This is a genomic window from Streptomyces sp. NPDC052023, from assembly GCF_044548465.1.
GTDB lineage: Bacteria > Actinomycetota > Actinomycetes > Streptomycetales > Streptomycetaceae > Streptomyces.
The window spans coordinates 1-57671 of the sequence record NZ_JBIUBW010000022.1 but is presented as its reverse complement, the minus strand read 5'-3'; the positions used below and the strand labels follow the sequence as shown (position 1 = coordinate 57671).

The window sequence follows — 57671 nt, the reverse complement described above, 5'->3', positions numbered from 1 at the left end:
CGTCGTGCAGACGCTGCTGCTCACCGGGCTCGGGCTCCTCGCCGGCGGCGTCAGTGCCGTCGGGCCGGTGGCCTCGGCGGCCGGGACGCAGTTGCTCGTCGGGTGCGCGGTGGGCGCCGGGATGCCGTTGCCCGAGCCGGGGTGGCAGCGGGCGCTCGCCTTCCTCGTGGGCGCCGGGTGGCTGCTCGCGTTGCGGCTGGTGCTGCCCACGCCGGGCGCCCTCGCCGGGGATTACCGGTTCGACGGGGAGCGGAAGGCGGTGGGCGACGTCTACGACGCCGTCGGCGGGCTGCTCGACGCCGTCGGTACGCGGCAGGCCACCACCCGGCGTGCCGCCCTCACCGCCGCACTCGACCATGCCCAGGACGCCCTTGCCGGGCCCCGGTTGCGGCGGTACGCCTCCTCGGCCGCCGAGCGGCGGCTGCACGCCCGGTACGCCGCCGCACTGCCCCTCGCCGAAGCCGCCACCGCGCTGGCCTGGGCGGGGGTCAGCCTCTGCGAGCGGGCCTCCGCGGGGCCACGGCGACTGGCCGCGGCCGTCCGGGGGGACACGGGCGCCGGGCCGCTGCCCGCGCCCTCCCGGGCGATGCCGGCCCTGCGCGCCCTCGACGACGCCCTGCTGCACGCCGCCGAGGTCTTCGACCAGGGCAACGGCGCCGACCTGCACACCCGCCGGCGTACGGCGAAGGACCTGCTGCGAGCCATGGCCGGTGTCGGCGGCCGCGAGTACGGGCTGCGTGTCGCGCTGTGCTTCGGCGCCGGTGCCGCCCTCGCCCAGGCGCTGCGGCACTCCCAGTGGTACGGACCGCACGAGCACTGGTACTGGCTCCCCGCCACCGTCGTCTTCCTCGTCAAGCCCGACCTCGGACCCCTCCTGTCCCGCGTGCTGTGCCGGGCGGCCGGGACGGTGCTCGGGGCGCTCGTCTTCGCCGCGTTCGCCGCCGTGCTGCCGCGGCCCGGGGGGCTTGTCGCGCTCGTCGCCCTCAGCGGCGCCCTCATTCCCGTCGCCACCCGGCACTTCGCCGCCCAGACGGCCGTCGTGACCGTCCTCGTCCTCGCTCTGGTGATGGTGGGCGGCGAACCGCAGGCCTCCGTGAGCCGGATCGGGGAGACCTTGCTGGCCTGCGCGATCGTGCTCGTCGCCGGGCACCTGCCGATGCCGGGGCAGCGGGGCGGCGGCGTGCGGGCACGGCTCGCGACGGCCGGGGGCGCGGCGCAGGCCTATCTCGCCCACGTCCTGAGCGAGTCCGGCGACCGCGCCGCCCGCTGGACCCTGCGCCGCGAGGCGTACCGCACGCTCGCCGAGGCCCGCGGCGCCATCGCCCGCGCCGCCGCCGAACTGCCCGCGCTCGCGCGGCACACGGAAGGTGCCGACGAGGTCGCCGGCACCCTGGAACGACTCGTCGACACGGCCACCGCCTGCGCCGTCCACCTCGACGACAGCGGCCGGCTCACGCCGTGTCACACGCGACGGCTCGCCGAACTCCTCGACGAACTGGAGACGGCACGACGCCGGGCCGGCCTGCGCGAACGGGAGCTGCCGGTCCCCGTCTGACGCCGCTCCCGTCACCCGGGCCCGTTCTCACGTCCCGACCCGCACCCACACCGGCGCGTGGTCCGAACCCGCCACACCCCGCCGTTCCGCCGGGTCGGGTCCCACCGACGGCAGCTGCGGCACCCCGGCGCCCGGCAGCCCGGTCCCCGCCGCGGTCACCCGGCGGACCAGCCGGTGGCTGCACAGGACGTGGTCGATCAGCTCGCGCCGGCCGGAGTTCACCCGGGAGAACCTCTGTTCGGCCGGGATCAGCGGCGCCACGTTCCACAGCCGGGCCGCGTCGCCCTTGTCGGCGGCCTCGAAGCCGGGCGTGCCGATCTCCGACCCGGGCGGGCCGAGCAGAATCTGCGTCGTCGCCGCCTGCGCCTCGTCGTTCAGGTCGCCCAGCACCAGCACGTCCCGGCCCCGCCCGTCGCCCGCCAGCAGCTTGTCGGCCAGCGCGCGCAGCGCCGTGGCCTCCGCGGTCCGCCGGAAGAGGGCGTAGGCGCCGTAGCGGGCGCGTTCACCTTCGTCGCGGGGGTGGAAACGCTCTCCCGGGTACGACAGCAGCTTCGACTTCAGATGCGCGACCGCCACCGACAGCTCACCGGCGCGCACCGCGAGCAGCCCCCGGCCGGCCTCGGCCACCGCCGGCCCGGAGTCGTCCGCCTGGACCGGCCGCAGGGGTGCCGGGAACGCCGTCGTGTCGGACAGCACCACCAGCGGCGTACGACTGAGGAAGCCGACCCGGATGCCCCGGCTGTCGGCGTGTGCGGAAAGGGCGATGTGCCAGTTGCCGGCAAGCATCCCGGCCAGGTCCGCCAGGGCGTCCGGATCCCCGACCTCCTGTACGCCCAGCAGGGCCGGGTCGAGTCGTGCGATCACGTCGGCGAGGGCGGCGAGCTTGGTCTCGTAGGCGGCCTTGTCCTTGGGGCCGTACGGCCCGCCGGGCCGGTACAGGTTCTCCAGGTTCCAGGTGCCGAGCAGCATGCCGGGCTCCTTTCAGAAGCCGGACGGCGGTCTGTGGTGAGGCCAGCGTGCCCGTGCGCGCGGTTCCTGGACAGACCCCCGACGTGATGCGCCGTTCACTTCACGCGACCGTAAGGCCGCGTCGTACGTTGGCGGGATGACGCCTTCTCCCGCGGGGGCTCCCGCGGACCTCATCATCAGCGGGTGCGCCGTCCTGGTGCACGACGACGAGGAACGGATCGGGTTCGAGGAGAACGCCGCGATCGTCGTACGCGGCGGAGCCGTCGAGTCCGTCACCAGCGCCGGCGCCGTACGGCACCGGCCGGCCCTCGAGCGGATCGAAGCGGTGGGCCAGGTCGCCCTTCCCGGCCTCGTCAACTGTCACACCCACGCTCCGATGGTCGCGTTGCGCGGTCTCGCGGAGGATCTGCCCACCGAGGCGTGGTTCAACGACGTCGTCTGGCCCGTCGAGTCCAACCTCACCGAGCGGGACGTGGAGTTGGGCACACGGTTGGCCTGCGCCGAGATGATCCGGGGCGGCGTGACCTGCTTCGCCGACCACTACTTCACGATGGACGCGGTCGCCGCCGTCGTCGAGGAGTGCGGGATCCGGGCCCATCTGGGGGAGGCCTTCTTCTCCTCGCAGGGGCCCGAAGGCCGCGAGCGCAGTCTCGACTTCGCGCTACGGCTGCGGGGGCGCGCCGGCGGCCGTATCACCACCGCCCTCGCCCCGCACGCCCCTTACACCGTCGACGAGGCCGATCTCGCCGCGACCGCAGGCCTGGCCCGCGCCCACGGCCTGCCCGTGCACCTCCACGCCGCCGAGAACCGCGACCAGACCGAGGCCAGCCTCGCCCGCCACGGCGTCACCCCGATCGGGGTACTGGACCGCACCGGACTGCTCGACACCGACCTGCTCATCGCGCACGGCACCGGCATCACCGACCGTGACCTGCCCCTCCTGGAGCGCGCGGGCGGCCGGGTCGCGGTCGCCTCCGCGCCGCGCGGCTACCTGAAGTTCGGCTGGCCCACCACGACTCCCGTACGTGCCCTGCGTGCCCTCGGCATTCCCGTCGGGCTCGCCACCGACGGCGCCGCCTCCAACAACTCGCTCGACGTGTGGGAGTCGATGGCGCTCACCGCCCTCGTCCAGAAGTCCGCCGAGGGCGACGCGCGCTGGCTGACCGCACGTCAAGCCCTTCACCACGCCACACTCCAGAGCGCCCGCGCGGTCGGTCTGGGCGACTCCATCGGCTCCCTCGCACCGGGCCGGCGCGCCGACATCGTCCTCGTCGACCTGAGCGGCCCGCACACCCAGCCCGTGCACGACCTCGCCGCGACGCTGGTGCACAGCGCCCGCTCCTGCGACGTCCGCACCACCATCGTCGAGGGGCGGGTCCTGATGCGTGACCGCGAGCTGCTGACGCTGGACGTGGCGGCGGTCGTGACCGAACTGGGCGCGCGCATGCCCGCGCTGCTCGACCGCAGCCACGGGCGCCGTATCCAGGAGTACGACACCTGAGGCGGCGCCGTCCGTCGTCGGGCCCGGGAAGGTCTCCCGGAAAAACTTCGGGGAACGGCGATGAGTTCCGCCCCGTCCACCGGTCACCACCCGCAACGGGACCGTTGCACAGGAGGGGCCATGTCGCTTCCGGAGATCGCCTCGCGCGAGGAGTGGCGCAGGGCGCGTCAGGAACTGCTGGTCAGGGAGAAGGCGGCCACACGCGCGCGGGACGCGCTCAACGCCGAGCGCCGCACGCTGCCGATGGTGGAGGTCGACACGGAGTACGTGTTCGAGGGCGGCGACGGAAAGGCCACCCTGCCGGACCTCTTCGAGGGGCGGCAGCAACTCGTCGTCTACCACTTCATGTTTCCGCCCGAGTGGGAGACCGGCTGCCGCAGCTGCTCGGCCTTCCTCGACCAGGTCGGCCATCTGGCCCATCTCCACGCGCGCGGGACGACGTTCGCGGTCGTGTCGAGGACGCCCTATACGAGAATCCTTCCGTTCAAGGCTCGAATGGGCTGGACGCTGCCCTGGTACTCGTCGTACGGCGACGACTTCAACCACGACTTCGAGGCCACCCTGGTGCAGGCGGGTGAACTTGTCGAACGGCCCGGAGTGAGTTGTTTCCTGCGGGACCGGGACCGGGTGTTCCACACCTATTCGACGTACGAGCGGGGACTCGACGGGCTCGGCTCCACCACCAGCTTTCTCGACCTGACCGCGCTGGGCCGGCAGGAGGAATGGGAGGAACCCAAGGGGCGGGCATCGGCTTTCGGGGCACCCGCCGGGAGTGAGCGGATCCGCTATCACGACGAGTACGAGGAGTGAAGCGGAGGGTAACGGTAGGCGAGGAGATGGGGATAAACTCCTCACTTTTTACGGTGACCGAGTGTCAACTGCGTCTCAGTCGTGTCACTTGGCGAGGCGATTTCCCTTCGGAAGGCGTTAACTCCTACAAGTACGACGCTTTCTGGAGGTGCAGGATGGTGAACGGGCGAACGGTGCTCGAAGGCTTTCCCGCAGGCGGGCCGCGAGGATCGTGGCCGGCGGAGGAGTTCGCGCAGGCACGCCGGTCCGAGGGACTGCCCGCGGAGGTCGTGATGGACCTCGCGACGGACACGTTCCTGGTGATCGTCCGGGGCGGTGACGGCACGGAGTGAGCAGGGCTCAGCCCGCCTTCGGCGCGGGCGCTCGCATCGCGAACTGCTCCGCCTGCAACCCGTACAGCTCCGCGTAGACGCCACCCTTGACGAGCAGCTCCTGCGGAGTCCCCGATTCCACGAGCCGGCCCCCGTCCAGCACGTGGACCAGGTCCGCATGGCGTACGGACGCCAGCCGATGGGTGATGAGCACGACCGTCTGTCCGGTCCCGGCCAGCGCGCGGATCTTGTCGAACACCTCCAGCTCGGCCCGGGCGTCCAGGGCGGCCGTCGGTTCGTCCACGATCAGGATGCTGCCGCGCCGGTACGCCGCCCGGGCGATGCCCAGCCGCTGCCACTGTCCGCCGGACAGCTCGTGCCCGCCGCTGAAGTTACGGGCCAGCAGGGTGTCCAGGCCGCGCGGCAGATCCGCGACCACGTCCTCGGCACCCGCTTCCGCGACCGCCGCCGCGAGCCGCTCCTCGGTCACGGGCGCCGAGGAGCGGCCCACGGCCACGTTCACCCGGGCCGTGAACGGCCAGCGCTTGAAGTCCTGCGCCACCATCGCGACCCGCTCGGCCAGCCGGTGCCGGTCCGCGGTGGCCGCGTCGACGCCGTCCCACATGATCCGGCCCCGGTCCGGCTTGTACAGGCCGGCGAGCAGCTTGACGAGGGTGGTCTTGCCCGAGCCGTTCTCGCCGACCAGCGCGATGATCCGGCCGAGCGGCAGCGTCAGGGTGACGTCGTCGAGCGCCGGCCGGGTGGCGTCACCCGGGTAGCTGAACGTGACGTTCTCGAAGCGGATCTCCCGCGGGTCCTCCGGCAGGGCCGCTCCGCCGACCGGGATCGCCCGTTCGGCGGCCTCGACGTAGAGACGCTCCAGATCACCCACGAAGAGGGCCTCCTCGTGCAGCTGATTGATCTCCAGGACGAGCGTCTCCAGGCTCGCCGAGCCGGTCCGGATGGCGATCACGGCCGTGCCCGCCACCGCCAGCGACATGGCACCGGCCAGCAGCAGACCGCCCAGGGTGGCGTACGTCGACACCGTCGCGAGGCCCGTCCAGGCGGCCGCGATCAGGCCGGTACGGGCCGCGAGGCGCGCCAGCCGGGCCTGTTCCGCCTCCGCCGCCTCCGACATCGCGCGGAAGTGCCGCAGCAGGAACGGGCCCAGGCCGTGCACCCGGATCTCCGGGGCCGCCGCGGGTTCCGTCAGCAGACCGCTGATCAGGTGTCCCGCGCGCGCGTGCTGCACCCAGGTGTGGAACGACTCGTAGCGCCGGCGGGCGTTCGTCAGCGCGCTCCAGGCGCTGGGCAGCGTCATCGTCACCAGCAGCGGGAGCAGCAGCGGATGCAGCACGGTGAGCACGCCGGCCGCCGCGACCAGCGAGATCATCGCGTTCACCACGCGGGTGCCGTAGGCGATCATCCGGCGGGCCGAGGCGGCGCCGTACTGCGCGGTGTCCAGCAGCTTGTGGAAGGCGTGGTCCTCGATCGCCGCGAGCTCGACGGAGGCGGCCCGCTCCAGGTACCGCTCGGTGGCTACGCGCTCCACCTTCGGCTCCAGCCGGCCGGTGGCGTACGTCGACGCCGCCCGCAGCAGCGCGCCCAGCAGCAGGACGACGGCGATGACGGCCAGTGCGGGGACGGCGCCGCGCAGCCGGTCCTCGATGGGGCCGGCACCCATCAGCCGGCCGAGCACGCTGTTGACAGCGAACAGGCTCACCGCCTGTCCCAGGCCCCGGCCCACCTCGGCGGCCAGCACGATCCGCGCGGCACCTGGGTCGGCCTGCCGGGCCAGCCGGAGGCTCGCGGCGAGCAAGGCCGGCATGCGCGTGATCATGGCGCGGAAGGTGAGCTCCAGGAACGCGTCCGCGTGCTGGTTCCAGCCCATGTCGTAGCGCAGGGGGCCGCCGAAGAGCAGCCGCTCCGACTCGGACACCTCCGGCTCGCCCACGCCGCCTCTCGTCCCCATGGTCGACCTCCCCCGAACCCGCACGAACGGCCACTATCGCGGCACCCCCGGCGGCTGGGCAGGGCGCAGGGTGGGGGTAGGGGCGTGCGCCGGAGCGCGCAAGGGTGTGGGCCGGGGGCGGGGGCGTGTGGAAGTTGGTTCGCGCGGGCGGGTGCGCTGGAGAGTGGGGCGTGCGGGGGAGAGTGTGCGCCGGGGTGACAGAGGGTTCGCGAGGAGGTGGCCTGGGGTGCCGTCGCGTTTCGGCTGTACGGCGCCCGCGAGTGTGCGCGGCGCGCGCCGTCGGCGGCACGTTCCGGTGCGGCGTATGCCGCCGGTACCACGTGCCGTACGCGGCACCCGCGACGTACGCGGCAGGTGTGTGCCCCCGTGCGCCACGGGCGTCCCTCGACCTGGGGTTGCCGTTCCCTAAGCGGTGACCACCCGTGACCAGCTCGGCGCCGTGCCGATGATGCGGCACAGGGCCAGGTAGAGCGGGATCGGCGGGGTGTAGGGGAGCGTGCCGTCGGGGCGGTGGATGAGGCGGGGTGACTCGGGGACGAGGGCGCCGGTGGCGTAGCGGGCGGGGGAGGGCCACTCCAGGGCGTAGTCGGAGTCGGACGGCACCAGCCACCACCAGTGCGCGTTGTCGGCGTAGACGCAGCCCACGCGCGGGAGGCGGGGCAGCACGAGTGGGCCGAGGCGGGCGGGCACCTGCACCGCGTCGCATCCCAGCGGGACGGTCATGTCGTCGGGCACGGACAGACGCAGCGACGGTGCGTCCGGCCTGAGCAGCCCGCGGCTGAGGCGGACGAGGGTGTCCAGGGTGAGTGCCGGTCCGCCGCCGGAGGGAGCCGTCACGGCCATTCGGTCCCCGATTCTCCGTGTGCCGGGCGGCACACGCGTGCGTGTGCCTCGTCGTCCTCGTCCGAGCCGCCGGACGGGCCCGGCTTGGGACGGGCGCCCCAGCCCAGGTCGCCGCGCGCGGCGTCGGCCCGGCGAGGCAACTCGGCCCAGACCAGCAGGCCGGGGCCGTGCTCATGGGCACCCCAGGCGTGCGCGAGCGCGTCGACGAGGAGCAGTCCCCTGCCGTGCTCCTCCTCGGCCCTGGCCGCGGACGGGTGGGGGTCACCGGCGGCGCACCCCTGGTCACGCACGGCTATGCGTACCAGGTCGGCGCCGTCGTGCAGCTCGCAGACGACGACGTCGCTCGCGGTGTGCAGGATCGCGTTGGTGACCAGCTCCGACACCACCAGTGCGGCCGTGTCGCAGGTGTCCTCGCACACCGCCCAGCCGGTCAACCGGATCCGTGTCAGGCGTCTGGCCTGCGCGGGGGAACCCGGGTGTGCGGCCAGTTCGAAGCGGAACCGGCGCTCGGTGGCAAGCCCCGAGGAATCGGCTGCCTCCCCGTCTCTCGAACAAGTTCGAGTGGGGGGACCCCCATCGGCGCCGAGACCGAAGCGGCCTGCGGCGGCGTCTGTTCCTAAGGGCACGGACGGAATCACGCTTGCCACTATCGCCCTGCCGCGGACAACTTGGCAAGTGTCACTCTGAAAATTGCAGAGTGCTGTGTGACGCGGTGAATGGTCGTGGCACACTGCTCGCAACAACATGTGATGCGGCGCCAGTTGAGATCTGCGAGGTCGGCCCCGACCTTCGAATAGGTCTTCGAATGGCGCCGCTGGGCTGTCAGGATTCATACGGGATCGATACGCGACGCGTACGGGATCCCTGCGGAACACGTAGCTGCCGGGATATCGATGAGCGGAGGTGGGGCGTGAGCGAGCCGCGGTCGGCGCCGACGGTGGGCCAGGTCGTCCTCGGCCGGCGCCTGCTCGACCTGCGCGAACGCGCCGGTCTCAAACGCGAGGAGGCCGCCCGTGTCCTGCGCGTCGCCCCCGCCACCATCCGCCGTATGGAGACGGCCGAGGTCTCCCTGAAGATCCCGTACCTCCAACTGCTCCTGAAGGCCTACGGGGTCCCCGACGACGAGGCCGACGCCTTCGTGCGGCTGGCCGAGGAGGCCAACAAACCGGGCTGGTGGCAGCGGTTCCACGACATCCTGCCCGGCTGGTTCTCGATGTACGTCAGCCTGGAGGGCGCCGCCTCCCTCATCCGCAGCTACGAGCCCCACTTCGTGCCCGGACTCCTGCAGACCGAGGACTACGCGCGCGGCGTCCTGCGATCGGGCGCCGTCGGCCAGACCCGGCCCGAGGACATCGAGCGGCACGTCGCGCTGCGCATGCAACGGCAGGAACTGCTCACCCGTCGCGACGCGCCGAGGATGTGGGCCGTCATGGACGAGACCGCACTGCGCCGCCCCGTCGGCGGCCCGGAGGTGATGCGTGGCCAGATCGAAAGGCTGCTCGACGCCGCGAAGCTGCCCCATGTGACGTTGCAGGTCGCCCCGTTCGCCACGGGGCCGCACCCCGGCACGTACGGGCCGTTCGTGCTGTTCCGGTTCGCCGTGCCCGAACTCCCGGACATGGTCTACAGCGAGTACCTGACCGGCGCCGTCTACCTGGACGCGCGCGCCGAGGTGGCCACCCACCTGGAGGTCATGGACCGCATGGCGGCGCAGGCCGCCACGGCACATCGCACGAAGGAGATCCTCGAGGATCTCCGCAAGGAGTTGTGAATGGATCGCATCACGTCCCAGCCCAGGCCGCGGGTCCGCGCCGAGCGGATCTACAACGGCATGCCCGCCCGTGATCTGGGCAGCGAGGGCTGGCACAAACCGTGGAGCGGCGGCAACGGGGGCAACTGCCTGGAGGCGATGAAGCTCGCCGACGGCCGTATCGCCGTCAGGCAGTCCACCGATCCGGACGGGCCGGCGCTGATCTGCACCTCCGACGAGATGACGGCGTTCATCGAGGGCGCGAAGGCGGGGGCGGCGGACTTCCTGCTGTCCTGAGGGACTTCCTGGTGTCCGCACGGACTGACCGTGGTCCTGGCGGACTTCCCGTGGTCCCGACGGACTTCCCGTGGTCCCGTTCGGACTTCGGCCTGTCGAGGTGCTGCTGCCGGTTCGCTGTTGGCGACTCAACTGCCGTATTTTGATGCTGAATTGATCACCAGCCCCACCCGACGCCCACGGAGGGCCTCATGACCGGGATTGACACCAGCAAGCCCCATCCCGCACGGATGTACGACTGGTATCTCGGCGGCAAGGACAACTACCCGGTCGACGAGGAGATGGGCCGGCAGATGCTGGCCCTGGATCCCCGGGTCCCGGTGATGGCACGGGTCAACCGCGCGTTCATGCACCGGGCCACACGCTGGCTGGCCACGAACGGCGTCCGGCAGTTCCTGGACATCGGCACGGGCATCCCGACCGAGCCCAACCTGCACCAGGTCGCACAGGCCGTCGCGCCGGACGCGCGCGTGGTCTACTGCGACAACGACCCGATCGTGCTCGCCCACGCGGCCGCCCTGCTGCGCGGCACGCCAGAAGGTGTGACCGAATACCTTCAGGCCGACGTGCGGGATCCGGCCACCATCGTCGACGGGGCCCGAAAGGTCCTGGACCTCGACCGGCCCGTGGCGCTCTCCCTCATCGCGCTGCTCCACTTCGTCCCCGACGAGGACGGTGCCCACGAACTCGTCGCGGAACTGCTGTCCGCACTCCCGTCCGGCAGCTACCTGATGATGACCCACGCCACCGCCGACTTCACTCCGGAGGAGTCCGCCGCGGCCACCGGGAAGCTCAGGGCGGCCGGCATCACGCTGGCGCTGCGCTCGCGGGAGGAGTTCACCGGGTTCTTCGGCGGGCTCGAACTGGTCGAGCCGGGCGTCGTGGTGGTGCCCGAGTGGCATCCGGAGCTGGGGGAGCCAGTGCCGGGACAGGACGACGGGGTGATCCCGGGGTACGGGGCGCTGGGGCGGAAGGCGTAGGCGCTCCCCGTGTCGTGCGGGGCGCGCTCCGGGGCGTCACGGAGGCGGCGGCAGCACGCCGCACAGTGCCTCCAGCGCCGCCCCGTACGCGTGTTCCGAGGGGGTCGCGTAGCCGACGACCAGGCCGTCTCCCGCGGTCATGTCGGTCTGCGGGTGCCGGAACGCGGCGAGGCCGTCGAGTGCGACGCCCTGCCAGGCGGCGGCTTTGACCGTGGAGGACTCGGTGCCCGGCGGCAGCCGCAGCACCGCGTGCAGGCCGGCCGCGACACCGGTGACCTCGACGTGCGGGGCGTGCTCGGCGAGCGTGCTGACGAGGCGGTCCCGGCGTCCCCGGTACCGCTGGCGCATCCGGCGCACATGACGGTCGTACGATCCGGCGGCGATGAAGTCGGCGAGGCTGAGCTGGTCCAGGACGCTCGCCCAGCTCTCCCGCTCGCCCTTGGCCGCGAGGACGCCGTCGACGTACCGCTCCGGCAGGACCATCCAGCCCAGCCGCAGCGCCGGTGACAGGCTCTTGCTGACCGAGCCGACGAGGATCACCCGCTCGGGGTCGAGGCCCTGGAGGGCACCGACGGGTTTGCGGTCGTAGCGGAACTCCCCGTCGTAGTCGTCCTCCAGGATCACGGCCCCACGCGCGCGTGCCCAGTCGACGACGGCGGCGCGGCGCGTGGCGTGCAGGGGGCCGCCGGTCGGGAACTGGTGGGCGGCCGTGAGCAGCACGGCCCGCTCCCGGGCCAGCAGGTCGACACGGGCGCCGTCCTCGTCCAGGGGCAGCGGGACGGTGCGCACCCCGGCCGACGTCAGCAACTCGCGGTGGAAGCCGAGTCCGTACGCCTCCATCGCCAGCGGGCCACGCAGGACGCCGCCGCCGAACAGCAGCCGCAGCGCGTGCGCGAAGCCGGAGCAGATCACGATGCGGCCGGGCGCGGTACGCACCCCACGCGCGCGTGCCAGGTACTCGGTGAGTGCCTCGCGCAGTTCCGGGCGACCCGCGGGGTCCCCCGGCCCGAACGCCTCGCTGGGTGCCTGCTGGAGCGCCCGCCGGTAGGAGGCGAGCCAGGCCGCGCGGGGAAACGCGGAGGCGTCCGGGGTGCCCTGGCGGAGGTCGTGCCGGGGGCCACGCGCGCGTGCGGGCGCCTTCTTCGCGGCGCGGATACCGCCCTTGAGGGGCTCCGCCCGCTCGGCGACGCGTGTGCCGGAGCCCTGACGTGCGGTCAGCCAGCCCTCCGCGACGAGTTCGGCGTAGGCGTCGGCGACCGTGTTGCGGGCGACACCGAGGTCTGCGGCGAGCGAGCGGTACGGGGGCAAGCGGGTGCCGGGGGCGAGCCGGCCGCTGCGTACGGCGTCGCGCAGCGCCCGGAGAAGGGCGGCGCGGCGGCCGCCCGGACCGTCCAGTTCCAGGTGCAGGTCGGCACCGATGCGCCAGCCGGAATTGACCCACGTTTCTGCCATGGAAATGCACCCTACAGCCGGTCTTTGCGGACCGTAGGTTGAAGGACATGACGACGAACACGATCCACGCGACGGACGCGACGAGCACGATCCACATGACGAACGCGACGAACGCGATGAATGCGATGAACCCGGCGAACGTGGCGGACACGATCCACGTCAAGCGGCTCGACTTCGCCAAGGCGGCCCCGAAGGCCTTCCGCGCCCTCATCGGCTTCGACGCGGCGGCTCGCGGGGGCCTCGACCCGGCCCTCGTCGAGCTCATCCAGATCCGCTCCTCGCACCTCAACCACTGCGCGTACTGCCTCCACATGCACACCAACGACGCCCGTAAGGCCGGCGAGAGCGAGGACCGGCTGCACATGGTCGCCGTCTGGCGCGAGGCTCGCCACTTCTTCACGCCGAAGGAGCAGGCCGCCCTGGCGCTCACCGAGGCCCTCACCCTGGTCGCCGACGCCGGTGTCCCCGACGACGTCTACGCCGAGGCCGCGGCCCGGTTCGAGGACGACGAGCTGGGCCAGGTCATCGCCCTGATCTGCGCGATCAACACGTGGAACCGGGTGGCGCTGGCCACGGCCAAGGTGGCGGGGACGGACGAACGCCGTCGCTGAACGTCCCGAATGGTCGCTGACCGTGCCGACTGCGAGGGCCACGGTCCTCGCAGGGCCGCCGAGGGCCCTCTCACACCGCCATGGGCCGGTCGTACGGCCCGATGGGGGCGGGCAGTTCGGAACTGCCCGTCAGATGGCGGTCGACCGCGGCCGCGACCGCCCGCCCCTCCGCGATCGCCCACACGATGAGCGACTGACCCCGCGCCGCGTCCCCGGCCGCGAACACACCGGGCACGTTGGTCGCGAACCCGGCGTCCCGCGCGATCGTGCCGCGCGGTTGCAACTGCAGCCCCAATTGGTCGATGAGCCCGTCCTCCCGGCCGGGCCCGGAGAAGCCGAGCGCGAGCAGCACCATGTCGACGGGCAGTACGCGCTCGGTGCCGGACACCGGCTGCCGCTGGGCATCCACCTCCACGAGGTGCAGGGACCGTACGTGCCCCCGGGCGTCGCCGAAGAAGCGCAGCGTCGACGCCGCGAACAACCGTGCGTCCGCGTCCGCCGCCGGGGCGGTCCGCAGATCACGCGCCTCCTCGTGCGCCGCCGACAACCGGTAGATCTTCGGGTACGTCGGCCAGGGCTCCGCATCGTCGTCCCGGTCGGCACCCGGCTGGGCGTAGATGTCCAGCTGCGTCACCGATGCCGCACCCTGCCGCACCGCCGTGCCCAGACAGTCCGCGCCCGTGTCACCGCCTCCGACGATCACCACTTGCTTGCCCGCCGCGGACAACGGCGAGGTTTCCAGGTCGCCCTCGCAGACCCGGTTGGCCAGCGGCAGATACTCCATCGCCTGATGCACGCCGGCCAGCTCCCGTCCCGGAACGGCGAGTTCCCGCCAGGCCGTCGCACCGGTCGCGATCACCATGGCGTCGTACCGCGACCGCAGCTCCACCGCCCCGATGTCCCGCCCGACCGCCGTCGACGTACGGAACCTGGTCCCTTCGGCCCGCATCTGCTCCAGCCGCCGCTCCAGATGGTGCTTCTCCATCTTGAACGCGGGGATGCCGTAGCGCATCAGCCCGCCGATCCGGTCGTCCCTCTCATAGACGGCGACGGTGTGCCCCGCCCGCGTCAGCTGCTGTGCCGCCGCCAGCCCCGTGGGGCCGGAGCCGATCACCGCGACCGTCCGCCCGCTCAGCCGGTCCGGCGGACTCGGCCGCGCGAAGCCCTCTTCCCAGGCCATGTCGGCGATCGCGCACTCGACGTTCTTGATGGTGACCGCGGGCTGGTTGATGGCGAGCACACACCCCGCCTCGCACGGCGCCGGGCACAACCGTCCCGTGAACTCGGGGAAGTTGTTCGTGGCGTGCAGCCGGTCGCTCGCCGCCCGCCAGTCGTCCCGGGAGACCAGGTCGTTCCACTCCGGGATCAGATTGCCCAGGGGACACGCGTCGTGGCAGAACGGAATGCCGCAGTCCATGCACCGGTCCGCCTGCTGGTTGATGATCGGAAGCAGCGCCCCCGGGACATAGACCTCGTCCCAGTCCCGCGCCCGCTCCTCGACCGGCCGCCGGGGCCATTCCTGGCGGGGAGTGGTCATGAAACCCTTGGGATCGGCCATGGCCGGCTGTCCTTGCATCGGGGTACGACGGGCCGTACGTCATCGGCGGCACCCTTTTGGACACGATACGTCCCGTCGGCCGGCTACGCAGAGCCCCCGTCGAAGGCTCATACGAGCGCAAGCACGTACGCGATCATCGCGCCGGTCGCGGCTACCGTCCGGACGTGGTTCCACGCCGTCCACTCGCGTAGGTACGTGGGCCAGTACGCGGCAGCCTCCGCGGTGCCCGCCTCCACCTTCACCAGCGCGTTGTTGCGCGGCACGTTCGCGAGCACGGTCACCCCGAAGCACCCGAACAGATACAGCGCGCTGCCCAGCAGCAGCGCCACCGCCCCCCGGTCCCGCCAGAGCACGAAGGTCACCACCGCGATCACCGCGCTGACCAGCGTCGACCCCAGGAACACGAACATGAAGGCCGGTCGCAGCGCCGTCACATTGATCGCCTTCATCGCGGCGACGCCCTGCGCGGGCGGCAGTGCGGCGAGCCCCTGCATCACGAACGTCGAGAAGCCGCAGAACACCCCCGCCACGAGCCCAGCCCCGACCAGTCCCACGACCGTCAGTACGAAGTACGGCCCGTCGATCACGTCACCCACTCCTCAGCACGTCCATGCCACCGGGCCCCGACCGCCACAGCGGTCGTCCCCGCTCCCCACCAGTGAATCCCGGCAGATCAGCCGGGACCATTCCCCATCGCCGCAGTCGCATACGCAAGCGTCCAGGCGCGAGCCCCCGCCCGGGACGCCCCCGCTTGCGCCCCGCCACCGGCTGGTCCAGCAGCCGATTCCCGTCACCTGAGAGGCCGGTCCCGTCAGCCGGCGGTGCGGGGCCGGTCCCGTGAGCCGGCGGTGCGGGGCCGGTCCCGTGAGCCGGCGGTGCGGGGCCGAGTGCCGTTGTCCGGCGATGCGGGCTGAGCCCCCTCGCCCGCTGGTCCGGGAGCCGACTCCCGTGCCCCGTGAGGCCGGTCCCGTGAGCCGGCGCCGTTGCGGAGCCGAGCCCCGTCATCCGACGGAGCCGAGCCCCGTGCCCCGTGAGGCCGGTCCCGTGAGCCGACGCCATTGCGGAGCCGAGCCCCGTCATCCGACGGAGCCGACTCCCGTGCCCCGTGAGGCCGGTGCCGTCAGCCGGCGGCGGTGCGGGGCAGAGCCCTGTTGTCCGGCGATGGGAGGCCGAGCCCCGTCATCCGACGGAGCCGAGTGCCGCCCGCCGCCACTGACTGAGCACCGTCTCCACGGTCGCCGCGATCCTGCGCCGCGCCTCGTATCGGTGCACTCCGCTCATCAGCAGCTGGTCGTACGGCGTGTCCACATGCCGCACGGCCGCCACCACCGCCGACGTCACGGCCCCCTCCGTCAGCGCCCGCCCGGCCGCCGACCGCCCCACGCGGCCGCTGCCCCGCAGGGACGCGTACCCCGCGATCTCCCGCGCCCGCTCCGGCGGGCACCCCGGAAACAGCCGCAGGATCTCCGCCGCGAACGCCTCCGCGAAGTGGGCGTCCTCCACCGCCCTGCGCCGTGCGTCCCGCGCCCGGCGCCGACGGCGGGCCTCCGCGTCGGCCAGGCACCGTTGCTCGGCCCGGGCGAGCCCCGCCTCCTCGACGAGGACGCCCTGCCGCTCGTAACGGCTTCTGCGCCGGTTGAACCGCACGACCACCACCGACAGCGAGCTCTCCTCCCGGGCCCTGCGCGTCAGCGCAGTGTCGCCGCGCGGCAGGAACACCAGATGCCCGAGATCGCCACAGTGCAGGCACCGTGGCACCCCCTCCTCCATGACGAGCAACGACAGCGGCCCGCGCCGGCACTGGGCGCAGCGCTTCTTCTTCGGAGACTGGATGACAACGGGAGCGGTACCGGAGCCGGTGAGGGGTCTGATCCCGCCTCCGCCGGCGGACGATGAAGTCACACGCACTGCCATGTCCGCTTCATTCCCGCGACCCCCCGGCCTCCACGCCTCGGTCCCGGACTCCTCACGGCGGCCATGCCCGCCACCACCCCCGCATCCGTAATCATGGTCAGGTGCGACTCGAAGCGATCACCTGGGACCGGCTCGTCGACCGCATCGCCGAACGCCTGCTCGACCTCAAGCCGGCCGACGGCAGCCCTTGGCCTCGCATCGCCTTCGACGGCGCACCCGCGGCCGACCCGGGGGAACTGGCCGCGCGTGTCCACGAGGCCCTGCGCACGCGAGGCCGCCCCTCGCTCGCCGTCGGCACGGAGGGCTTCCTGCGCCCGGCCTCGCTCCGCCTGGAGCACGGGCACCAGGATGTGGACGCCTACTACGACGGCTGGTTCGACACCGGCGCCCTGTGGCGTGAGGTGTTCGGTCCTCTCGAACCAGGCGGCGACGGGGGCGTCCTGCCCGACCTCCTGGACCCGGTGACCGACCGCGCCACCCGCAGCCCCTACGTCCAACTCCCGCCCGGCGGCATCCTGCTGCTGCACGGCCCGCTCCTGCTGCGCCACTGGTTCCCCTTCGACCTCACCGTTCATCTCCTCCTCTCCCCAGGCGCACTGCGCCGCCGAACCCCCGAGGCCGACCACTGGACCCTCCCCGCCTTCGAGCGCTACGCGCACGAGACCGACCCGGCAGGCACCGCCGACATCCTCGTGCGTGCCGACGACCCGCGCCGCCCGGCCTGGAGCGGATGACGGGACTCCCAGGACCGGAGTCCGCGACCGCTCGCGAGATCGCGCGTGCTCGGCCCGACCGCCCCGGGTGCGTGCGCCCGGCGGCCCGACGAGAATGAAGGCGCCGGGACTAGCGGTGTGTCCCGCGCCGCGCCGGCCGTCCGGCACCGGGAGGTACTCCATGACCACTGCCGGAGAGATCATGCACCGGGGTGCCCAGTGGATCCCCGCTCACGAGACCCTGGACCGCGCCGCCCAGCTGATGCGTGAGCTCAACGTCGGGGCCCTGCCCATCAGCGACGAGAACGAGCGGCTCTGCGGCATCCTCACCGACCGCGACATCGTCGTCGGCTGTGTCGCCATGGGACGCGACCCCTCCAAGATCACCGCGGGCGACATGGCCCAGGGCACACCGCGCTGGATCGACGCGAGCGCCGATGTCGGCGAGGTGCTCCAGGAGATGGAGGACCACCAGATCCGCCGGCTTCCCGTCATCGAGAACAAGCGCCTGGTCGGCATGATCAGCGAGGCCGACCTCGCCCAGCACCTGACGGAGGACCAGATCGCCTACTGGGCCGAGCGGGTCTACGCCAGGAGCGCGAGCCGCTGACCGCCGGCCTGCCTCACCCGCCTCCCGCGGTCACAGCCAGCCATTGCGCCGGAAGCCGCGGTACAGGGCCAGGCAGGCCACCGATATGACGCCGATGACCATGCCGTAGCCGTACTTCCAGTGCAGCTCCGGCATGTGGTCGAAGTTCATGCCGTACACCCCGCAGACCATCGTGGGTACGGCGACGATCGCGGCCCACGCCGTGATCTTCCGCATGTCCTCGTTCTGCGCGACCGTGACCTGGGCGAGATGGGCCTGCAGGATGGAGTTGAGCAGCTCGTCGAACCCGGCGATCTGTTCCGTCGCACGCATCAGGTGGTCGGAAACGTCGCGGAAGTAGGCCTGTATCTCCGGCTCGACCACCCGCATCGGCCGGCCCGAGAGGTCCAGCAGTGGCCGGCCGAGCGGCACCACGGCCCGCTTCAGCTCCAGCAGTTCCCGCTTGAGCTGGTAGATGCGGCCCGGATCCGCACGTGCGCCGTTCTCCGCGAAGACGTCCGTCTCGACCTGCTCGATGTCCGCCTGCACCGCGTCGATGACGTTCAGATAGTCGTCCACGACGTGGTCCGCGACGGCATGCAGCACCGCGGAGGGGCCCTTCGTGAGCTGATGGGGGTCTGCCTCCAGCTCCTCGCGCAGCGGCCCCAGCGAGCCGTGCCGGCCGTGCCGCACGGTGATGACGAAGTCCTGGCCGACGAACACCATGATCTCGCCGGTGTTCACCACCTCGCTGGACGCCGTGAGTTCCTCGTGCTCGACGTAGCAGACCGTTTTGAACACCGCGAACAGCGTCTCGTCGTACCGCTCCACCTTCGGGCGCTGGTGGGCCTCGATGGCGTCCTCGACCGCCAGCGGGTGCAGGTCGAAGAGCTCCGCGATGCCCGCGAACTCCCGGTCGGTCGGCTCGTGCAGGCCGAGCCATACGAAACCCGTCCCGCTCTTGCGTACCCGGTCCACCGTGTCGACCAGGTCACCGCCGCGGGGAAGCCGGGTGCCCTCCTCGTAGGCCACGCAGTTGACCACCGAGGAGCCCAGCGGGGAACGCGCGGGATGGCTCAGGTCGACCTTCCGGCGCCTCCTCGCCAGCCGCGCGACCTTGCGGAGGCCGCCGACCCTGCCGAGGCCCGTGACCTTCCGCAGATTCCCTGCCATGGACATCTGGATCTCCTTGCGTGGACCCTCTTGCGCCGCATTTCCGCGCCTGTCGCGTCAGTGTGCCAGGACCGCGTGAGCAGCGGGTAAGCCTGGGGAAACCACCGATTCCGGTTGGTTCCCGGCTGTGGATGACGGGAGTTGACCTCCCCACGGTGGATCTTTGCGGTGGACCCCCGGCGTAGGCCAGGCGCTTCCGGCGTTGCGTTCCAGGCGGTGTGTTCTGGGCGGTGCCTTGTAGACCACACGTCGCATCGACACGTCGTATCGGAGCGTCACGCACTTCGGACAAGTAGGACAAGTGGGATGATCGGGCTATGACGCTAACCGAGAACAGCTATCGGCCCGACAGCCGTCAGTCCCGGGTGGTCTCGTTCTCCGACGCCTTCGCCGCTCTCTTCGACCCCACGACGCTCCGGCACTTCGAAGCGCTCGGCGTCGGGCCCGGCTGGCGCTGCTGGGAGGTCGCGGGCGGCTCCTCCGTGGAGTCCTGGCTGGCCAAGAAGGTCGGCCCGACCGGCAAGGTCGTCGTGACCGACACCGACAGCTCGTGGGCCTCGGGGCCGTCACGCTCGCCGGTCGAGCGGCGCGTGCACGACGTGGGCGCGCAGGATCCGCCGGGGGAGGGGTTCGACCTGGTGCACGCCCGGCTCGCCCTCGTCCATGTGCCCGAGCGTGAGCGGGCGTTGCGGTCGATGGTGAAGGCGCTGCGACCCGGTGGCCGCCTCCTGGTCGAGGACACCGACCTCACCCTGCAGCCCCTCACCTGCCCCGACGAGTACGGCCCCGAGCAGCAGCTGGCGAACCGGATGCGGCACGGCCTGCGCCGGCTCCTCGCCGGGCAGGGCGCCGACCTCGCCCACGGCCGCAGGCTGCCGCGTCTGCTCCGCGAGTCCGGCCTGGTCCGCGTCGAGGCCGACGCGTACTTCCCGGTCTCGTCGCCTGCCTGCGCAGCGCTCGAGGCGGCGACGATCCGTCAGGTACGCGGCGACCTCGTCGCCGGCAACTTCGCCACCGACCAGGACGTCGAGCAGCATCTGACGAACATCGCGTCCGGGACGATGGATCTGGCGGCCGCTCCGATGATTTCGGCTTGGGGGCGTAAGCCGTGAGCCGTAGGCGGTAACCGGTGGGGGAAAGCCGTAGGCCGTCGGGTGCGCGGTACGGGCTCGGGCCCTGGCCGCCCCACTTCCACAGCGCCTGGACCGCCCGTGACGTCGTCACGGGGCCGGGTGCGGGGCGCGCCCCTCTCGGTCCGGGCGGCGGAAAGAAGTGCCTGCAACGCGCCGTAGCCGCGTGCCCGTAGCCGCGTGCCCGTGGCCGACAGCCGGATCTTTGGGCGGGAGACGTGAGGCGGCGTCAGACGCCGGGCAGGCCGATCTCCGTGCCCGGCACGCCCCGGCTGAGGCAGGCCGGTTCCAGCTCAGCTGCCGTCGGCGCCGGCGCGCAGCGTTTGGTCACCGAGCACCCGCCCCGCGGGAGGCCTCCCGCCCACCCGTTCCACCGCCCGCGCTCCCGCCGCGCACCCCTCCGCCGCCGCGGCCTGCGGCTCGGCGCCCGCGACCAGGGCGGCCAGGAACGCCCCGGTGAAGGCGTCACCGGCGCCTGTGGTGTCCCGGGGGGTGACCGGTACGGCGGGAACCTGTGCGACCACGGTGCCGGACCGGGCCACCAGTGCACCGTCCGCTCCCTGCTTGGCCACCACCAGCGGGACGTGGCGGCTCAGCTTCGCCGCCGCGTCGGCCGGTTCCGGCAACCCGGTGAGCAGGCAGGCCTCGTCCCTGCTGGGCAGCAGCACCTCCACACCGTCGGCAAGCGCGAGGAAACGGTCCACCCCCAGCTCCACGAGGAACCCGGCCGAGGCCGGATCCATGCTCACCGGTACCCCACGCGCGCGTGCGGCCGCCAGGGCCACTGCCACCAGCGCGCGGCCCGATGCGGAGAAGAGCAGGTAGCCGGACAGGTGCAGCCACGCCACGCCGTCCAGCAGGGCGTCCGACCAGTCCCCGGGATCGAGCCGCAACGAGGCGCCGCTGTCGGTGAGGAACGTCCGCTCGGCCGCGTCGCCCGTGTCCACCAGGCAGATCACCGTCCCGGTCCGCGCCTGCTGGTCGACGACCAGCTGGGCACGGACGCCCGCCGCGGTCAGGGCCCGCTCGTGCCACGCCGCGGAGTCCGAGCCGACCCGGCCCAGCAGCCGTACGTCCGCGCACCCCCAATGGGCCGCCCAGCAGGCGACATTGGCACCGGCACCACCGGGCAGGGTCCGGATCACGGCAGCTGTGTCCGTGCCGCCCGCCAGCGGCCCCCGGTGCCGGGCGACGATGTCCGTCACCACGTCCCCGGCGATCAGCAGCGCGCCCCTGCGCGCGCCGGGCCCGGGCCCGCTCACGCCGCGGCCCAGGCCGCCGCGATCCGTGCCGCCAGCCGTACGTTGCCGCGCACCGCTGCCAGGTTGGCGCTCAGGGAGGCACCGTCGGTGTGCCGCACCAGATGGTCGAGCAGGAACGGCGTGACGGCCTGCCCGCTGATGCCCTCCGCCTCGCACGCGTGCAGCGCGTCGGCCAGCACGCGTGCGTGCAGGCCGGGATCCAGCTGCTGCGCCTCCGGTACCGGGTTGGCCACGATCAGCGCCGACTCCGGCCCGCCGAGCGCGTCCTGCGCCCGCATCACGTCGGCCACCTGCTCCGGGCTGTCCAGCGTCCAGTCCACGGGGTGCCCGGAGTCCGACAGATAGAAGCCCGGGAAGCGTTCCGTGCGGTACCCGGCCACCGTCACGCCCAGCGTCTCCAGCCGTTGGAGCGTCGCCGGTACGTCCAGGATCGACTTCACGCCCGCGCACACCACGGTGATCCGCGTACGCGCCAGCAGGCCCAGGTCGGCGGACTCGTCCTGCGTCTGCGTCCACTGCCGGTGCACCCCGCCGAGCCCGCCCGTAGCGAACACCCGCACGCCCGCCAGCGCCGCCAGCAGCGCGGTCGCGGAGACCGTGGTCGCTCCGCTCGCCCCGGCGGCCACTGCCGGCGGCAGATCCCGATGGCCCAGTTTGCGGATGCCGTCCTCGTTCGCGATCCGCTCCAGCTGCTCCTTGTCCAGGCCGGCCCGGGGCCGCCCGTCCAGCACGGCGATCGTGGCCGGTACGGCGCCCTCCTGCCGTACCGCCTCCTCCAGTTCCAGCGCCACCTGCAGGTTGCGGGGCCGCGGCAGCCCGTGCGCGATGATCGTGGACTCCAGCGCCACCACGGGCCGGCCCGCGTGGACCGCCTCCCGTACCTCCTCGGACACCATCAGCGTCACGCGCCTGCCTCCTGTCTGTTCGGTCTTCCCTCATCTCTGGCGGGCGGCGCGTCCCGTCAAACCCTTGCGGCCGGGACGGGACGACACCAGTGTGGGGGCATGACGGACAACAGAACACGTCTCGACCACCTCGTCCTCTGGGTACGCGATCCGGTCGCCGCCGCCGACTTCTACGAGAAGGCGGTCGGCCTGGAGCCGGTCAGGCTCACCGAGTTCGCCGCGGGACAGGTGCCCTTCCCCTCGGTGCGGGTCAACGACGAGACGATCATCGACCTGATGCCCGTGTCCTCGGCGGAGCGCATGACGATGCTCCCCGGCGCGGCGGACAGCTCGGGACATCCCGTCAACCACGTCTGTCTCGCCCTGCCCGAGGACGACTTCGACGATCTGCGCGACCGCCTTCAGGAACGCTCGGTCCCCGTGACGGACATCGGGCACGACTCCTTCGGCGCCCGGGGCAACGCCCGGCGCAACTTCTACTTCCGTGACCCGGACGGCAACCTCTTCGAGGCACGCCACTACGCCTGAGAGGTACCCCACCAGGCCTGAGAGGCATGCCACGAGCCTGGGACGCATGCCCCGCGGCCCGGGGCATGGCCCCTCCAGGTCTCAGAACAGCGGCTCGGGCAGCACGCCTTCCAGTGCCAGCAGCTTCCGCTTGGTCTCCAGGCCACCGCCGAATCCGCCGATGCCGCCGTCGCTCTCCACGACGCGGTGGCACGGCACCACCAGGGGCAGCGGATTGGCGCCCATCGCCGTTCCCACCGCTTGGGCCGCACCCGGCTGACCGACCCGGTCGGCCAGATCGCCGTACCCGACCACGGTGCCGAAGGGCACGCCCGACGTCAGCTCGCGCAGCACCTGTCTGTTGAAGCCCGAGATCAGCGACCAGTCCAGCGGCAGCTCGAAGGCCTGTCGCTCGCCCGCGAAGTAGTCCCGCAGCTGACCTGCCGCCTCGGTCAGCAGGGGGGAGCCGGGGGCCTCGACCGGCTCGGCGCCCAGCCGGGACGCCAGCCGGCCGAGCGCCTTGTCGCGCACCGGTTCGGTGGCGTGGAACACGACGTTGACCAGGCCCTCGCCGGTCGCGGCCAGCAGCAGTGGACCGATGTCACTGGCGACGACCGTCCACACGACCTGCTGCTCGTACTGCCCGTGGCTGTCCATGAGCCCACCGTACGGCCCGCCACTGACAACGCCCGCCCGCTCCGGTGCCGGAACGTCACCGCCCGCCGAGCGCGTCCCGGACCACGTCGGGCTTGTTCGTGATGACGCCGTCGACGCCGTACGCGGCGACCTTGCGGGCGGTGACCGCGTCGTCGACGGTCCAGGTGAAGACCTCCAACGGCCTGCCGTGCGCACCGGTGATCCGCTGGACGGCGGAGACGTAGGAGGCCGTCAGGGATGCGTGGGAGGGGTTGATCTGGTCGACGAAGCGCGCGTAGCCGGCCACCTGGGCCGGCGACGGCGTACCGAGGAAGCCCGTCTTCACGGCGGGCTTCAGCTCGTGCACGGTGCGCAGGCTGCCCGCGCCGAAGCTCTGCACGATCAGCCGTTCCGCCAGGTGCTGCTCGTCGAGCCACCCCTCGTTGCCGAGCACCTTCAGCGTCTGCCCCTCGATGCCGGGGTAGAGCTCCGGCTTCTTGATCTCCAGGAGGAGTTTCTGGTGATGGTGCTCGATCCGGCGCAGATACTCGGTGAGCGTCGGCACGCGCGCGCCCGCGTAGGCGGGTCCGAACCAGCTCCCCGCGTCCAGGCGCGCGATCTCGGCGGCGGTGAAGTCCTTGACCCTCCAGGGCGCCCGGCGGGGGAACACCTGCTCCACGTCGGTGGTGCGCCGCAGGGTGTCGTCGTGGACCACCACGAGCTCGCCGTCCTTGGTGCGCTGCACGTCGTTCTCGACCCACTCGATGCCCAGCTCGGCCGCCTTGTCGACGGCGGCGAGGGTGTTCTCCGGCGCGTAGGCGCAGGCGCCCCGGTGGGCCAGCACCACGGGGGTCCCGTCCCCGTCGCTGCCGGGCCCGGCGCCGTAGGCGGGGAACAGCACGGCGATACTTCCCAGCAGCGCGGTGGTCGTGACGGCAACTGCGCGCGCGTGCATGCGTACTCCTCGCGTCGAACCGGTCACGGGCAGGCCTCACCGTGACACCGAAGGGTCAACGGCAGAGGGGTACAGGATGGACACAGATTGAATGGAGTTGCCGGGACCACACACCGGTGCAGCACAACTGGGGCAGAGCCGTGTTTCTTTGCCGGAAAGTCGTTCGACCATTCCGGTGCGAGTCATACTCTCTCTGCCTCAACCCTGACCGCTCGGGCGGTCCTGGGACGGGGAGCATTTCACGGTATTCCGGGATGGAATGGGGCGGAAGGGCAGCCGCGCATGCAGGGGACGGTCGAAGGATTCAGCTACGGCCTCGTCACACCGCTGGTGGCCTACGTCATGGCCTGCCTCGGCGGTGCTCTCGGCCTGCGCTGCACCACCAGAGCCCAGCTCATGGCAGGCTCGTGGCGCCCCGGCTGGCTCGCCCTGGGCTCCCTGGCGATCGGCTCCGGCGTCTGGACCATGCATTTCATCGGGATGATGGGTTTCACGGTCCAGGAGGCCCCGCTCACGTACGACAAGCCGCTCACGTACGCCAGCCTGGGCGTCGCCATCCTGATGGTCGGCGTCGGGATCTTCATCGTCGGCTACCGCGGGGCGTCCGGCACCGCCCTGTTCACCGGCGGCACCGTCACCGGCCTCGGCATCGCGTCCATGCACTACCTGGGCATGGCGGGCCTGGAGCTGGACGGAAAGCTGGAGTACAACACGCTCACCGTCGCCGCCTCCGTCCTCATCGCCATGGTCGCGGCCACCGCAGCGCTCTGGGCGGCCGGGCAGGTCAGAGGCCTGTTGTGGAGCGTGGGCGCCAGCCTCGTGATGGGGCTCGCGGTCAGCGGCATGCATTACACGGGCATGGCGGCCCTCAAGGTCCATGTGCACGGCTCCGCCGTCCCCGCCACCGGCGACTCGCCCGCCGCGCTGCTCGCCCCCATGCTGATCGGCCCACTGGTCCTGCTGTGCCTGGCGGGTGTGGTCGTCCTGTTCGACCCGTTGATGATCATGGGCAGGCCCGCTCAGCCCCGCCCCGAGCACAAGCCCGGCGTCCCTGCCCACGTGCCCCACCAGACCCGCCGGCTCGTGCTGCGCACCCGCAGGCCGCCCGCTCGCAGCGGCTCCCGCACCCCGCAGAACCGCTGATCGGAGCCCGTTGTCAGTGCGGGGTCGTACGGTTGATGACATGCGGCCCGTTTCCAGCATCGAACGCACGGTGGCGCCCTTCGAGGTCGTCAGCCCCTACCAGCCGAACGGCGACCAGCCGACGGCCATCGCCGACCTCGCCCGGCGCATCGAAGCCGGCGAGAAGGACGTCGTGCTGCTCGGCGCGACCGGTACCGGCAAGTCCGCCACCACCGCGTGGATGATCGAGAAGCTCCAGCGCCCCACCCTGGTGATGGCCCCGAACAAGACGCTGGCCGCCCAGCTGGCGAACGAGTTCCGCGAGCTCCTGCCGAACAACGCCGTCGAGTACTTCGTCTCGTACTACGACTACTACCAGCCCGAGGCGTACGTTCCGCAGTCGGACACCTACATCGAGAAGGACTCCTCGATCAACGAGGAGGTCGAGCGCCTGCGCCACTCGGCGACCAACTCGCTGCTCACCCGCCGCGACGTCATCGTGGTCGCCTCCGTGTCCTGCATCTACGGCCTCGGTACGCCGCAGGAGTACGTCGACCGCATGGTGCCGCTGCGCGTCGGCGAAGAGATCGACCGGGACGAGCTGCTGCGCCGATTCGTCGACATCCAGTACACGCGCAACGACATGGCCTTCACCCGGGGCACCTTCCGGGTCCGCGGCGACACCATCGAGATCTTCCCGGTCTACGAGGAGCTCGCCGTCCGTATCGAGATGTTCGGCGACGAGATCGAGGCGCTGTCCACCCTGCACCCGCTCACGGGCGAGATCATCAGCGACGACCAGCAGCTGTACGTCTTCCCCGCCTCCCACTACATCGCCGGCCCCGAGCGCATGGAGCGGGCCGTCAACGACATCGAGAAGGAGCTGGGGGAGCGGCTGGGCGAGCTGGAGAAGCAGGGCAAGCTCCTGGAGGCCCAGCGCCTGCGGATGCGCACGACGTACGACATCGAGATGCTCCGCCAGATCGGCACGTGCTCGGGCGTGGAGAACTACTCGATGCACTTCGACGGCCGCCTGCCCGGCTCCGCGCCCAACACGCTGCTGGACTACTTCCCCGAGGACTTCCTGCTCGTCATCGACGAGTCGCACGTCACGGTGCCGCAGATCGGCGCCATGTACGAGGGCGACGCCTCCCGCAAGCGCACCCTCGTCGACCACGGGTTCCGGCTGCCCTCGGCCCTCGACAACCGGCCGCTGAAGTGGGAGGAGTTCCAGCAGCGCATCGGCCAGACCGTCTACCTCTCGGCCACCCCCGGGCAGTACGAGCTGTCCCGCTCCGACGGCGTCGTCGAGCAGATCATCCGGCCCACCGGCCTGGTCGACCCGGAGGTCGTGGTCAAGCCCACCGAGGGCCAGATCGACGATCTGGTGCACGAGATCCGCACGCGCGTGGAGAAGGACGAACGCGTCCTGGTCACCACGCTGACCAAGAAGATGGCCGAGGACCTCACGGACTACTTCCTGGAACTCGGCATCCACGTCCGGTACCTGCACAGCGACGTCGACACGCTGCGCCGCGTCGAGCTCCTGCGGGAACTGCGCTCCGGCGAGTTCGACGTCCTGATCGGCATCAACCTCCTCAGGGAGGGCCTCGACCTCCCCGAGGTCTCCCTGGTGGCGATCCTCGACGCCGACAAGGAGGGCTTCCTGCGCTCCGGCACCTCGCTGATCCAGACGATCGGCCGCGCGGCGCGCAACGTCTCCGGTCAGGTCCACATGTACGCCGACAAGATCACCCCGGCGATGGAGAAGGCCATCGATGAGACCAACCGCCGCCGGGAGAAGCAGATCGCGTACAACACGGCGAACGGCATCGACCCGCAGCCGCTGCGCAAGAAGATCAATGACATCGTCGCGCAGATCGCGCGCGAGGACGTCGACACCGAGCAACTGCTCGGCACGGGCTACCGCCAGTCCCGCAAGGACGGCCGCGGCACCAGGGCTCCCGTGCCCTCCCTCAAGGAACACGCGGTCACGGACACCAAGACGGCCAAGCGCGCCAAGGGCAAGGCCAAGGAAACCGTCCCGACCGATCGCCCGGCCGCGGAACTCTCCGGGCAGATCGAGGAGCTGACGGAGCGCATGCGCGCCGCCGCCGCCGACCTGCAGTTCGAGATCGCGGCGCGGCTGCGCGACGAGGTGTCCGAGATGAAGAAGGAACTGCGTCAGATGAAGGAGGCCGGCCTGGCCTGACGGGCCGGCGGGACCGCTGAGACCACCCCGGGACTGCGCTGTGTTGCAAGACCGACACAAAGTGCGGTCCGGAGTACGTCGCTGTCAGTGCCCCTGCGTAAGGTGCTCGTCATCCGCGGCTTCGCGGCAACAGGGGAACGCTCGAGAGGGGAATCAGCGCGTGACCGTCAACATGACCAAGGGTCAGGCCATCAGTCTGCAGAAGAACGACGGCGGCAGCCTGACGGCGGTGCGCATGGGTCTCGGCTGGCAGGCGGCCCCGCGGCGCGGCCTGTTCGGCTCGCGCACGCGGGAGATCGACCTTGACGCCTCCGCCGTCCTGTTCGCGGACAAGCAGCCGGTCGACGTCGTCTTCTTCCGCCACCTGGTGAGCGACGACGGCTCGGTGCGCCACACCGGCGACAACCTCGTCGGCGGCGTCGGCCAGGGCGGCGACGACGAGGCGATCCTCGTCGACCTGCAGCGTCTCCCGGTCCACATCGATCAGATCGTCTTCACCGTGAACTCCTTCACGGGCCAGACCTTCCAGGAGGTGCAGAACGCCTTCTGCCGCCTCGTGGACGAGACCAACGGCCAGGAACTCGCCCGCTACACGCTCGCCGGTGGCGGCGCCTACACGGCGCAGATCATGGCGAAGGTGCACCGCGTGGGGACGGGCTGGTCCATGACGGCCCTGGGTACCCCGGCCAACGGCCGCACCTTCCAGGACCTGATGCCCTCCATCCTGCCGCTCCTCTGAGACGGCGGGCCCCGGGCGAGCGGCACACGACGACAACAGGCACACAGGGGGATTGAGGCGATGACGGCCGAGCTGGTGCGGGGGCAGAACCATCCGCTCTCCCAGGCCCGCCTGGAAATCAGGGTCTCGGCCGGCAAGCCGATCGTGGCCGTGGCCACGCTCAGCGACGAGCAGGGCAAGGTCCGGGACACGGAGCGGGTCGCCCACCCGGGCGCACCCACCCTGTCCGGCCTGGAGGTTCCCCGCCAGGCCGCCGCGGCCCATCGGCTCGCGGTGGACCTGGACGCCATGCCGGACACCGTGCATCGCGTCCATGTGCTGCTCGCGCTGCCCACCGGCGCCGGGGGGCCGTCCCGCTTCGGTGCCGTGGCCGCTCCCTTCGTCGCGGTCACCGGGCTGGACGGCACCGAGCTCGCCAGCTTCACCCTCACCGGTCTCGAAGCCGAGACGGCCGTCGTCGCCCTGGAGCTCTACCGCCGCCAGGACGCCTGGAAGGTGCGTGCCGTCGGCCAGGGTTACGCCGGCGGTCTCGCCGAACTCTTCGCCGACCAGGGCCTGCCCCAGGCCCAGCAGCTCGCCGGCGCCATCAACGACGCGGTGGCCCAGGGCCTTGCCCGCTCGGTGGCGACGCCGCCGCCCCGTACGGCCGACGCCGACCGCGCCCGCCAGGCCGCCGCACCGGCGCCTGGTTCGGACCACGCCGGGACGCCCTACGGCGCGCAGTCACCCCAGGGCACCACGGCGGCACACACGGGCTACCCCGCAGGTACCGGTCCCACCGACCCGTCCACCCCGGACCAGACCGGCCCGTCCGCCCTCACCCAGCCGTCGGTGCCCGCGGGCGGCCCGATCGACTACAACCACCCGCGCCGCCGGAACTCTGCGCCGCCCCCGCCCCCGCCGGCCGCTCCTGCGACGGCGACCGGCGGGCCCGCCCGGCCCGTCGCGGGCGACGCGACCGGCTGGTCCATGGACGAGCGGCTCTACAACCAGGTGTGGGGCATGTTCGAGGACCTGGCCCGCACCGCCGCCGCCTACCGCAGCGCCGTCGACTTCGCCGAGTCGCGGATGGACAAGGAGCTGGAGGCGGTCCTGTCCGACCCGCGCAGCCGCATCGGCGGACAGGCCGACGCCGCGCGCGAGGCGGCCCGTGCCAGGCACAGCCGGCTGGTGGACGAGGCCAGGCAGGCCTTCGACCGTGACGTCGCCCAGCTCGCCGCCGAGACCGACGTGGTCGAACCGGCACTGCCACCGGCGTACGCCCGCTGGGACAACCCCGTCTGGCACGGCTACCGCGTACCGATGGAGATGCCCATGGCGCTTCGCCTGGGCGACCTGCATCTGCCGGAGTCCGCCGAGCTGCGGATCCCGATGCTGGTCCGGCTGCCGCTGGAACGAGGCCTGTGGATCGACAGCGGACGTGCCGGGTCCTCCGACGGCCTGTTCCACGACGCGCACGACCTGCGTCGCCTGGCGATGGAGTCGGCGGTGGCGCATGTGGCGCGGCTGCTCGCGGTGCACCCGACGGGCGAGTTCACCGTCTATGTCATCGACCCGGCCGGCTCGGGCGCGCAGACGCTGGTCCCGCTGGTGCAGAGCGGGGTGCTCGCGGCCCCGCCCGCGATCGGTGCGGCAGGGGTGGCGGACGTCCTGGGCACGCTGACCGGGCGGGTCGACCTGGTGCAGATGGCGGTCCGTGGCGGTGCGGCCGACGCTCTCCCGCCGGGCTTCGACACCTCCCAGAACCTGGTGGTGGTCAACGACTTCCCGCACGGTTTCGACGACCGGGCCGTCACGCAGCTGCGCTACCTGGCCGACGAGGGCCCGGCCGTCGGCGTCCATCTGATGATGGTCGCCGACCGGGAGGACGCCACGGCCTACGGGCCGTTGCTCGACCCCCTGTGGCGCTCGCTGCTGCGCCTGACGCCGGTGCCCGACGACCACCTCGCCGACCCGTGGGTGGGGCATGCCTGGACCTACGAGCCGTCGCTGGTGCCGCCCGGGAGCCGAGTGCTCCAGCAGGTGCTCGACCAGGTCGCCGCCGCCCGTCCCAAGCATCGGTAAAGCCCATCTGACCAGGGCACTTGGCTTTTATTTTGCCTTTACTTTGCCAAGCGCTTTACCTTTCCTTGGTGATGGGGGTACTCTCTTCCGTGCGGAGGGGAGTACTCCCTGACTACTGCGGCGTCCCCGTCAATACGGATCAGGCCAGATCCCGGGGCGTCGGCCCACTTATGGGTGGAAGAGACCTCCGGCAGCGACGACGCTGACCTGCCTGTTCGCCGTTACGTACTGCCGGAGGCGCAGTGGATGTTTCCCCGACCCTATGGGTCCTGACCATCGTGGGACTTGCCGCGCTCATCGCGGTCGACTTCTTCATCGGGCGCAAGCCCCACGACGTATCGATCAAGGAAGCCGGGATCTGGACCGTCGTCTGGATCGCCCTGGCCGGACTCTTCGGCCTCGGCCTTCTGCTCTTCGGCGGGGGACAGCCCGCCGGTGAGTTCTTCGCCGGATTCATCACCGAGAAGTCGCTGAGCGTCGACAACCTCTTCGTCTTCGTCCTGATCATGGCGAAGTTCGCCGTGCCCTCGCAGTACCAGCAGCGGGTGCTCCTCGTCGGTGTGCTCATAGCCCTGGTGCTGCGTGCGATCTTCATCGCCGCGGGTGCCGCGATCATCGCCAGCTTCTCCTGGGTGTTCTACATCTTCGGTGCGTTCCTCATCTGGACCGCCTGGAAGCTGATCAAGGAGGCCCGGGCCGAGGAGGAGGACGAGGAGTACGAGGAGAACAAGCTCCTCAAGGCCGCCGAGCGCCGCTTCGGCGTGGCCGACCGCTACCACGGCACCAAGCTGTGGATCCAGGAGAACGGCAAGCGGGTCATGACCCCGATGCTGGTCGTGATGCTCGCCATCGGCACCACGGACGTCCTGTTCGCGCTCGACTCCATTCCGGCGATCTTCGGTCTCACGCAGGACCCGTACATCGTCTTCACCGCCAACGCCTTCGCGCTGATGGGCCTGAGGCAGCTGTACTTCCTCATCGGTGGCCTGCTGAAGAAGCTGGTCCACCTGTCGTACGGCCTGTCGATCATCCTCGGCTTCATCGGCGTCAAGCTGGTGCTGCACGCCCTGCACGAGTCCGGGGTCCACGTTCCGGAGATCAGCATCCCGGTCTCCCTCGGCGTGATCTGCACCGTCCTGATCGTCACCACGATCACGAGCCTGACGGCCTCCCGCAAGCAGGCGGCGGCCGAGGCCGAGGGGCGCGGCGAAGGTGCTCCGAAGGACAGCATCGACGTCTGACTGCGGCAGCCGCAGCGACACCATCGGGAGCGGTGCCCGGCGACCCGCCGGGCACCGCTCCCGCGGCTCGCGCCCGTGAGCCATGACGCCGGCGTCCCGCGCCCGTCGGCTTCCGCCCGGCCGGAATGCGGGGTCCGACCCCGTCTGGGACGATCTCCGCATGATCGCCAGGCTCAGGTCACTCGCCCATGGATGGACGTCCCTGGTGCCGGTGCTGGCGGCGGTCCTGCTCGTCCTCACCTGGGGCCGGGACGTGCCGGCCGGCGTCGTCGTGCTGATGACGGTCGTCCTGGCGGGCGCGGTCCTCTCCGCCGTGCACCACGCCGAGGTCGTCGCCCACCGGGTCGGCGAACCCTTCGGCTCCCTCATCCTCGCCGTCGCCGTCACGGTCATCGAAGTGGCGCTGATCGTCGCCCTCATGGTCGACGGCGGAGACAAGAGCGCCTCCCTGGCCCGGGACACGGTCTTCGCCGCGGTGATGATCACGTGCAACGGCATCGTCGGCATCAGCCTTCTGGTGGCCTCCCTGCGCCACCGCACGGCCGTCTTCAACCCCGAGGGCACCGGCGCCGCCCTCGCGACGGTCGCCACGCTGGCCACGCTCAGCCTGGTGCTGCCGACGTTCACCACCAGCAAGCCCGGCCCGCAGTTCTCGACCGTGCAGCTCACCTTCGCCGCGGTGTCCTCACTGATCCTCTACGGCCTGTTCGTGGCGACCCAGACCGTCAGGCACCGCGACTACTTCCTCCCCATCACCCACAAGGGCGAGGTGATCACGGTGGACGACCACGCCGCCGCCCCGTCCACCCGCACCGCCTCGATCAGCCTCGCACTGCTGTTGCTCGCGCTGGTCGGCGTGGTCGGCCTGGCGAAGGGCGTGTCGCCGACGATCGAGTCGGGAGTCTCGGCCGCCGGCATGGACCACGCCGTCGTCGGTGTGATCATCGCGCTGCTGGTGCTGCTCCCGGAAACCATCGCCGCACTGCGCGCCGCGCGCCGCGACCGCGTGCAGACCAGCCTCAACCTCGCGCTCGGCTCCGCCATGGCCAGCATCGGCCTGACCATCCCCGCCGTGGCCCTGGCATCCATCTGGCTCTCCGGACCACTCATCCTGGGCCTCGGCGCCACCCACATGGTGCTCCTCGCGCTGACCGTCGTGGTCGCCTCCTTGACGGTGGTGCCGGGCCGGGCGACCCCGCTCCAGGGAGGCGTCCACCTGGTGATCCTGGCGGCGTATCTGGAGCTGGCGGTCAACCCGTGAGGGTCTGATCGCCCGGCGCCGGCCCCCGGGATCAGCCGGCCGCGACCTCCGCCTCCGCGGCACGCACGCCCGTCGGCCGCGTCTCCGGAAGCAGCGCGAAGCATCCAAGACTCAGCAGTGCGAGGCCGGTCAGATAGGCGCCCACGCCCCATGGCACCCGGCCGCCCTGTTCGGCCAGTGCCGTCGCCGCGATCGGGGTCAGCGCCCCTCCGAGCACGCCGCCGAGGTTGTAGCCGACCGCGGCACCCGTGCAGCGCACGCGGGGCTCGTACAGCTCCGGCAGATACGCGGCGATCACCCCGAACATCGTGACGAACGCGACCAGCGCGACCAGGAAGCCGAGGAAGATCAGCAGTGGGGCGCCCGTCGCGAGCAGGGCGACCATCGGGAACATCCACAGGGCGGCCGCCGCGCACCCGATCAGGCACAGTGGCCGCCGCCCGTACCGGTCGCCGAGCGTCGCCGCCACCGGCGTCAGCGCGCCCTTCATCACGACGGCGGCCATGATGCAGGTCAGCATGACGGTACGGCTCACTCCGAGCCGTTCTGTCGCGTACGCGAGGGACCAGGTGGTCACGGCGTAGAAGATCGCGTAGCCGACGGCCAGCGCTCCGGCGGTCAGCAGCACCAGTCGCCAATGGTCGCGCACGACCTCGGCGAGCGGCACGCGCGCGTAGTCGTCGATGCCCAGGAAACTGGGGCTCTCGGTGAGCGACGAGCGCAGCCACAGCCCCACCAGGGCCAGCACGCCGGCGGCCCAGAACGGCACCCGCCACCCCCACGCGGCGAACTGGGCGTCGCTCAGCGTCGCCGACAGCGTCAGCACCGCGCCGTTCGCCAGCACGAAGCCCACCGGCGGGCCCATCTGCGGAAAGCTCGACCACAGCCCACGCCGGTCGGCCGGGGCATGCTCCGCGGTCAGCAGGACGGCCCCGCCCCACTCGCCACCGAGCCCGAGGCCTTGCAGAAACCGCAGAGCGAGCAGCAGCAGGGGAGCGGCCACACCGATCGAGTCGTACGTGGGTACACAGCCGACGGCGACCGTCGACGCGCCGGTGAGCAACAGCGAGCCGACGAGGACCGGCCGGCGTCCGTGCCGGTCCCCGATGTGCCCGAACAGCACGGAGCCCAGCGGCCGCGCCACGAAGCCGACGCCGAACGTCGCGAAGGCGGCCAGCGTCCCGGCCAGCGGCGAGAACGTCGGAAAGAACAGCGGCCCGAGGACGAGGGCCGCCGCGGTCCCGTAGACGAAGAAGTCGTAGAACTCGATGGCCGTCCCGGCGAGCGAGGCGGCCGCGAGCCGCAGCATGGAAGGTGCCCTTACGGAGCGTACGTCTTGCATGCCGCGTCAACTACCCACGGTGACGGCCGGTTACGGGGGCGCGCGGAGGTGCGGGCGTGTCTCAGTAGGTGACGGTGATGCGCCGGGCGGGACCGTCGACGCTGATCAGGCCTCCGTAGGGGATGACGAGTTGGGGATCGGTGTGCCCGAGGTCCACGTCGAAGACGACCAGGGTGTCGGGGGCGTACGCCCGCAGCGCGCGCAGTACGGCATCGCGCTGATCGGCGGCGTAACGCGCCCCCTCCTCCGGGGTGTTGGGACGGTCGAAGGACCACGTCTTGGGGCGGCCCATCAGCAGCGCGGGGAAGCGCCGCAGGAGCCCGCGCTCACCCATGTTCCGGAGCGTGCTGTAGACCTCCGTGGCGCTCGGCATCTCTTCGGAGGTCTCCAGGAACAGCACCCCGCCGTCGTACTCCGACAGATCGGGCGCGATCTCGCGGTCGGCCATCAGCAGCCGGCCTACGATCTCCAGGCAGCCGCCCCAGCCGCGGCCCTCCACGACGCGGTCGGCGTTGATCCAGGTCCAGCCGTCGCCGGGCCGGGTCTCGGGTTCGGCGTCGAAGGTCGCCGGGTCCGCCCAGTCGCGGCTGACGTCACGCCAGCGCTCGGCGGGCCGCAGTTCGTACGGGCCGGACGTGAACAGCGCCGCACGCACGGACTCGGCGGTCTGGGGGTGCAGGGCGCCCGGACGGCCCAGCTCGCACATCACGGACGCCCCGTGATAGCCGACGATGCCGCAGTTGCGCAGGAAGGCGAGCAGGTTGGTGTTGTCGCTCATGCCGAAGAAGGGCTTCGGGTGGGACCGGATCAACTCCCGGTCCAGCAGCGGCAGGACGGTGATCTGGTCGTCGCCGCCGATCGAGGCGATGACCGCCTTGATGTCCGGGTCGGCGAAGGCGGCATGGATGTCGCCGGCCCGTTCCTGGGGTGTCGAGCCCATCCTGCGAGTCGCCGGGTACTCCACCGGTTCGAGGCCGTACTCCTTGCGCAGCCGCTCCAGGCCCAGCTCGTAGGGGAGCGGGAAGAGCCCCGGCAGCCCGGCGGAGGGCGATATCACGGCGATCCGGTCGCCGGGTGACGGCTTGGGAGGGTACTCGGGTGTGGTCATGAGGGGAGGTTACGAGGGGCATCGCTGCCGGCGCATCGTGATAAACCGGGTCTGAGCGGCGGTCCCCGCGGGCCGCCCGACCCCGACCGGACCGGAGGAACCGTGCCCCGCACCCTGGCCAGCGCCCCGATCATGATCCTCAACGGGCCCAACCTGAACCTTCTCGGGCAACGCCAGCCGGAGATCTACGGCTCCGACACCCTCGCCGATGTCGAGGCCCTGTGCGCCAAGGCGGCCGCCGCGCACGGTGGCACCGTGGATTTCCGGCAGTCCAACCACGAGGGTGAGCTGGTCGACTGGATCCACGAGGCACGGCTCAGCCACTGCGGGATCGTCATCAACCCCGGCGCCTACTCGCACACGTCCGTCGCGATCCTGGATGCGCTCAACACCTGCGACGGGATGCCTGTGTTGGAGGTACACATCTCCAACACCCACCAGCGGGAGTCGTTCCGGCACCACTCGTACGTCTCGCTGCGCGCCGACGGGGTCATCGCGGGGTGCGGTGTCCAGGGGTACGTGTTCGGGGTCGAGCGGGTCGCGGCGCTGGCCGGGGCGGCACAGGCCGACGCATAGCCGGCCGCGCGCAGCGCGGCCGGCACGGGTTGCCCGGGCCGCCGGCCGAGGGCGGGGATCGAGGACCGGCGGCCCATTCCGCGCGGCTGCCGTCGTCCCGCGCGGGGCTGCTACCAGTTGACCGCGCAACCACGCGCCCGGGGAGCGCGCGCGGGCGACCCGCGTGTGCAGAGGATTCACACGGGGCGCGCGTCCTGAAGTTCGCGCCTCGGCGGGATTCCGGGACCGCTGTGGACTTCCTGGGCGCCTGCGGGCGTCCGGGGCCCGCCGGTGGACGTGCGGGGCCGCTCTGGACGTCCGAGTCTTCGGTGAATGCGAGGCCCGCTGTGGACGTCCGGGTCGCCGTTTGACGCACGAAGCCCCTACGGACGCTCCGCTCTCCGGGGAACGCGGGGCCGCTGTGGACGTCCGGGGCGCCGTGGGACGTACGAGCCCCCGATGGACTTCCGGAAACCCCGGTGGACGCACGAGACCCCCGTCGACGTCCGGAATCTCACCACCCGCGCGCGTGCCACTCCGGCAGGTGCGGCCGCTCCGCGCCGAGCGTGGTGTCGTTGCCGTGGCCCGGGTAGACCCAGGTCTCGTCCGGGAGCGTGTCGAAGATCTTCGTCTCGACGTCGTGGATCAGACGCGCGAACGCCTCTGGATCCTTGCGGGTGTTGCCCACGCCGCCCGGGAAGAGGCAGTCGCCCGTGAAGACGTGCGGATGCCCGTGCGGGTCGTCGTAGACCAGGGCGATGGAACCCGGCGTGTGCCCGACGAGGTGGCGCGCGGTGAGCTCCACGCGACCCACCCGGATGACGTCGCCGTCGTCGACGAGGACGTCGGTCGGCACGGGGATGCCGTCGGCGTCGTCGCGGCCCGCATGGGTGCGGGCGCCCGTGGCCGCGACGACCTCGGCGAGGGCCTGCCAGTGGTCGCCGTGCTGGTGCGTGGTGACGACGGACGCGATGCCGTCGTCACCGATCATGCCGAGCAGCGTGCGCGCGTCGTTGGCCGCGTCGATCAGCAACTGCTCGTCGGTGGCCCGGCAGCGCAGCAGATAGGCGTTGTTGTCCATCGGGCCCACCGCGATCTTGGTGATCATCAGGTCCTTGAGCTCGTGCACGTCCGCCGGGCCACCGACCGTCACCTGTCCGCTGTACGTCATGCCGGTCAGTCTAGGGCGGCAGAGGTACGGCGAGCAGGGCATCGGCGCCGCTACAACGGGGGCAGCGACGGCAGCGGCCCGCCCTCGACGGTCAGGCCGGAGCCGTCCCGGCGCCCCGCGAGCCAGCCGAGCAGGCCGGCCGGGGAGCCCGTGACGGTGATCAGGGCGTCGCCCGCCCCCCGGTCCGCCTCCGGGGCCCGGCCCGTGCTCCACGCGCGCGTGCCGTCCGTCAGACGTGTGGGCGGGACGCCGGGGTGGCCCGCGAACCGGTCGGCGAGGAAGTCGATCTCCCGCTCCGAGAACTCGGCCGAAAGGTCCTCCAGCTCGTAGCCGATGCCGAGGTCGACGTGGTGCAGCTCGACCTCGGCCCAGCGCCGGAACGGCACCCGGGACGCGGAGTCGGTCACGCCGTTGCGCAGCTCCACCGTGCGCGACCAGTCGGCGGGCACGTCCCCCAGTTCCTGGAAACGGGCGGCGCTGTCCCGGACGTCGGCGAGCTGGGCGGCGAGGGGGCGCGGGGTGTCCCGCTCGATGTCGGCGTCCCGGGCCTCGGCGGAGACGTACATGGGACGGCCCTCCAGGACGTTCACCAGGGCGTCCGCGTTGCGGGCGAGATGGGCGAGCACATGACCGCGGCTCCAGCCGGGAAGCCGTGACGGTTCGGTCACAGCCGCGTTGTCCAGCTTGGCCGCTGCGGTGAGCAGCCGTTCCGTCGCGTCTCGTACAGACGCCAGGTCACGCACGTGATCAGTCATGACGCCGACCCTAGCCCCGCCACTCCTTCGGGTGAAGGCGGTGAACCCCGGCCGTAAATCGAATGCGCGTGCTATATGGTCGGCAGTGGCGTCGGGCATGCTGGAGAGCCGGGGATTGTTATGCAACCGGGAATCCGACCGGCGTTGTCAGTGGCTCCCCCTAGTCTGAGAAAGCACGGGGGCCCCGCCCCTGTCACTTCTCTCAAGAAAGGTGCGGACCGGCGTGGCCGACCGTCTCATCGTCCGTGGCGCGCGCGAGCACAACCTGAAGAACGTCTCGCTCGATTTGCCTCGTGACTCGCTCATCGTCTTCACGGGCCTGTCGGGTTCGGGCAAGTCCTCCCTGGCCTTCGACACCATCTTCGCCGAGGGCCAGCGCCGCTATGTGGAGTCGCTCTCCTCGTACGCCCGCCAGTTCCTGGGCCAGATGGACAAGCCGGACGTCGACTTCATCGAGGGTCTGTCCCCGGCGGTCTCCATCGACCAGAAGTCGACCTCGCGCAACCCGCGCTCGACGGTCGGCACCATCACCGAGGTCTACGACTACCTGCGTCTGCTCTTCGCGCGCATCGGCAAGCCGCACTGCCCCGAGTGCGGCCGCCCGATCTCGCGCCAGTCGCCGCAGGCCATCGTCGACAAGGTCCTGGAGCTGCCGGAGGGGAGCCGCTTCCAGGTGCTCTCGCCGCTGGTGCGGGAGCGCAAGGGCGAGTTCGTCGACCTCTTCGCCGACCTCCAGACCAAGGGCTACTCCCGCGCGCGGGTGGACGGCGAGACGATCCAGCTCTCCAGCCCGCCCACGCTGAAGAAGCAGGAGAAGCACACCATCGAGGTGGTCATCGACCGCCTCACGGTGAAGGACTCCGCCAAGCGCCGCCTCACCGATTCCGTCGAGACCGCGCTCGGTCTGTCCGGCGGCATGGTCGTGCTCGACTTCGTCGACCTCCCCGAGGACGACCCCGAGCGTGAGCGCATGTACTCGGAGCACCTGTACTGCGCGTACGACGACCTGTCCTTCGAGGAGCTGGAGCCGCGCTCGTTCTCCTTCAACTCCCCCTTCGGCGCCTGCCCCGAGTGCACCGGTATCGGCACGCGCATGGAGGTCGACCCCGAGCTGATCGTCCCGGACGAGGACAAGTCCCTCGACGAGGGCGCGATCCACCCCTGGTCGCACGGGCACACCAAGGACTACTTCGGCCGCCTGATCGGCGCCCTCGCGGACGCGCTGGGATTCCGGACCGACATCCCCTTCGCGGGCCTGCCGCAGCGCGCCAGGAAGGCCCTGCTGTACGGGCACAAGACCCAGATCGAGGTCCGCTACCGCAACCGGTACGGCCGCGAGCGGGTGTACACCACGCCCTTCGAAGGCGCCGTCCCCTTCGTCAAGCGCCGGCACAGCGAGGCCGAGAGCGACGCCAGCCGTGAGCGCTTCGAGGGCTACATGCGCGAGGTGCCCTGCCCCACCTGTGAGGGCACCCGCCTGAAGCCGATCGTCCTCGCGGTCACGATCATGGAGAAGTCGATCGCCGAGGTCTCCGCGATGTCGATCGCCGACTGCGCGGACTTCCTGGGTGAGCTGAAGCTGAGCGCGCGGGACAAGAAGATCGCCGAGCGCGTCCTGAAGGAGGTCAACGAGCGGCTGCGGTTCCTGGTCGACGTGGGCCTCGACTACCTCTCGCTGAACCGCGCGGCCGGCACCCTGTCCGGTGGCGAGGCCCAGCGCATCCGGCTGGCCACACAGATCGGCTCCGGCCTCGTCGGCGTCCTGTACGTCCTCGACGAGCCGTCCATCGGCCTGCACCAGCGGGACAACCACCGGCTGATCGAGACCCTGGTCCGGCTGCGCGACATGGGCAACACGCTCATCGTCGTCGAGCACGACGAGGACACCATCAAGGTCGCCGACTGGGTCGTCGACATCGGCCCCGGCGCGGGCGAGCACGGCGGCAAGGTCGTGCACAGCGGCTCCCTGAAGGAACTGCTCGCCAACGCGGAGTCGCAGACCGGCCAGTACCTCTCCGGGAAGAAGTCCATCCCGCTGCCGGACATCCGCCGCCCCCTCGACCCCACCCGCCGGCTCACCGTGCACGGCGCCCGGGAGAACAACCTTCAGGACATCGACGTGTCCTTCCCGCTGGGCGTGTTCACGGCCGTCACCGGTGTGTCCGGCTCCGGCAAGTCGACGCTGGTCAACGACATCCTGTACACGCACCTGGCCCGCGAGCTGAACGGCGCGAGGAACGTGCCCGGCCGGCACACGCGCGTGGACGGCGACGACCTCGTCGACAAGGTCGTCCACGTCGACCAGTCGCCCATCGGCCGCACCCCGCGGTCCAACCCGGCGACGTACACCGGAGTGTTCGACCACATCCGCAAGCTGTTCGCCGAGACCACCGAGGCGAAGGTGCGGGGCTACCTGCCGGGCCGCTTCTCCTTCAACGTCAAGGGCGGCCGCTGCGAGAACTGCGCCGGTGACGGCACGATCAAGATCGAGATGAACTTCCTCCCGGACGTGTACGTCCCGTGCGAGGTCTGCCACGGCGCCCGGTACAACCGGGAGACCCTGGAGGTCCACTACAAGGGCAAGTCCGTCGCCGAGGTCCTGAACATGCCGATCGAGGAGGCGCTCGACTTCTTCGAGGCCGTCCCCGCGATCGCCCGGCATCTGAGGACCCTGCACGACGTGGGCCTCGGCTACGTCCGCCTCGGCCAGTCGGCGACCACCCTCTCCGGCGGTGAGGCCCAGCGTGTGAAGCTCGCCAGCGAGCTCCAGAAGCGCTCCACGGGGCGCACGGTCTACGTCCTGGACGAGCCGACCACCGGTCTGCACTTCGAGGACATCAGCAAGCTGCTGAAGGTCCTGTCCGGCCTGGTCGACAAGGGCAACACGGTCATCGTCATCGAGCACAACCTCGACGTGATCAAGACCGCCGACTGGCTCGTGGACATGGGCCCCGAGGGCGGCGCCGGAGGCGGCCTCGTCGTCGCCGAGGGCACCCCCGAGGAGGTCGCAGCGGTGTCGACCAGCCACACCGGCAAGTTCCTGCGGGAGGTCCTCGGCGCCGACCGGATCAGCGACGCCGCCGCGGTGCCGGCCCCACGCAAGACCGCGGCCCGCAAGACGGTCGCGGCCAAGGCGCCGGCGAAGCGGACCGCGACGGCCAAGGCGATCAACAACACGGGCGCGAAGAAGGCGGCCGGGGCCACCAAGAAGGCCCCCGCGAAGAAGACGACACGGGCCAAGAAGGCCTGAGCCGGCACATGAAGGGGCGGTGACGAGGCGGGCACTCCCGCCCGGTCACCGCCCCTTCGCCGTGCCCTTCACAGCTCGTCCAGCTCCGACGCGTACGGCGGTTCCGCGCCCGCCCGTGAACAGGTGATCGCGGCCGCGCGGGCCGCGAAGCGCAGGAGCTTGGTCCAGGCGTCGGCGTCGAGGCCGGCGAGGGCCCCGGCGGACAGGGCGTTCCCGGTGGACAGGCCGTGCAGCAGGGCCGCGTTGACCGTGTCACCGGCGCCGATCGTGTCCACCACGGCGACCTCTTCGCCCGGCACGGAGTGCTCGGCGCCGTCCCGGGTGAAGACGGTCAGCCCGTCACCGCCCCGGGTGACCACCACCGCCGACGGCCCCGCCGCCAGCCACTCGCGGGGCGTGCCGCCGAGCCACCGCGCGTCGTCCTCGGAGAGCTTCAGCAGCGTCACCGAGGGCAGCCAGCCGAGGAACCGGGCCCGGTAGGCGTCCGCGTCGGGGATCAGCCCGGCCCTGATGTTGGGGTCGAGCGCGGTGAACACGCCCCGCGCGGCCGCGGCCCGCATCAGCTTCTCGTAGGCGCTCGCCCCCGGCTCCAGGACCAGCGAACAGGTGCCGAAGGAGATCGCGCGGGTGGCGGCGGGCAGCCCCTCCGGGACCGTGAACAGCCGGTCGGCGGTGCCGTCGACGTAGAAGGAGTAGGCGGCCGAGCCGTGCCCGTCGATCGTGGCGACCGCCAGCGTGGTCGGCTCCGGGCCGCGCTGCACGGCCGAGACGTCCACACCGGCCTTGCGCAGTCCGTCGAGCAGGGCTTCGCCGAAGGCGTCGCGGGAGGCGCGGGAGCAGAACGCCGTGGCGGAGCCGAGCCGGCCGAGGGCGACGGCCGTGTTGTACGGGCCGCCGCCGAGGGCGGGGCGCAGTCCGGCGAGGGCGCCCGTGCCCTGCGGTACCAGGTCGATCAGGGCCTCACCGGCGACGACGATCACGAGTCGGGTCCTTTCTCGGGGCAGCCGCACGAGCTGCGGTGGACGAACGTGCAGGGCAGCCGGACGGTCCGGGCGGGCCGGTCCGCAGCGGCGAGGCGTTCCAGGAGGATCCGCACGGCCTCGGCGCCGAGTTCCTTGCTGGGCTGGGCGATCGCGGTCAGCCGGGGTGAGAACAGGTCCGCCCAGGCGAAGTCGTCGAAACAGCACAGCGCGATGTCGCCGGGCACGGACAGGCCCCGGGTACGCAGGGCGCGCAGGGCGCCGATGGTCATGGCGTTGTTGGCGGTGACGAGAGCCGTCGGCGGCGAGGCGAGGGAGAGCAGCGCGGCGGTGGCCCGCTCGCCCCCGGCCGACTCGGAGTCGCCGTGCACGACGAGCCGCTCGTCGTGGGGGAGCCCGGCGGCGGCGAGCCCGTTCCGGTAGCCGGTGATCCGTTCGGCGGTCGTGCTCAGACCGCGAAGGCCGGCGACCAGGCCGATACGGCGGTGCCCCAGCTCCGCGAGGTGCGAGACCAGGCTCGCCACCGGCTCCGTGCCCTGCGCGCAGATCTGATCGAAGTGCGGCGTGCCGCCGGCCGGGTCGTCGACCACGCGGTCCAGGAGCACGGCGGGCACCTGGTGCCGGTGCAGGTAGGAGAGCAGCTCGCGGGGGTAGGGGGACGGCGCGACGATCAGCCCGTCCACGCGTCGCTCGTGCAGCAGCTGGACGACCTTGCGCTCATGCTGCGGATCTTCGTGCGGGTCGGCGATGAGCAGGCTGTAGCCGTGTTCCAGGGCCGTCGCCTCGACGCCCTGGAGGATCTCCGTGAAGTAGGGGTTGCTGATGGCCGACACCGCGAGCCCGATGGAGCGGGTGCGCGAGGTCACCAGGGAGCGGGCAAGGGTGTTCGGGGTGTAGCCGAGCTCGTCGACGGCGTCCAGAACGGCTTGGCGGGTCCGCGGCAGTACCGGCCGGGTGCCGTTCAGCACGTGGGAGACGGTCGCCACGGAGACTCCGGCGCTTCGCGCCACGTCCGCCATCGTCGCCATGGGGCCTCCTTGTGGCCGTGCCCTTCCTGGCGGGGACCGTATCCCATTCCGCAGCTGACGTAAACGCTTGCGCAAGCGTTTACGTCAAGGCGTCCCACTCCCACCCGATCCCCACCAGCCCCGCCCGCACGCGCGGCTCCACCAGGTGCACCGAGTGGTGCCGGCCGGCCAGCGGCAGGTCCTGGTGGCCGCTGCGCGGCGCCGCCGCCGAGTGCTGGGCGAACCGGTGACAGCGCGCCGGCAGCGCGTTCGCGTCGAACCGCACCTGAAGGGCGTACTGCCCGCCGGCCGGCCCGAAGGCGCGGACGTACTCGCGCGACACGCCCGCCGTGCCGTCCTCGACGGCGTGCCGGAAGAGGAAGGTGTCGCCGGCCCGCAGCCGGGTGTCGAAGAGCAGCTCGGCGACCAGGAGCCCGGTCTCTTCGTCCCAGCGGACGCGTCCGGTACGGCAGTTCTCCAGAGCGTGCACGCGGGTGCGGTCCGGAGCGCACCCGGGGTCGCCGTGGTGGACGGCCACGAAGCGGTCGACACCGTCCCGGTGCGCGCGCACGATGTGGTGCGACTCGCGGCCCAGCAGCTCGCGGCACGCCCCGATGCGTACCTGTTCGTGGTGCCCGAGCATGTGCAGACCGCCGTCCGGCGGGGCGTCCAGCTCGGCGAGGAGCCGTTCGAGGACGCCCGAGGCCTCGACGAGGGACCGGTAGGAGCGGCCCTCGGGGCGTCGGGTGGACCCGCGCTCGTCGCCCGTCTCGGCGAGCAGCCGGATCAGCGACTCCTCCGGGAGCTTGAGGATCTCCTCCAGGGCCCGTACGGCGCGCAGCGACTCGGGGCGCTGCGGGCGGCGGGCGCCCTGCTGCCAGTAACTCAGGCTCGTGACGCCGACCTTCACGCCGTACCGCGTCAGATGGTGCTGGACCCGCTGCAACGGCAGTCCGCGCGCGGCTATCGCGGCACGCAGCGCGACGTGGAAGGGGCCGCCGCGCAGGGCCGTGTCCAGTTCCGTGCCCGGTTCGGCGCCCAGGTCGGTGTCCAGGTCCGCGGGGACGACGTCCGCGTGCGGTGTGGCGTGCGGCATGCAGGGGCCTTTCTGTGCAGGATCACGACGGCTGGTCAGACCGTTCGCGCAGGTCGTCCGGGGCACCCGGGCGGTGGCAGGCCGTCTTCACACCGGTACGCCGCGGTGCACCGGCCCGAGTTCCTCCGCATTGAAGCGTGTTGACCATGCCTCGACAACACCTGACGCCCAACCGTGGTGTGCTCGTGGCCGAGGTTCGACCGGCGCCTCAGGGGCGCCCCTCCACGGCGGCACCCGGCACCGCGGTGGGCGTTGTCCACAGGCCCGCCGGAGTGTCACCGCTCGCCAGTAGGGTGTGAGACATGGCCGATCCCTCCAGCTACCGCCCCAGGCCGGGAGACATCCCGGACACCCCCGGGGTGTACCGGTTCCGTGACGAGCACCGCCGGGTGATCTACGTCGGAAAGGCGAAGAGCCTGCGCCAGCGCCTGGCCAACTACTTCCAGGACCTGGCCGGCCTGCACCCGCGCACCCGGAGCATGGTCACCACGGCCGCGTCCGTGGAGTGGACGGTGGTGTCCACGGAGGTCGAGGCGCTGCAGCTGGAGTACTCCTGGATCAAGGAGTACGACCCCCGGTTCAACGTCAAGTACCGCGACGACAAGAGCTACCCGTACCTCGCGGTGACGATGAACGAGCAGTACCCGCGCGTGCAGGTGATGCGCGGCCACAAGAAGAAGGGCGTGCGCTACTTCGGGCCGTACGCGCACGCGTGGGCCATCCGCGACACCGTCGACCTGCTGCTGCGGGTCTTCCCGGTGCGCACCTGCTCGGCCGGCGTCTTCAAGAACGCCCGCCGCACCGGCCGCCCCTGCTTGCTCGGCTACATCGACAAGTGCTCCGCGCCCTGCGTCGACCGGATCTCCGGCGAGGACCACCGAGAGCTGGCGGAGGAGTTCTGTGACTTCATGACCGGGCGCACGGGCACGTACCTGCGCCGGCTGGAGAAGCAGATGACGGAGGCGGCCGAGGACCTGGAGTACGAGCGGGCGGCCCGGCTGCGGGACGACATCGAGGCCCTGAAGAAGGCCATGGAGAAGAACGCGGTCGTGCTGGCGGACGCCACCGACGCCGATCTCATCGCCGTGGCCGAGGACGAGCTGGAAGCGGCCGTGCAGATCTTCCACGTCCGGGGCGGGCGCGTCCGAGGCCAGCGCGGCTGGGTCACCGACAAGGTCGAGGAGATCACCACCGGCGCCCTCGTGGAGCACGCCCTCCAGCAGCTCTACGGGGAGGAGACCGGTGACGCGGTCCCCAAGGAGGTGCTCGTCCCGGCGCTGCCCGACCCGGTGGCGCCGGTGCAGGAGTGGCTGACCGTCCGCCGTGGCTCGAACGTCTCGCTGCGCATCCCGCAGCGCGGCGACAAGAAGGCCCTGATGGAGACGGTGCAGCGCAACGCCCTGCAGGCGCTCGCGCTGCACAAGACCAGGCGTGCCTCCGACCTGACCACGCGCTCGCGCGCGCTGGAGGAGATCGCCGACGCCCTGGACCTGGACAGCGCCCCGCTGCGGATCGAGTGCTACGACATCTCGCACCTCCAGGGCGACGACGTGGTGGCGTCCATGGTCGTCTTCGAGGACGGCCTGCAGCGCAAGGGCGAGTACCGCCGGTTCCAGATCAAGGGCTTCGCCGGACAGGACGACGTCCGCTCGATGCACGAGGTGATCACCCGCCGCTTCCGGCGCTACCTCGCCGAGAAGGAGCGGACGGGGGAGTGGGCGGACGGCGAGCCGGGCCTGACGAACGGCACCCCGCACGACGGCGTGGAAGACGCCACCCGTGACGCCGGCGCCCTCGACCCCGCCGGCGGCCCCACCAGCAGCACCCTGACCGACGGTGCCACCCACGGCCTCGCGGCCGACGGCGCCTTCCCCGACGCCCCCCTCGCCAGCAGCCTCACCGAGGACGACGGCCGCCCCAAGCGCTTCGCCTACCCACCGCAGCTGGTAGTCGTCGACGGCGGTCAGCCGCAGGTCGCGGCCGCCCAGCGGGCCCTGGACGAGCTGGGCATCGACGACATCGCCGTGTGCGGCCTCGCCAAGCGCCTGGAGGAGGTCTGGTTGCCCGGCGACGACGACCCGGTCATCCTGCCCCGTACCAGCGAGGGCCTCTACCTGCTGCAACGCGTGCGCGACGAGGCACACCGGTTCGCCATCACCTACCAGCGCAGCAAACGCGCCAAGCGCATCCGCTCCAGCCCCCTGGACGACGTTCCCGGGCTGGGTGAGACACGCAAACAGGCGCTGATCAAGCACTTCGGTTCGGTGAAGAGGCTTCGATCCGCGACAATCGACCAGATCTGTGAGGTTCCGGGCATAGGTCGCAAGACGGCCGAGACGATCGCCGTGGCTCTCGCCCGGACGGCCCCGGCCGCACCCGCCGTGAACACGGCGACTGGAGAGATCATGGATGACGTGGAAGACGGCGCACCCGGGACGACGGCGGGTGCTCCAGGGGAGCCCGTGCCCACGGGCGCCCCGGACGAGCGACGGGGGCAGGAGAGATGACCGAGCACGAGAAGCAGTACACGGACCGGCGAGATCAGGAACCCGAGGAAGCCCGCACGGTGACCGACGACGACGGCACGCGGCGGGACGCGCCGCAGGACGAAGGAGCGCAGGGGGGTACGGCCGGCGAGGCCGACGGTGTCCCGGAAACGGCCATCCCCGAACTGGTGATCATCTCGGGCATGTCCGGAGCCGGGCGCTCGACGGCGGCGAAGTGCCTGGAGGACCTCGGCTGGTTCGTGGTCGACAACCTGCCGCCCGCGCTGATCCCCACCATGGTGGAGCTCGGCGCCCGCTCGCAGGGCAACGTGGCGCGGATCGCCGTGGTCGTCGACGTACGCGGCCGGCGCTTCTTCGACAATCTGCGCGAGTCCCTCGCCGACCTCGACACCCGGGGGGTGACCCGGCGGATCGTCTTCCTGGAGTCGTCCGACGAGGCCCTGGTGCGCCGCTTCGAGTCGGTGCGCCGCCCGCACCCCCTCCAGGGCGACGGCCGGATCGTCGACGGCATCGCCGCCGAGCGTGAACTGCTGCGCGAGCTGCGCGGCGACGCCGACCTGGTGATCGACACCTCCAGCCTGAACGTGCACGAGCTGCGCGCCAAGATGGACGCCCAGTTCGCGGGCGAGGAGGAGCCGGAGCTGCGGGCGACCGTCATGTCCTTCGGCTACAAGTACGGCCTGCCGGTCGACGCCGACCTGGTCGTCGACTGCCGCTTCCTGCCCAACCCGCACTGGGTGCCGGAGCTGCGCCCGTTCACCGGCCTCAACGAGGAGGTGTCGGGTTACGTCTTCAACCAGCCCGGCGCCAAGGAGTTCCTCGACCGGTACGCGGAGCTGCTCCAGCTGATCGCGACCGGCTACCGGCGCGAGGGCAAGCGGTACGTGACCATCGCGGTCGGCTGCACCGGCGGCAAGCACCGCTCGGTCGCGATGTCGGAGAAGCTCGCCGCGCGCCTGGCGGCCGAGGGCGTGGAGACGGTGGTCGTGCACCGGGACATGGGACGGGAATGACGGGACGTACGTTGCGGCTGAGCCGGCTGCGCAAGACCACCCCCGAGGGGCGTGGCGGCCGGCTCACCGAGCCCCGGGGCGGCCGGGCCCGCCGCCGGGGCACCCAGCCCAAGGTGGTCGCCCTCGGCGGCGGCATGGGGCTGTCCGCCTCGCTGGCCGCGCTGCGCCGGATCACCGGTGACCTCACCGCGGTCGTCACCGTGGCCGACGACGGCGGCTCCAGCGGCCGGCTCCGTGACGAGCTGGGCGTGCTGCCGCCCGGCGATCTGCGCAAGGCGCTCGCCGCGCTGTGCGGTGACGACGACTGGGGCCAGACCTGGGCCCGGGTCATCCAGCACCGCTTCCAGTCCGGCGGCGAGATGCACGGCCACGCGGTCGGCAACCTGCTGATCGTCGCCCTGTGGGAGCAGCTGGGCGACCACGTCCTGGCCCTCGACCTGGTCGGCAAGCTGCTCGGCGCGCAAGGGCGTGTGCTGCCCATGTCCGCCGTGCCGCTGGAGCTCCAGGCGCTGGTGAAGGGGCACGACCGGGAGCGGCCCGACGACATCGACACCGTGCGCGGGCAGGCGACCGTCGCCCTGACCCCGGGCGAGGTGCAGTCCGTGCATCTGGTGCCCAACGACCCGCCCGCCGTCCCGGAGGCCCTCGCGGCGGTCCTGGACGCGGACTGGGTGGTGCTCGGGCCCGGCTCCTGGTTCTCCTCGGTCATCCCGCACCTGCTCGTCCCCGAGCTGCTGGACGCCCTCTCGGAGACGAAGGCCCGCCGGGTACTCTCGCTGAACCTCGCCCCGCAGCCCGGAGAAACCGAAGGCTTCTCCCCGCAGCGTCATTTGGAGGTTTTGGGACGACACGCCCCTAAACTCGCCCTGGACGTGGTGCTGGCCGACGAGGCCGCCGTGCCCGACCGCGACTCACTGACCGACGCCGCCAAGCGTTTCGGTGCCGCGGTCGAGCTGGCACCGGTGGCCCGGAGGGACGGTACTCCGCGGCACGACCCGGAGCTGCTGGCCGCCGCGTACGACCGTATTTTTCGGATGCATGGAAGGATCGGCCCATGGCGATGACGGCAGCGGTGAAGGACGAGATCTCCCGGCTCCCCGTCACCCGGACCTGCTGCAGGAAGGCGGAGGTCTCCGCCATTCTGCGGTTCGCCGGCGGCCTCCACCTGGTCAGCGGGCGCATCGTGATCGAGGCGGAGCTGGACACCGCGATGGCCGCCCGGCGGCTCAAGCGGGACATCCTGGAGATCTTCGGGCACAGCTCGGAGCTGATCGTGATGGCTCCGGGCGGCCTGCGACGCGGCTCGCGTTACGTCGTCCGGGTCGTCGCCGGTGGCGACCAGCTGGCCCGCCAGACGGGTCTGGTCGACGGCCGGGGCCGTCCGATCCGGGGTCTGCCGCCGCAGGTGGTCTCGGGGGCCACCTGCGACGCGGAGGCCGCCTGGCGCGGGGCCTTCCTGGCCCACGGTTCGCTCACCGAGCCCGGCCGCAGCTCCTCCCTGGAGGTGACCTGCCCGGGACCCGAGGCCGCGCTGGCCCTGGTCGGCGCCGCTCGCCGGCTGTCGATCGCCGCGAAGGCCCGTGAGGTGCGGGGCGTGGACCGGGTCGTGGTCCGCGACGGTGACGCGATCGGCGCGCTGCTGACCCGGCTCGGTGCCCATGAGTCGGTGCTGGCCTGGGAGGAGCGGCGGATGCGCCGCGAGGTGCGGGCCACCGCCAACCGGCTCGCCAACTTCGACGACGCCAACCTGCGGCGCTCCGCCCGCGCCGCGGTCGCCGCCGGGGCCCGGGTGCAGCGCGCGCTGGAGATCCTCGCCGACGACGTCCCCGAGCACCTCGCGGCCGCCGGCCGGCTGCGCATGGAGCACAAGCAGGCCTCGCTGGAGGAGCTGGGCGCGCTGGCCGACCCGCCGCTGACCAAGGACGCCGTCGCGGGCCGTATCCGCCGCCTGCTGGCGATGGCCGACAAGCGGGCGTCGGACCTGGGCATCCCGGGCACGGAGGCGAACCTCAGCGAGGAACTGGCGGACAATCTCGCCGGGTGACGCCGCGTCGGACCCACCGGTGCCGACCCCTGCCCGAGCAGGCCCGGCACCGGCGTCATGACGGCCCCACCCGCCCCCGGCCGGTCGCCGCCCGCCGCCCTCAACCCCCTTGAGGCGCTCTTGACTTGACCATGATCTGTCATGAGCCTGGCATCCATTCGCCACTGTGGCGAACCACCGCAAGGGGGGCTCATGAGACGAAGAGCGAGATCGATCCTCGCCGCCGGCGCGCTCCTGCTGGGCGGCCTCACCCTGGCACCCTCGGCACTGGCCGACGACAAGGCGTCCGAACCGGACACCGAAGAGGTCAAGGTCTTCCGCGCCGACGTCACCCAGCAGCAGGTACCGCTGCTGCTCGCCACCGGACAGGACAGTCACGAACTCGGTGAGCAGATTCCCGACAAGGGCACCGCCACCGTCGAGGTCTACCTCACCGACAAGCAGGCCGGGAAGCTGGAGCAGCAGGGCGTCGACCTCACGGAGCACAAGCTCTCGGCGCAGGCACGCGCGCGCGTGGCGGCCGCCGGCGACGGGGTCTTCCGGCCGTACAGCGGCAAGGGCAACCTCAAGGAAGAGATCCTCAGGACCGGTCAGGAGCACCCGTCCCTGACCAAGGTCGTCTCCATCGGCAAGACCCTCCAGGGACAGGACATCCTCGCCCTCAAGCTCACCAGGAACGCCAAGAGGACGAAGGACGGCGCCAAGCCCTCCGTCCTCTACGTCTCCAACCAGCACGCGCGCGAGTGGATCACCCCGGAGATGACCCGGCGGCTGATGCACCACTACCTCGACAACTACGCCACCGACAAGCGCGTCAGGAAGATCGTCGACACCACCGAACTGTGGTTCGTCCTGTCCGCCAACCCGGACGGCTACGACTGGACGCACCACCCCGACGGCGACCGGCAGTGGCGCAAGAACATGCGCGACAACAACGGCGACGGCGCCCACACCATCGGCGACGGCGTCGACCTCAACCGCAACTTCGCCTACAAGTGGGGCTACGACGACGAGGGTTCGTCCCCGTTCCCCACCAGCCAGACCTACCGCGGCCCCGGCCCGAACTCCGAGCCCGAGACCAAGGCACTGGACGCCTTCGAACGGCGGATCGGCTTCGAGTACGGCATCAACTACCACTCCGCCGCCGAACTGCTCCTGTACGGCGTCGGCTGGCAGGTCGCCACACCGACCCCCGACGACGTCCTCTACAAGTCCCTGGCCGGTACGCCGGACAACTCCGCGATCCCGGGCTACCACCCGCAGCTCTCCTCCGAGCTGTACACCACCAACGGCGAGGCGGACGGCCACGCGGCGAACATCCACGGCACGGCGATGTTCACCCCGGAGATGTCCACCTGCCAGACCGTGTCGAACGTCGACCCGGACGACGCCTGGAACCCGGCCGACTGCGAGTCAATCTTCACCTTCCCGGACGACGAGGAGCTGATCCAGCAGGAGTTCGCGAAGAACGTGCCGTTCGCGCTCTCCGTCGCCGAGTCCGCCGCCCGCCCGGACCAGCCGCGCTCCTCCGTCGGCGTCGACGCCCCCGACTTCACGCCGGCGCCGTTCACGACGTCGTACTCGCGCGGCGCGGACCAGGAGGTCTCCGTCGTCGCCCGCAAGTCGGTGCGCGACAAGGAGCTCAAGTACCGCGTCAACGGCGGCCGTACGCACGACATGCGGCTGAGGCCCTGGAAGGGCGGCGAGACGTACGGCGGTGAGGACAACCTCCACTTCGACGAGTACCGGGCGAAGGTCGCCGACGGCGTGCCCGGGGACGAGGTCGAGGTCTGGTTCACCGGCGAGAGGCGGTCCGGCAAGCGCACCGAGAGCGAGCACTTCACGTACACGATCGCCGAACGTCCGCGTGCCGACGTGCTCGTGGTCGCCGAGGAGGGCGCGCCCGCGACCCACGCGCAGACGTACGTCGACGCACTGAGGGCCAACGGGGAGCGGGCCGTCGTCTGGGACGTCGCCACCCAGGGCGCACCGGACGCGCTCGGCGTGCTCACGCACTTCGACACGGTGGTCCACTACACCGGCGCCGTCCGCCCCGGCGTCGCCACCCAGCTCCAGCTGCGCGCCTTCCTCAACGAGGGCGGCAGGCTGATCGAGGCGGGCGAGACGGCCGGCGGCTCGGTCGACCTCGGCGGGGGCACCCTGTCGAACGACTTCAGCCAGTACTACCTCGGCGCCTACACCCGTACGTCCCTCCCGGCCGTCACCGGCTTCACCGGCACCGGCGCCCTCGGTGGCCGCACGGCCCCGCTCGGCGACGCGCCCGGCAACCCGCTGAACACGGCCGGTTCGTTCGGCGTCACCTCCGACACCCTGCCCGTGGAGGCCTTCCCGCAGTTCGAGAGCGCCGGAGCGGGCCAGTACCCGGGGACGGTCAACCCCTACGGGCCGTTCGAGGGCGCTTCCATGGCGGCCGTCACGCACTCCGACTACGCCTGGAGCCGCCTGACCCGCACGATCGACCTCACCTCGGTGAGCGCGGCCGAAGCACCGACCCTGCGCACTCAGCTGCTGTGGGACACCGAGGACGGCTACGACCACGCCGTGCTGGAGGCGCACACGGCGGGGGCCGACGACTGGACCACGCTCCCGGACAAGGGCGGCGCCACCGGCACCGCCGCGCCCACCGAGTGCGAGGCCGGCTTCTTCCTCCAGGCGCACCCGGCGCTCAAGCGGTATCTGACCCTCGGTGCCGACGGCTGCACGCCCTCCGGGACCAGCGGCTCCTGGAACAGCTTCACCGGTGCCGCCGACGGCTGGCAGCAGGTGGAGTTCGACCTCTCCGCGTACGCCGGGAAGACGGTGGAGGTCTCCCTCAGCTACATCACCGACCCCGGCTCAGGCGGCCACGGAGTCCTCGCCGACAACGCCACCGTCGTCATCGGCGGCGCGGCGGGGCCGGCCGACGGCTTCGAGACCTCGCTCGGCGCCTGGACCACCCCCGGCCCGCCCGCGGGCAGCCCGGCGGTGGTCGCGGACTGGGGTCTGTCCGGGGAGCTGTTCAAGACATATGGAGCGGTCACCACGGACGACACGGTCCTGCTCGGTTTCGGCCTGGAACACGTCACCTCCGCGGCGGACCGCCGGGCCCTGATCGGCGAGGCGCTCACCGCGCTCGACCGCTGAACACCAGGTCAACGACCGCCCACCATCCGTAGTCATATCGGGTGATCCGGCCGCACGGCCGGGGCGGTCCGTACCCCTACTGGCGGGTACGGACCGCCCTGCCGTGTATGGGCCGTCTCGATGTCACTCCAGGGGCCGCGGGGAGGTAGGGTCGTAGGCGGTCGGGGACATCCCATACAGCTCGCCGGCATCAACGGCCGGCGTACCAACGAGGAGATCGGTTCGTGACGATCCGCGTAGGCATCAACGGCTTTGGCCGCATCGGTCGTAACTACTTCCGCGCGCTGCTGGAGCAGGGTGCTGACATCGAGATCGTGGCTGTCAACGACCTGGGTGACACCGCGACCACCGCTCACCTGCTCAAGTACGACACCATCCTGGGCCGCCTCAAGCACGAGGTGACGCACACCGCCGACACCATCACCGTGGACGGCCACACCATCAAGGTGCTCTCCGAGCGCAACCCCGCCGACATCCCCTGGGGCGAGCTGGGCGTCGACATCGTCATCGAGTCGACCGGCATCTTCACCAAGAAGGAAGACGCCGCCAAGCACCTCGCCGGTGGCGCGAAGAAGGTCCTCATCTCGGCCCCGGCCAAGGACGAGGACATCACCATCGTGATGGGCGTCAACCAGGACAAGTACGACCCGGCGAACCACCACGTCATCTCCAACGCCTCCTGCACCACCAACTGCGTGGCGCCGATGGCGAAGGTGCTCGACGAGAACTTCGGCATCGTCAAGGGCCTGATGACGACGGTCCACGCGTACACGAACGACCAGCGCATCCTGGACTTCCCGCACAAGGACCTGCGCCGCGCCCGCGCCGCCGCCGAGAACATCATCCCGACCACGACGGGCGCCGCGAAGGCCACCGCCCTGGTCCTGCCGCAGCTCAAGGGCAAGCTGGACGGTATCGCCATGCGCGTCCCGGTCCCGACCGGCTCGGCCACCGACCTGGTCGTCACCCTCCAGCGCGAGGTCACCAAGGACGAGGTCAACGCCGCGTTCAAGAAGGCCGCGGACGACGGCGACCTCAAGGGCTACCTCGCCTACACCGAGGACCAGATCGTCTCCTCGGACATCGTCGGCGACCCGGCCTCGTGCACCTTCGACTCCTCCCTGACCATGGTCCAGGAGGGCAACTCGGTGAAGATCCTCGGCTGGTACGACAACGAGTGGGGCTACTCGAACCGCCTCGTCGACCTCACGGTCTTCGTCGGCAACCAGCTCTGAGCAGCCTTTCGCAGTCATCTTGACGTGAGACCAGGGCTCGGGCAGCGCACGCCGCGTTGCCCGAGCCCTGACTCGCGTACAGATCGACCAGCCCACTCGTATCGAGAGCCCTTCCCAGGAGCCCCTTCATGAAGACGATCGACGAGCTTCTCTCGGATGGCGTGGCCGGCAAGCGGGTCTTCGTCCGCGCCGACCTCAATGTGCCGCTGGACGGCACCGCCATCACCGACGACGGCCGCATCCGCGCCGTGCTGCCCACCGTCAAGGCGCTGGCCGAGGCGGGCGCCCGCGTGGTCGTCGCCTCGCACCTGGGCCGCCCCAAGGGCGCCCCGGACCCCGCCTTCTCGCTCGCCCCGGCCGCCGCGCGGCTCGGTGAACTCCTCGGCGCGGACGTCCGCTTCGCCACCGACACGGTCGGGCAGTCCGCGCAGGCCACCGTCGGCTCCCTCGCCGACGGCCAGGTCGCGGTGATCGAGAACCTGCGTTTCAACGCCGGGGAGACGAGCAAGGACGACGCCGAGCGCGCCGCCTTCGCCGACCAGCTCGCCGCTCTCGCCGACGTCTACGTCGGTGACGGCTTCGGCGCGGTGCACCGCAAGCACGCCTCGGTCTTCGACCTCCCGGCCCGGCTGCCGCACTACGCCGGCTACCTCATCGCCACCGAGGTCGGCGTCCTGAAGAAGCTCACCGAGGACGTCAAGCGGCCCTACGTCGTCGCCCTCGGCGGCGCCAAGGTCTCCGACAAGCTCGCCGTGATCGATCAGCTGCTCGGCAAGGCCGACCGCCTGCTCATCGGCGGCGGCATGGCGTACACCTTCCTGAAGGCCAAGGGCTACGAGGTCGGCATCTCCCTGCTCCAGGAGGACCAGATCCCGGTCGTCAAGGAGTACATGGAGCGGGCCGAGAAGAGCGGCGTCGAGCTGGTCCTGCCGGTGGACGTCCTGGTCGCCACCGAGTTCCCGGACCTGAAGACCAAGGCTCCGGCCAACCCCACGACCGTCGCCGCGGACGCCATCCCGGCCGACCAGGAGGGCCTGGACATCGGTCCGGAGACCCGCAAGCTGTACGCATCGAAGCTCGCCGACGCCGCCACCGTCTTCTGGAACGGCCCCATGGGCGTCTTCGAGCACCCCGACTACGCCGAGGGCACCAAGGCGGTAGCCCAGGCACTCATCGACTCCCCGGGCTTCACCGTGGTCGGCGGCGGCGACTCCGCGGCCGCCGTGCGCACCCTGGGCTTCGACGAGGCCGCATTCGGCCACATCTCGACCGGTGGCGGCGCCTCCCTCGAATACCTCGAGGGCAAGACGCTCCCCGGCCTCGCCGCACTGGAGGACTGACCGTGAGCACGCGCACGCCGCTGATGGCGGGCAACTGGAAGATGAACCTCAACCACCTCGAGGCCATCGCCCACGTCCAGAAGCTCGCCTTCGCCCTGGCCGACAAGGACTACGAGGCCGTCGAGGTCGCCGTCCTGCCCCCCTTCACCGACCTCCGGTCCGTGCAGACCCTGGTCGACGGCGACAAGCTGAAGATCAAGTACGGTGCGCAGGACCTCTCGGCGCACGATTCCGGCGCGTACACCGGTGAGATCTCCGGCTCGATGCTGGCCAAGCTGAAGTGCACCTTCGTGGCGGTCGGCCACAGCGAGCGCCGGCAGTACCACGGCGAGACCGACGAGCTGGTGAACGCCAAGGTCAAGGCCGCCTTCAAGCACGACCTCACGCCGATCATGTGCGTCGGCGAGGAGCTGGAGGTGCGCGAGGCGGGCAGCCACGTCGCGCACACGCTGGCCCAGGTCGAGGGCGGTCTGAAGGACCTGCCGGCCGAGCAGGCCGAGACGATCGTGGTCGCCTACGAGCCGGTGTGGGCCATCGGCACCGGCAAGGTCTGCGGTGCCGAGGACGCCCAGGAGGTCTGCGCCGCCATCCGCGGCAAGATCGCCGAGCTGTACTCCCAGGAGGTGGCCGACAAGGTCCGCATCCAGTACGGCGGCTCCGTGAAGTCCGGGAACGTCGCGGAGATCATGGCGCAGGCCGACATCGACGGCGCGCTGGTCGGCGGCGCCTCGCTGGACGCGGACGAGTTCGTCAAGATCGTGCGCTTCCGCGACCAGTGAGCGGCCCCCGGGCCGATCAGTGAGTAGGCGGTAGCGGCGATCCGTCGTACCCTTGCGGGGGCATGGCTGTCACGCCGTGCCCCCGTCGTTCATCCGTTTCCGAGGAAGTTGGTCCAGCCGTGGTTTTGGGGTTCTCGATCGCCCTGATCGTCTTCAGCCTGCTGCTGATGCTGCTGGTGCTGATGCACAAGGGGAAGGGCGGCGGCCTCTCCGACATGTTCGGTGGCGGCATGCAGTCGTCCGTCGGTGGCTCCTCCGTCGCCGAGCGCAACCTCGACCGGATCACCGTGGTGGTCGGTCTGATGTGGTTCGCGTGCATCGTCGTGCTGGGCATCCTGATGAAGATCAACAACTGAACTGCCCACGCGTTTCGCACGTAACGCCCCATGTCCGGTACGCGCAGCTGAGCGCGGCCTATCATGGGGCTTGCGTCTACGTGTGGGGGGTTGTAACTCCAATCACTGGACGCGCGTTGGGCCTTACGTAGACTGAGGCGCTCGCAGCGAAGCGAAACGCCGACTCGCTTTGCGGCACCATCACGCAGGGAGTTACGACCGTGGCAAGTGGCAACGCGATCCGAGGAAGCCGGGTCGGGGCGGGGCCGATGGGCGAGGCCGAGCGGGGCGAGTCCGCGCCCCGCCTGCGCATCTCCTTCTGGTGCTCCAACGGGCACGAGACGCAGCCCAGCTTCGCCAGCGACGCGCAGGTCCCCGACACCTGGGACTGCCCGCGCTGCGGCTTCCCTGCCGGTCAGGACCGGGACAACCCCCCGGACCCGCCGCGCACCGAGCCCTACAAGACGCACCTCGCCTATGTGCGGGAGCGCCGCAGCGACGCGGACGGCGAGGCGATCCTCGCCGAGGCGCTCGCCAAACTGCGGGGCGAGATCTAGAAGTTGACCCGGCCGGGCACCGAGCGGTGCCCGGCCGGATCTGCCTGGTCCGAAGGTCGCCGACAGCCTCGGTGGCTGACACCTGCGGTCAAGGTGGACGTACCTGTTGTTGCACGGCACGACGACGCGACGACAGCTCACGTCCGCCCCTGATCAACTAGGTTGGGACCATGAACGCAGACGGCCGTACCAGGCTGAATCAGACACCCGAGTGGACCGCTCTGGCCAAGCACCGTGAGGAGTTCGCGGACACCCATCTGCGGGATCTGTTCGCGGCGGACCCGGGGCGCGGTTCCGGCTACACGCTCCAGGTCGGTGACCTGCACATCGACTACTCCAAGCACCTCGTCACCGACGAGACGCTGGCCCTGCTCCAGGAGCTGGCGGCCGCGACGGATGTCTTCGGGCTGCGGGACGCGAT

50 protein-coding genes and 1 pseudogene (1 of these 51 running past the window's edge) are annotated in these 57671 nt (G+C 71.4%); 31 read left to right on the top strand and 20 right to left on the bottom strand.

What is annotated here, in order from left to right:
• Positions 1–1555: the 3' portion of an FUSC family protein gene (locus ACIHCM_RS31660; protein ID WP_399903425.1), read on the top strand. The gene continues 302 nt to the left of window position 1, outside the view; only the last 1555 of its 1857 coding nucleotides appear in the window; its start codon lies beyond the left edge, outside the window; the stop codon is at positions 1553–1555.
• Between the two features lie 27 nt (positions 1556–1582).
• On the opposite strand, the gene ACIHCM_RS31655 is transcribed toward ACIHCM_RS31660, so the two are convergent.
• A complete protein-coding gene (locus tag ACIHCM_RS31655) occupies positions 1583–2524 on the bottom strand; it encodes an endonuclease/exonuclease/phosphatase family protein (RefSeq protein ID WP_399903422.1) in 942 nt (313 codons plus the stop codon).
• 136 nt (positions 2525–2660) lie between these two features.
• Between ACIHCM_RS31655 and ACIHCM_RS31650 the strand changes: the two genes are divergently transcribed.
• The 3 genes from ACIHCM_RS31650 to ACIHCM_RS31640 all read left to right on the top strand — a co-directional run bounded on the left by ACIHCM_RS31650 (position 2661) and on the right by ACIHCM_RS31640 (position 5167).
• On the top strand, positions 2661–4025 hold the full coding sequence (locus ACIHCM_RS31650; protein WP_399903419.1) for an amidohydrolase: 1365 nt from the start codon (positions 2661–2663) through the stop codon (positions 4023–4025).
• 120 nt (positions 4026–4145) lie between these two features.
• Entirely contained in the window at positions 4146–4835 is a 690-nt protein-coding gene (locus ACIHCM_RS31645; RefSeq protein WP_399903416.1) for a DUF899 domain-containing protein, read from the top strand.
• A gap of 155 nt (positions 4836–4990) precedes the next feature.
• Positions 4991–5167 carry a hypothetical protein gene (locus tag ACIHCM_RS31640; RefSeq protein ID WP_399903413.1) on the top strand — a complete coding sequence of 59 codons (177 nt, stop codon included), beginning with the start codon at positions 4991–4993 and terminating at the stop codon, positions 5165–5167.
• A gap of 7 nt (positions 5168–5174) precedes the next feature.
• Here the strand turns inward: ACIHCM_RS31640 and ACIHCM_RS31635 are convergent, their stop codons facing one another.
• From ACIHCM_RS31635 to ACIHCM_RS31625, 3 genes are all read right to left on the bottom strand, one after another.
• Entirely contained in the window at positions 5175–7118 is a 1944-nt protein-coding gene (locus ACIHCM_RS31635) for an ABC transporter ATP-binding protein (protein ID WP_399903410.1), read from the bottom strand.
• A 405-nt stretch (positions 7119–7523) separates the two neighbouring features.
• Positions 7524–7961: a hypothetical protein gene (locus ACIHCM_RS31630; RefSeq protein ID WP_399903408.1), complete on the bottom strand. Its 438-nt coding sequence runs from the start codon at positions 7959–7961 to the stop codon at positions 7524–7526.
• Positions 7952–8608, bottom strand: coding sequence for an ATP-binding protein (locus ACIHCM_RS31625; protein ID WP_399903405.1), 657 nt, complete (start codon positions 8606–8608; stop codon positions 7952–7954). The genes ACIHCM_RS31630 and ACIHCM_RS31625 overlap by 10 nt, the downstream gene beginning before the upstream one ends.
• A gap of 263 nt (positions 8609–8871) precedes the next feature.
• On the opposite strand from ACIHCM_RS31625, the gene ACIHCM_RS31620 reads away from it, so the two are divergent.
• The 3 genes from ACIHCM_RS31620 to ACIHCM_RS31610 all read left to right on the top strand — a co-directional run bounded on the left by ACIHCM_RS31620 (position 8872) and on the right by ACIHCM_RS31610 (position 10988).
• A complete protein-coding gene (locus tag ACIHCM_RS31620; RefSeq protein WP_399903402.1) occupies positions 8872–9732 on the top strand; it encodes a helix-turn-helix domain-containing protein in 861 nt (286 codons plus the stop codon).
• Positions 9733–10008 (top strand): DUF397 domain-containing protein, encoded by a 276-nt coding sequence (locus ACIHCM_RS31615; protein WP_399903400.1) that lies wholly within the window; start codon positions 9733–9735, stop codon positions 10006–10008.
• 191 nt (positions 10009–10199) lie between these two features.
• A complete protein-coding gene (locus ACIHCM_RS31610) occupies positions 10200–10988 on the top strand; it encodes an SAM-dependent methyltransferase (protein ID WP_399903397.1) in 789 nt (262 codons plus the stop codon).
• A gap of 36 nt (positions 10989–11024) precedes the next feature.
• Here the strand turns inward: ACIHCM_RS31610 and ACIHCM_RS31605 are convergent, their stop codons facing one another.
• Positions 11025–12440, bottom strand: a complete 1416-nt coding sequence (locus tag ACIHCM_RS31605; protein WP_399903395.1) for a PLP-dependent aminotransferase family protein — start codon at positions 12438–12440, stop codon at positions 11025–11027.
• Positions 12441–12487: 47 nt separating this feature from the next.
• On the opposite strand from ACIHCM_RS31605, the gene ACIHCM_RS31600 reads away from it, so the two are divergent.
• The gene (locus tag ACIHCM_RS31600) at positions 12488–13051 is read left to right on the top strand and encodes a carboxymuconolactone decarboxylase family protein (RefSeq protein ID WP_399903392.1); all 564 of its coding nucleotides are present in this window, start codon (positions 12488–12490) and stop codon (positions 13049–13051) included.
• Positions 13052–13121: 70 nt separating this feature from the next.
• On the opposite strand, the gene ACIHCM_RS31595 is transcribed toward ACIHCM_RS31600, so the two are convergent.
• From ACIHCM_RS31595 to ACIHCM_RS31585, 3 genes are all read right to left on the bottom strand, one after another.
• Positions 13122–14609, bottom strand: a complete 1488-nt coding sequence (locus ACIHCM_RS31595) for a glutamate synthase subunit beta (protein ID WP_399903389.1) — start codon at positions 14607–14609, stop codon at positions 13122–13124.
• A gap of 107 nt (positions 14610–14716) precedes the next feature.
• Positions 14717–15196 carry a DUF1772 domain-containing protein gene (locus ACIHCM_RS31590; RefSeq protein ID WP_399903386.1) on the bottom strand — a complete coding sequence of 160 codons (480 nt, stop codon included), beginning with the start codon at positions 15194–15196 and terminating at the stop codon, positions 14717–14719.
• A gap of 592 nt (positions 15197–15788) precedes the next feature.
• A complete protein-coding gene (locus tag ACIHCM_RS31585) occupies positions 15789–16523 on the bottom strand; it encodes a DUF2293 domain-containing protein (RefSeq protein ID WP_399903383.1) in 735 nt (244 codons plus the stop codon).
• Positions 16524–16624: 101 nt separating this feature from the next.
• On the opposite strand from ACIHCM_RS31585, the gene ACIHCM_RS31580 reads away from it, so the two are divergent.
• Together ACIHCM_RS31580 and ACIHCM_RS31575 are read left to right on the top strand one after the other, a co-directional pair.
• Positions 16625–17257 (top strand): uridine kinase, encoded by a 633-nt coding sequence (locus ACIHCM_RS31580; RefSeq protein WP_399903380.1) that lies wholly within the window; start codon positions 16625–16627, stop codon positions 17255–17257.
• Between the two features lie 160 nt (positions 17258–17417).
• Positions 17418–17846 (top strand): CBS domain-containing protein, encoded by a 429-nt coding sequence (locus ACIHCM_RS31575; protein ID WP_399903377.1) that lies wholly within the window; start codon positions 17418–17420, stop codon positions 17844–17846.
• Positions 17847–17876: 30 nt separating this feature from the next.
• On the opposite strand, the gene ACIHCM_RS31570 is transcribed toward ACIHCM_RS31575, so the two are convergent.
• Positions 17877–19004 carry a magnesium and cobalt transport protein CorA gene (locus ACIHCM_RS31570; protein WP_399903374.1) on the bottom strand — a complete coding sequence of 376 codons (1128 nt, stop codon included), beginning with the start codon at positions 19002–19004 and terminating at the stop codon, positions 17877–17879.
• Positions 19005–19315: 311 nt separating this feature from the next.
• On the opposite strand from ACIHCM_RS31570, the gene ACIHCM_RS31565 reads away from it, so the two are divergent.
• A complete protein-coding gene (locus tag ACIHCM_RS31565) occupies positions 19316–20110 on the top strand; it encodes a methyltransferase domain-containing protein (RefSeq protein WP_399903371.1) in 795 nt (264 codons plus the stop codon).
• Positions 20111–20421: 311 nt separating this feature from the next.
• Here the strand turns inward: ACIHCM_RS31565 and ACIHCM_RS31560 are convergent, their stop codons facing one another.
• Positions 20422–21390, bottom strand: a complete 969-nt coding sequence (locus ACIHCM_RS31560) for a carbohydrate kinase family protein (protein WP_399903368.1) — start codon at positions 21388–21390, stop codon at positions 20422–20424.
• Positions 21387–22295, bottom strand: coding sequence for a pseudouridine-5'-phosphate glycosidase (locus ACIHCM_RS31555; protein ID WP_399903365.1), 909 nt, complete (start codon positions 22293–22295; stop codon positions 21387–21389). The genes ACIHCM_RS31560 and ACIHCM_RS31555 overlap by 4 nt, the downstream gene beginning before the upstream one ends.
• Before the next feature lie 99 nt (positions 22296–22394).
• On the opposite strand from ACIHCM_RS31555, the gene ACIHCM_RS31550 reads away from it, so the two are divergent.
• Positions 22395–22823 (top strand): VOC family protein, encoded by a 429-nt coding sequence (locus tag ACIHCM_RS31550; protein WP_399903362.1) that lies wholly within the window; start codon positions 22395–22397, stop codon positions 22821–22823.
• Between the two features lie 81 nt (positions 22824–22904).
• On the opposite strand, the gene ACIHCM_RS31545 is transcribed toward ACIHCM_RS31550, so the two are convergent.
• The gene (locus ACIHCM_RS31545) at positions 22905–23459 is read right to left on the bottom strand and encodes a methylated-DNA--[protein]-cysteine S-methyltransferase (RefSeq protein WP_399903360.1); all 555 of its coding nucleotides are present in this window, start codon (positions 23457–23459) and stop codon (positions 22905–22907) included.
• A 55-nt stretch (positions 23460–23514) separates the two neighbouring features.
• Positions 23515–24393 carry a glycerophosphodiester phosphodiesterase gene (locus tag ACIHCM_RS31540; RefSeq protein WP_399903357.1) on the bottom strand — a complete coding sequence of 293 codons (879 nt, stop codon included), beginning with the start codon at positions 24391–24393 and terminating at the stop codon, positions 23515–23517.
• A 282-nt stretch (positions 24394–24675) separates the two neighbouring features.
• Between ACIHCM_RS31540 and ACIHCM_RS31535 the strand changes: the two genes are divergently transcribed.
• The 6 genes from ACIHCM_RS31535 (at position 24676) to ACIHCM_RS31510 (ending at position 33032) form a co-directional block, all read left to right on the top strand.
• The gene (locus tag ACIHCM_RS31535; protein WP_399903355.1) at positions 24676–25536 is read left to right on the top strand and encodes an MHYT domain-containing protein; all 861 of its coding nucleotides are present in this window, start codon (positions 24676–24678) and stop codon (positions 25534–25536) included.
• Positions 25537–25576: 40 nt separating this feature from the next.
• Positions 25577–27727 (top strand): excinuclease ABC subunit UvrB, encoded by a 2151-nt coding sequence (gene uvrB / locus ACIHCM_RS31530; RefSeq protein WP_399903352.1) that lies wholly within the window; start codon positions 25577–25579, stop codon positions 27725–27727.
• A 160-nt stretch (positions 27728–27887) separates the two neighbouring features.
• Entirely contained in the window at positions 27888–28466 is a 579-nt protein-coding gene (locus tag ACIHCM_RS31525) for a TerD family protein (RefSeq protein WP_086172259.1), read from the top strand.
• A gap of 60 nt (positions 28467–28526) precedes the next feature.
• The gene (locus ACIHCM_RS31520) at positions 28527–30530 is read left to right on the top strand and encodes a TerD family protein (protein ID WP_399903348.1); all 2004 of its coding nucleotides are present in this window, start codon (positions 28527–28529) and stop codon (positions 30528–30530) included.
• Positions 30531–30772: 242 nt separating this feature from the next.
• Positions 30773–31771, top strand: a complete 999-nt coding sequence (locus tag ACIHCM_RS31515; RefSeq protein WP_399903345.1) for a TerC/Alx family metal homeostasis membrane protein — start codon at positions 30773–30775, stop codon at positions 31769–31771.
• 160 nt (positions 31772–31931) lie between these two features.
• Entirely contained in the window at positions 31932–33032 is a 1101-nt protein-coding gene (locus ACIHCM_RS31510) for a calcium:proton antiporter (RefSeq protein ID WP_399903342.1), read from the top strand.
• A 31-nt stretch (positions 33033–33063) separates the two neighbouring features.
• On the opposite strand, the gene ACIHCM_RS31505 is transcribed toward ACIHCM_RS31510, so the two are convergent.
• Together ACIHCM_RS31505 and ACIHCM_RS31500 are read right to left on the bottom strand one after the other, a co-directional pair.
• On the bottom strand, positions 33064–34341 hold the full coding sequence (locus tag ACIHCM_RS31505; RefSeq protein WP_399903339.1) for an MFS transporter: 1278 nt from the start codon (positions 34339–34341) through the stop codon (positions 33064–33066).
• A 94-nt stretch (positions 34342–34435) separates the two neighbouring features.
• Entirely contained in the window at positions 34436–35482 is a 1047-nt protein-coding gene (locus ACIHCM_RS31500) for a S66 peptidase family protein (protein WP_399903336.1), read from the bottom strand.
• A gap of 102 nt (positions 35483–35584) precedes the next feature.
• Here ACIHCM_RS31500 and aroQ point away from each other — a divergent pair, with 102 nt between their 5' ends.
• A complete protein-coding gene (gene aroQ / locus ACIHCM_RS31495) occupies positions 35585–36058 on the top strand; it encodes a type II 3-dehydroquinate dehydratase (RefSeq protein ID WP_399903333.1) in 474 nt (157 codons plus the stop codon).
• A gap of 493 nt (positions 36059–36551) precedes the next feature.
• On the opposite strand, the gene ACIHCM_RS31490 is transcribed toward aroQ, so the two are convergent.
• Positions 36552–37208 carry an MBL fold metallo-hydrolase gene (locus ACIHCM_RS31490; protein WP_399903331.1) on the bottom strand — a complete coding sequence of 219 codons (657 nt, stop codon included), beginning with the start codon at positions 37206–37208 and terminating at the stop codon, positions 36552–36554.
• A 50-nt stretch (positions 37209–37258) separates the two neighbouring features.
• Complete coding sequence (locus ACIHCM_RS31485; protein ID WP_399903328.1) at positions 37259–37963, bottom strand: maleylpyruvate isomerase family mycothiol-dependent enzyme; 705 nt, start codon at positions 37961–37963, stop codon at positions 37259–37261.
• 223 nt (positions 37964–38186) lie between these two features.
• On the opposite strand from ACIHCM_RS31485, the gene uvrA reads away from it, so the two are divergent.
• On the top strand, positions 38187–41213 hold the full coding sequence (gene uvrA, locus ACIHCM_RS31480; protein ID WP_399903325.1) for an excinuclease ABC subunit UvrA: 3027 nt from the start codon (positions 38187–38189) through the stop codon (positions 41211–41213).
• Positions 41214–41281: 68 nt separating this feature from the next.
• Here the strand turns inward: uvrA and ACIHCM_RS31475 are convergent, their stop codons facing one another.
• The 3 genes from ACIHCM_RS31475 to ACIHCM_RS31465 form a co-directional block, all read right to left on the bottom strand.
• Complete coding sequence (locus ACIHCM_RS31475; protein WP_399903322.1) at positions 41282–42193, bottom strand: carbohydrate kinase; 912 nt, start codon at positions 42191–42193, stop codon at positions 41282–41284.
• Positions 42190–43221, bottom strand: coding sequence for a LacI family DNA-binding transcriptional regulator (locus ACIHCM_RS31470; protein WP_399903319.1), 1032 nt, complete (start codon positions 43219–43221; stop codon positions 42190–42192). The genes ACIHCM_RS31475 and ACIHCM_RS31470 overlap by 4 nt, the downstream gene beginning before the upstream one ends.
• Before the next feature lie 79 nt (positions 43222–43300).
• Entirely contained in the window at positions 43301–44296 is a 996-nt protein-coding gene (locus ACIHCM_RS31465) for a hypothetical protein (protein ID WP_399903315.1), read from the bottom strand.
• Between the two features lie 302 nt (positions 44297–44598).
• On the opposite strand from ACIHCM_RS31465, the gene uvrC reads away from it, so the two are divergent.
• From uvrC to ACIHCM_RS31410, 11 genes and pseudogenes are all read left to right on the top strand, one after another.
• Positions 44599–46803 (top strand): excinuclease ABC subunit UvrC, encoded by a 2205-nt coding sequence (gene uvrC / locus ACIHCM_RS31460; protein WP_399903312.1) that lies wholly within the window; start codon positions 44599–44601, stop codon positions 46801–46803.
• Positions 46800–47816 carry an RNase adapter RapZ gene (rapZ, locus tag ACIHCM_RS31455; protein WP_399903309.1) on the top strand — a complete coding sequence of 339 codons (1017 nt, stop codon included), beginning with the start codon at positions 46800–46802 and terminating at the stop codon, positions 47814–47816. Before uvrC ends, rapZ begins: the two co-directional genes overlap by 4 nt.
• On the top strand, positions 47813–48880 hold the full coding sequence (gene yvcK, locus ACIHCM_RS31450; RefSeq protein WP_399903306.1) for a uridine diphosphate-N-acetylglucosamine-binding protein YvcK: 1068 nt from the start codon (positions 47813–47815) through the stop codon (positions 48878–48880). Before rapZ ends, yvcK begins: the two co-directional genes overlap by 4 nt.
• Positions 48871–49860, top strand: a complete 990-nt coding sequence (gene whiA / locus ACIHCM_RS31445) for a DNA-binding protein WhiA (protein ID WP_053762310.1) — start codon at positions 48871–48873, stop codon at positions 49858–49860. The genes yvcK and whiA overlap by 10 nt, the downstream gene beginning before the upstream one ends.
• Positions 49861–50052: 192 nt before the next feature.
• Positions 50053–53004 carry a M14 family zinc carboxypeptidase gene (locus tag ACIHCM_RS31440; protein WP_399903302.1) on the top strand — a complete coding sequence of 984 codons (2952 nt, stop codon included), beginning with the start codon at positions 50053–50055 and terminating at the stop codon, positions 53002–53004.
• Between the two features lie 224 nt (positions 53005–53228).
• On the top strand, positions 53229–54239 hold the full coding sequence (gene gap, locus ACIHCM_RS31435) for a type I glyceraldehyde-3-phosphate dehydrogenase (RefSeq protein ID WP_399903299.1): 1011 nt from the start codon (positions 53229–53231) through the stop codon (positions 54237–54239).
• 128 nt (positions 54240–54367) lie between these two features.
• Positions 54368–55579, top strand: a complete 1212-nt coding sequence (locus tag ACIHCM_RS31430) for a phosphoglycerate kinase (RefSeq protein WP_399903296.1) — start codon at positions 54368–54370, stop codon at positions 55577–55579.
• Between the two features lie 2 nt (positions 55580–55581).
• Positions 55582–56358, top strand: coding sequence for a triose-phosphate isomerase (gene tpiA, locus ACIHCM_RS31425; RefSeq protein WP_399903293.1), 777 nt, complete (start codon positions 55582–55584; stop codon positions 56356–56358).
• 125 nt (positions 56359–56483) lie between these two features.
• Positions 56484–56714 carry a preprotein translocase subunit SecG gene (secG, locus tag ACIHCM_RS31420; protein WP_399903613.1) on the top strand — a complete coding sequence of 77 codons (231 nt, stop codon included), beginning with the start codon at positions 56484–56486 and terminating at the stop codon, positions 56712–56714.
• A 200-nt stretch (positions 56715–56914) separates the two neighbouring features.
• Positions 56915–57250, top strand: a complete 336-nt coding sequence (locus ACIHCM_RS31415) for an RNA polymerase-binding protein RbpA (RefSeq protein WP_003957010.1) — start codon at positions 56915–56917, stop codon at positions 57248–57250.
• 170 nt (positions 57251–57420) lie between these two features.
• A pseudogene (locus ACIHCM_RS31410) lies at positions 57421–57671 on the top strand (glucose-6-phosphate isomerase); the annotation flags it as partial.

Bases quoted from the DNA above. Each gene is read 5' to 3' on its own strand.
- ACIHCM_RS31595 (WP_399903389.1), bottom strand. From the start codon at position 14,609: ATGGCCGATCCCAAGGGTTTCATGACCACTCCCCGCCAGGAATGGCCC.
- whiA (WP_053762310.1), top strand. From the start codon at position 48,871: ATGGCGATGACGGCAGCGGTGAAGGACGAGATCTCCCGGCTCCCCGTC.
- ACIHCM_RS31550 (WP_399903362.1), top strand. From the start codon at position 22,395: ATGACGGACAACAGAACACGTCTCGACCACCTCGTCCTCTGGGTACGC.
- ACIHCM_RS31650 (WP_399903419.1), top strand. From the start codon at position 2,661: ATGACGCCTTCTCCCGCGGGGGCTCCCGCGGACCTCATCATCAGCGGG.
- ACIHCM_RS31540 (WP_399903357.1), bottom strand. From the start codon at position 24,393: ATGCACGCGCGCGCAGTTGCCGTCACGACCACCGCGCTGCTGGGAAGT.
- ACIHCM_RS31545 (WP_399903360.1), bottom strand. From the start codon at position 23,459: ATGGACAGCCACGGGCAGTACGAGCAGCAGGTCGTGTGGACGGTCGTC.
- ACIHCM_RS31585 (WP_399903383.1), bottom strand. From the start codon at position 16,523: ATGGCAGTGCGTGTGACTTCATCGTCCGCCGGCGGAGGCGGGATCAGA.
- ACIHCM_RS31440 (WP_399903302.1), top strand. From the start codon at position 50,053: ATGAGACGAAGAGCGAGATCGATCCTCGCCGCCGGCGCGCTCCTGCTG.
- ACIHCM_RS31615 (WP_399903400.1), top strand. From the start codon at position 9,733: ATGGATCGCATCACGTCCCAGCCCAGGCCGCGGGTCCGCGCCGAGCGG.
- ACIHCM_RS31510 (WP_399903342.1), top strand. From the start codon at position 31,932: ATGATCGCCAGGCTCAGGTCACTCGCCCATGGATGGACGTCCCTGGTG.
- ACIHCM_RS31570 (WP_399903374.1), bottom strand. From the start codon at position 19,004: ATGTCCATGGCAGGGAATCTGCGGAAGGTCACGGGCCTCGGCAGGGTC.
- uvrB (WP_399903352.1), top strand. From the start codon at position 25,577: ATGCGGCCCGTTTCCAGCATCGAACGCACGGTGGCGCCCTTCGAGGTC.
- ACIHCM_RS31430 (WP_399903296.1), top strand. From the start codon at position 54,368: ATGAAGACGATCGACGAGCTTCTCTCGGATGGCGTGGCCGGCAAGCGG.
- ACIHCM_RS31565 (WP_399903371.1), top strand. From the start codon at position 19,316: ATGACGCTAACCGAGAACAGCTATCGGCCCGACAGCCGTCAGTCCCGG.
- rapZ (WP_399903309.1), top strand. From the start codon at position 46,800: ATGACCGAGCACGAGAAGCAGTACACGGACCGGCGAGATCAGGAACCC.
- ACIHCM_RS31490 (WP_399903331.1), bottom strand. From the start codon at position 37,208: ATGACGTACAGCGGACAGGTGACGGTCGGTGGCCCGGCGGACGTGCAC.
- ACIHCM_RS31535 (WP_399903355.1), top strand. From the start codon at position 24,676: ATGCAGGGGACGGTCGAAGGATTCAGCTACGGCCTCGTCACACCGCTG.
- ACIHCM_RS31645 (WP_399903416.1), top strand. From the start codon at position 4,146: ATGTCGCTTCCGGAGATCGCCTCGCGCGAGGAGTGGCGCAGGGCGCGT.
- ACIHCM_RS31505 (WP_399903339.1), bottom strand. From the start codon at position 34,341: ATGCTGCGGCTCGCGGCCGCCTCGCTCGCCGGGACGGCCATCGAGTTC.
- ACIHCM_RS31465 (WP_399903315.1), bottom strand. From the start codon at position 44,296: ATGCCGCACGCCACACCGCACGCGGACGTCGTCCCCGCGGACCTGGAC.
- ACIHCM_RS31610 (WP_399903397.1), top strand. From the start codon at position 10,200: ATGACCGGGATTGACACCAGCAAGCCCCATCCCGCACGGATGTACGAC.
- uvrC (WP_399903312.1), top strand. From the start codon at position 44,599: ATGGCCGATCCCTCCAGCTACCGCCCCAGGCCGGGAGACATCCCGGAC.
- ACIHCM_RS31485 (WP_399903328.1), bottom strand. From the start codon at position 37,963: ATGACTGATCACGTGCGTGACCTGGCGTCTGTACGAGACGCGACGGAA.
- ACIHCM_RS31575 (WP_399903377.1), top strand. From the start codon at position 17,418: ATGACCACTGCCGGAGAGATCATGCACCGGGGTGCCCAGTGGATCCCC.
- yvcK (WP_399903306.1), top strand. From the start codon at position 47,813: ATGACGGGACGTACGTTGCGGCTGAGCCGGCTGCGCAAGACCACCCCC.
- ACIHCM_RS31500 (WP_399903336.1), bottom strand. From the start codon at position 35,482: ATGACCACACCCGAGTACCCTCCCAAGCCGTCACCCGGCGACCGGATC.
- ACIHCM_RS31635 (WP_399903410.1), bottom strand. From the start codon at position 7,118: ATGGGGACGAGAGGCGGCGTGGGCGAGCCGGAGGTGTCCGAGTCGGAG.
- ACIHCM_RS31520 (WP_399903348.1), top strand. From the start codon at position 28,527: ATGACGGCCGAGCTGGTGCGGGGGCAGAACCATCCGCTCTCCCAGGCC.
- ACIHCM_RS31630 (WP_399903408.1), bottom strand. From the start codon at position 7,961: ATGGCCGTGACGGCTCCCTCCGGCGGCGGACCGGCACTCACCCTGGAC.
- ACIHCM_RS31640 (WP_399903413.1), top strand. From the start codon at position 4,991: ATGGTGAACGGGCGAACGGTGCTCGAAGGCTTTCCCGCAGGCGGGCCG.
- ACIHCM_RS31605 (WP_399903395.1), bottom strand. From the start codon at position 12,440: ATGGCAGAAACGTGGGTCAATTCCGGCTGGCGCATCGGTGCCGACCTG.
- ACIHCM_RS31600 (WP_399903392.1), top strand. From the start codon at position 12,488: ATGACGACGAACACGATCCACGCGACGGACGCGACGAGCACGATCCAC.
- ACIHCM_RS31655 (WP_399903422.1), bottom strand. From the start codon at position 2,524: ATGCTGCTCGGCACCTGGAACCTGGAGAACCTGTACCGGCCCGGCGGG.
- ACIHCM_RS31470 (WP_399903319.1), bottom strand. From the start codon at position 43,221: ATGGCGACGATGGCGGACGTGGCGCGAAGCGCCGGAGTCTCCGTGGCG.